The sequence below is a fragment of the Metalysinibacillus jejuensis genome, assembly GCF_003057615.1.
Taxonomy (GTDB): Bacteria; Bacillota; Bacilli; order Bacillales_A; family Planococcaceae; genus Metalysinibacillus; species Metalysinibacillus jejuensis.
In genome coordinates this window covers 1-43,068 of the sequence record NZ_QAFW01000020.1, presented here as the reverse complement: position 1 = coordinate 43,068, position 43,068 = coordinate 1, and the positions used below count along the sequence as shown (strand labels likewise).

Annotated in this window: 45 protein-coding genes; 39 read left to right on the top strand and 6 right to left on the bottom strand. The window is 40.3% G+C overall.

Features of this window, described 5'->3' with window-relative positions; all coding sequences use genetic code 11:
• The coding region (locus tag DDE80_RS08205) for a helix-turn-helix domain-containing protein (protein WP_153060878.1) at positions 1 to 114 on the bottom strand (114 nt) is incomplete at its 3' end.
• Between the two features lie 88 nt (positions 115 to 202).
• Here DDE80_RS08205 and DDE80_RS08200 point away from each other — a divergent pair.
• Together DDE80_RS08200 and DDE80_RS08195 are read left to right on the top strand one after the other, a co-directional pair.
• Positions 203 to 343, top strand: coding sequence for a ribbon-helix-helix domain-containing protein (locus DDE80_RS08200; protein ID WP_108306967.1), 141 nt, complete (start codon positions 203 to 205; stop codon positions 341 to 343).
• A 327-nt stretch (positions 344 to 670) separates the two neighbouring features.
• Complete coding sequence (locus DDE80_RS08195) at positions 671 to 1,771, top strand: S-layer homology domain-containing protein (RefSeq protein WP_108307183.1); 1,101 nt, start codon at positions 671 to 673, stop codon at positions 1,769 to 1,771.
• Between the two features lie 45 nt (positions 1,772 to 1,816).
• Here DDE80_RS08195 and DDE80_RS08190 read toward each other — a convergent pair whose 3' ends face one another.
• A complete protein-coding gene (locus tag DDE80_RS08190) occupies positions 1,817 to 2,704 on the bottom strand; it encodes a DUF1385 domain-containing protein (RefSeq protein ID WP_427901801.1) in 888 nt (295 codons plus the stop codon).
• A 192-nt stretch (positions 2,705 to 2,896) separates the two neighbouring features.
• On the opposite strand from DDE80_RS08190, the gene aroQ reads away from it, so the two are divergent.
• The 6 genes from aroQ (at position 2,897) to DDE80_RS08160 (ending at position 7,786) form a co-directional block, all read left to right on the top strand.
• Complete coding sequence (gene aroQ, locus DDE80_RS08185; protein ID WP_108307181.1) at positions 2,897 to 3,340, top strand: type II 3-dehydroquinate dehydratase; 444 nt, start codon at positions 2,897 to 2,899, stop codon at positions 3,338 to 3,340.
• Positions 3,337 to 4,395, top strand: a complete 1,059-nt coding sequence (locus DDE80_RS08180; RefSeq protein WP_108307180.1) for a M24 family metallopeptidase — start codon at positions 3,337 to 3,339, stop codon at positions 4,393 to 4,395. The genes aroQ and DDE80_RS08180 overlap by 4 nt, the downstream gene beginning before the upstream one ends.
• A 15-nt stretch (positions 4,396 to 4,410) precedes the next feature.
• A complete protein-coding gene (gene efp, locus DDE80_RS08175) occupies positions 4,411 to 4,968 on the top strand; it encodes an elongation factor P (protein WP_108307179.1) in 558 nt (185 codons plus the stop codon).
• Positions 4,969 to 5,410: 442 nt separating this feature from the next.
• Positions 5,411 to 5,914 carry an acetyl-CoA carboxylase biotin carboxyl carrier protein gene (accB, locus tag DDE80_RS08170; protein ID WP_108307178.1) on the top strand — a complete coding sequence of 168 codons (504 nt, stop codon included), beginning with the start codon at positions 5,411 to 5,413 and terminating at the stop codon, positions 5,912 to 5,914.
• A gap of 14 nt (positions 5,915 to 5,928) precedes the next feature.
• Complete coding sequence (gene accC / locus DDE80_RS08165) at positions 5,929 to 7,281, top strand: acetyl-CoA carboxylase biotin carboxylase subunit (RefSeq protein WP_108307177.1); 1,353 nt, start codon at positions 5,929 to 5,931, stop codon at positions 7,279 to 7,281.
• Between the two features lie 109 nt (positions 7,282 to 7,390).
• Positions 7,391 to 7,786 (top strand): Asp23/Gls24 family envelope stress response protein, encoded by a 396-nt coding sequence (locus tag DDE80_RS08160; RefSeq protein ID WP_108307176.1) that lies wholly within the window; start codon positions 7,391 to 7,393, stop codon positions 7,784 to 7,786.
• Positions 7,787 to 7,837: 51 nt separating this feature from the next.
• Here DDE80_RS08160 and DDE80_RS08155 read toward each other — a convergent pair whose 3' ends face one another.
• Together DDE80_RS08155 and DDE80_RS08150 are read right to left on the bottom strand one after the other, a co-directional pair.
• Positions 7,838 to 8,692, bottom strand: coding sequence for a YitT family protein (locus DDE80_RS08155; RefSeq protein ID WP_108307175.1), 855 nt, complete (start codon positions 8,690 to 8,692; stop codon positions 7,838 to 7,840).
• Between the two features lie 215 nt (positions 8,693 to 8,907).
• On the bottom strand, positions 8,908 to 10,074 hold the full coding sequence (locus DDE80_RS08150; protein WP_108307174.1) for an MFS transporter: 1,167 nt from the start codon (positions 10,072 to 10,074) through the stop codon (positions 8,908 to 8,910).
• A 207-nt stretch (positions 10,075 to 10,281) separates the two neighbouring features.
• Between DDE80_RS08150 and nusB the strand changes: the two genes are divergently transcribed.
• From nusB to DDE80_RS08085, 13 genes are all read left to right on the top strand, one after another.
• Complete coding sequence (nusB, locus tag DDE80_RS08145; RefSeq protein ID WP_108307173.1) at positions 10,282 to 10,665, top strand: transcription antitermination factor NusB; 384 nt, start codon at positions 10,282 to 10,284, stop codon at positions 10,663 to 10,665.
• Positions 10,666 to 10,691: 26 nt separating this feature from the next.
• Positions 10,692 to 11,540 (top strand): bifunctional methylenetetrahydrofolate dehydrogenase/methenyltetrahydrofolate cyclohydrolase FolD, encoded by an 849-nt coding sequence (gene folD, locus DDE80_RS08140; protein ID WP_108307172.1) that lies wholly within the window; start codon positions 10,692 to 10,694, stop codon positions 11,538 to 11,540.
• Between the two features lie 55 nt (positions 11,541 to 11,595).
• A complete protein-coding gene (gene xseA / locus DDE80_RS08135; protein WP_108307171.1) occupies positions 11,596 to 12,942 on the top strand; it encodes an exodeoxyribonuclease VII large subunit in 1,347 nt (448 codons plus the stop codon).
• A complete protein-coding gene (gene xseB, locus DDE80_RS08130; RefSeq protein WP_108307170.1) occupies positions 12,935 to 13,153 on the top strand; it encodes an exodeoxyribonuclease VII small subunit in 219 nt (72 codons plus the stop codon). Before xseA ends, xseB begins: the two co-directional genes overlap by 8 nt.
• Positions 13,154 to 13,155: 2 nt before the next feature.
• A complete protein-coding gene (locus DDE80_RS08125; protein ID WP_108307169.1) occupies positions 13,156 to 14,031 on the top strand; it encodes a polyprenyl synthetase family protein in 876 nt (291 codons plus the stop codon).
• A gap of 158 nt (positions 14,032 to 14,189) precedes the next feature.
• On the top strand, positions 14,190 to 16,067 hold the full coding sequence (gene dxs, locus DDE80_RS08120) for a 1-deoxy-D-xylulose-5-phosphate synthase (RefSeq protein ID WP_108307168.1): 1,878 nt from the start codon (positions 14,190 to 14,192) through the stop codon (positions 16,065 to 16,067).
• 7 nt (positions 16,068 to 16,074) lie between these two features.
• Positions 16,075 to 16,896 carry a TlyA family RNA methyltransferase gene (locus DDE80_RS08115; protein WP_108307167.1) on the top strand — a complete coding sequence of 274 codons (822 nt, stop codon included), beginning with the start codon at positions 16,075 to 16,077 and terminating at the stop codon, positions 16,894 to 16,896.
• Between the two features lie 100 nt (positions 16,897 to 16,996).
• Positions 16,997 to 17,446 (top strand): transcriptional regulator AhrC/ArgR, encoded by a 450-nt coding sequence (gene ahrC / locus DDE80_RS08110; RefSeq protein WP_036144962.1) that lies wholly within the window; start codon positions 16,997 to 16,999, stop codon positions 17,444 to 17,446.
• A gap of 15 nt (positions 17,447 to 17,461) precedes the next feature.
• The gene (gene recN, locus DDE80_RS08105; RefSeq protein WP_108307166.1) at positions 17,462 to 19,153 is read left to right on the top strand and encodes a DNA repair protein RecN; all 1,692 of its coding nucleotides are present in this window, start codon (positions 17,462 to 17,464) and stop codon (positions 19,151 to 19,153) included.
• A gap of 234 nt (positions 19,154 to 19,387) precedes the next feature.
• On the top strand, positions 19,388 to 20,107 hold the full coding sequence (locus DDE80_RS08100; RefSeq protein ID WP_108307165.1) for a sporulation initiation factor Spo0A C-terminal domain-containing protein: 720 nt from the start codon (positions 19,388 to 19,390) through the stop codon (positions 20,105 to 20,107).
• Positions 20,108 to 20,281: 174 nt separating this feature from the next.
• Positions 20,282 to 21,850 (top strand): flagellar assembly protein A, encoded by a 1,569-nt coding sequence (locus DDE80_RS08095; RefSeq protein WP_108307164.1) that lies wholly within the window; start codon positions 20,282 to 20,284, stop codon positions 21,848 to 21,850.
• Positions 21,843 to 22,556, top strand: coding sequence for a glycerophosphodiester phosphodiesterase (locus DDE80_RS08090; protein ID WP_108307163.1), 714 nt, complete (start codon positions 21,843 to 21,845; stop codon positions 22,554 to 22,556). The genes DDE80_RS08095 and DDE80_RS08090 overlap by 8 nt, the downstream gene beginning before the upstream one ends.
• Before the next feature lie 8 nt (positions 22,557 to 22,564).
• Positions 22,565 to 23,161, top strand: coding sequence for an NAD(P)-dependent oxidoreductase (locus DDE80_RS08085; RefSeq protein ID WP_108307162.1), 597 nt, complete (start codon positions 22,565 to 22,567; stop codon positions 23,159 to 23,161).
• 66 nt (positions 23,162 to 23,227) lie between these two features.
• Here the strand turns inward: DDE80_RS08085 and DDE80_RS08080 are convergent, their stop codons facing one another.
• Positions 23,228 to 23,464 carry a DUF2627 domain-containing protein gene (locus DDE80_RS08080; RefSeq protein ID WP_108307161.1) on the bottom strand — a complete coding sequence of 79 codons (237 nt, stop codon included), beginning with the start codon at positions 23,462 to 23,464 and terminating at the stop codon, positions 23,228 to 23,230.
• Between the two features lie 330 nt (positions 23,465 to 23,794).
• Between DDE80_RS08080 and DDE80_RS08075 the strand changes: the two genes are divergently transcribed.
• The 10 genes from DDE80_RS08075 (at position 23,795) to DDE80_RS08030 (ending at position 36,326) form a co-directional block, all read left to right on the top strand.
• A complete protein-coding gene (locus tag DDE80_RS08075; protein WP_108307160.1) occupies positions 23,795 to 24,889 on the top strand; it encodes a Glu/Leu/Phe/Val family dehydrogenase in 1,095 nt (364 codons plus the stop codon).
• Between the two features lie 73 nt (positions 24,890 to 24,962).
• Positions 24,963 to 26,390 (top strand): dihydrolipoyl dehydrogenase, encoded by a 1,428-nt coding sequence (gene lpdA, locus DDE80_RS08070; RefSeq protein WP_108307159.1) that lies wholly within the window; start codon positions 24,963 to 24,965, stop codon positions 26,388 to 26,390.
• A 13-nt stretch (positions 26,391 to 26,403) separates the two neighbouring features.
• The gene (locus DDE80_RS08065) at positions 26,404 to 27,408 is read left to right on the top strand and encodes a thiamine pyrophosphate-dependent dehydrogenase E1 component subunit alpha (RefSeq protein WP_108307158.1); all 1,005 of its coding nucleotides are present in this window, start codon (positions 26,404 to 26,406) and stop codon (positions 27,406 to 27,408) included.
• Positions 27,408 to 28,391, top strand: a complete 984-nt coding sequence (locus DDE80_RS08060) for an alpha-ketoacid dehydrogenase subunit beta (protein ID WP_108307157.1) — start codon at positions 27,408 to 27,410, stop codon at positions 28,389 to 28,391. The genes DDE80_RS08065 and DDE80_RS08060 overlap by 1 nt, the downstream gene beginning before the upstream one ends.
• Positions 28,392 to 28,403: 12 nt before the next feature.
• Positions 28,404 to 29,723, top strand: coding sequence for a dihydrolipoamide acetyltransferase family protein (locus DDE80_RS08055; RefSeq protein ID WP_108307156.1), 1,320 nt, complete (start codon positions 28,404 to 28,406; stop codon positions 29,721 to 29,723).
• Between the two features lie 120 nt (positions 29,724 to 29,843).
• On the top strand, positions 29,844 to 31,532 hold the full coding sequence (locus DDE80_RS08050) for a methylmalonyl-CoA mutase family protein (RefSeq protein ID WP_108307155.1): 1,689 nt from the start codon (positions 29,844 to 29,846) through the stop codon (positions 31,530 to 31,532).
• Positions 31,532 to 33,682, top strand: a complete 2,151-nt coding sequence (gene scpA / locus DDE80_RS08045) for a methylmalonyl-CoA mutase (RefSeq protein ID WP_108307154.1) — start codon at positions 31,532 to 31,534, stop codon at positions 33,680 to 33,682. The genes DDE80_RS08050 and scpA overlap by 1 nt, the downstream gene beginning before the upstream one ends.
• Positions 33,682 to 34,758, top strand: a complete 1,077-nt coding sequence (gene meaB, locus DDE80_RS08040; RefSeq protein WP_108307153.1) for a methylmalonyl Co-A mutase-associated GTPase MeaB — start codon at positions 33,682 to 33,684, stop codon at positions 34,756 to 34,758. The genes scpA and meaB overlap by 1 nt, the downstream gene beginning before the upstream one ends.
• Positions 34,759 to 34,834: 76 nt before the next feature.
• Positions 34,835 to 35,275, top strand: coding sequence for a BrxA/BrxB family bacilliredoxin (locus DDE80_RS08035; RefSeq protein WP_108307152.1), 441 nt, complete (start codon positions 34,835 to 34,837; stop codon positions 35,273 to 35,275).
• Positions 35,276 to 35,360: 85 nt separating this feature from the next.
• The gene (locus DDE80_RS08030) at positions 35,361 to 36,326 is read left to right on the top strand and encodes an aromatic acid exporter family protein (RefSeq protein WP_108307151.1); all 966 of its coding nucleotides are present in this window, start codon (positions 35,361 to 35,363) and stop codon (positions 36,324 to 36,326) included.
• Positions 36,327 to 36,351: 25 nt separating this feature from the next.
• Here the strand turns inward: DDE80_RS08030 and prli42 are convergent, their stop codons facing one another.
• Positions 36,352 to 36,447 (bottom strand): stressosome-associated protein Prli42, encoded by a 96-nt coding sequence (gene prli42 / locus DDE80_RS15590; protein ID WP_152553311.1) that lies wholly within the window; start codon positions 36,445 to 36,447, stop codon positions 36,352 to 36,354.
• A 124-nt stretch (positions 36,448 to 36,571) separates the two neighbouring features.
• Between prli42 and mce the strand changes: the two genes are divergently transcribed.
• From mce to DDE80_RS07990, 8 genes are all read left to right on the top strand, one after another.
• The gene (mce, locus tag DDE80_RS08025; RefSeq protein WP_108307150.1) at positions 36,572 to 36,985 is read left to right on the top strand and encodes a methylmalonyl-CoA epimerase; all 414 of its coding nucleotides are present in this window, start codon (positions 36,572 to 36,574) and stop codon (positions 36,983 to 36,985) included.
• A 2-nt stretch (positions 36,986 to 36,987) separates the two neighbouring features.
• A complete protein-coding gene (locus DDE80_RS08020; protein ID WP_108307149.1) occupies positions 36,988 to 38,535 on the top strand; it encodes an acyl-CoA carboxylase subunit beta in 1,548 nt (515 codons plus the stop codon).
• A 459-nt stretch (positions 38,536 to 38,994) separates the two neighbouring features.
• Complete coding sequence (locus DDE80_RS08015) at positions 38,995 to 41,100, top strand: type IA DNA topoisomerase (RefSeq protein WP_108307148.1); 2,106 nt, start codon at positions 38,995 to 38,997, stop codon at positions 41,098 to 41,100.
• Positions 41,101 to 41,111: 11 nt separating this feature from the next.
• The gene (locus DDE80_RS08010; protein ID WP_108307147.1) at positions 41,112 to 41,558 is read left to right on the top strand and encodes a GNAT family N-acetyltransferase; all 447 of its coding nucleotides are present in this window, start codon (positions 41,112 to 41,114) and stop codon (positions 41,556 to 41,558) included.
• Positions 41,559 to 41,648: 90 nt separating this feature from the next.
• Positions 41,649 to 41,777 carry a YvrJ family protein gene (locus DDE80_RS08005; RefSeq protein ID WP_108307146.1) on the top strand — a complete coding sequence of 43 codons (129 nt, stop codon included), beginning with the start codon at positions 41,649 to 41,651 and terminating at the stop codon, positions 41,775 to 41,777.
• A gap of 108 nt (positions 41,778 to 41,885) precedes the next feature.
• Complete coding sequence (locus tag DDE80_RS08000) at positions 41,886 to 42,503, top strand: SCO family protein (protein ID WP_108307145.1); 618 nt, start codon at positions 41,886 to 41,888, stop codon at positions 42,501 to 42,503.
• Between the two features lie 94 nt (positions 42,504 to 42,597).
• Entirely contained in the window at positions 42,598 to 42,795 is a 198-nt protein-coding gene (locus DDE80_RS07995) for a hypothetical protein (protein ID WP_108307144.1), read from the top strand.
• 107 nt (positions 42,796 to 42,902) lie between these two features.
• Positions 42,903 to 43,068, top strand: a 166-nt coding sequence (locus DDE80_RS07990; protein ID WP_201261513.1) for a transposase, incomplete at its 3' end; no start/stop codon positions are given.

The following is a 43,068-nucleotide window of genomic DNA, read 5'->3' as shown; positions in this document are numbered from 1 at the left end:
CGCAAGCATCTTATTGTAGACAAGACGAACACAACCAAATGTTTTGGCTAATAATACTGCCTGTTCTCTGTTTGGTAGTAAACGGAATTTGAAAGCTTTGTTTTGTTTAGTCATATCAATTCACCTCGCTTTGTACGGAATAATATCGTATATATTGATTGTATCGTAGAAATACCGTACAATCAAGTGAGAGGTGATAATTTTGAAAGATAATAAAGAACGTGTAGAAATTCGTATGCCTAAATCAATTATCGAGAAATTAGATAAATACCAAGAAGAAAACGGACTGTCTACAAGAACAGCAACTATTCTCGAATTATTGCGAAAAGGCTTAGAAAAATAACGTTGGCTAAAGCCAACCGAAATTCATCTCCCACCCACTCATTGGTGCTATTCGCACCTTCACATTCCTTGAGGATGGGAGACTTCTTTCGGAAAGCCGTTAAAATCGAAAGTTTTGCTAGTCCATTTAAAATGGAATTAGTGTCTTTGGCTAAGTAAGAAGTAAGGAAGTGTCGTAATTTTTCAGACACTTCTTTTTTTCGTAATATAGTATATGTTTTGTTACGGCATTGTAATGTAATTGTAAGGAAGATGCGTTAGTCGGTAGAATTTTGTATGTTACGCTAGTTCAGTGAGTAAATAATTTAGTAAAAGGAGAGAAACACTCATGAAGAAACTAGTAGCTACTATCGCTGCTTTATTTTTAATGAGTACTTTCGCAATTACGGGCCACGCCCAAATGTTTAAAGATATTCCGAACGATAGTGATTCATTTTATGAAGTGAATTACTTAATTAATAAAGAAGTAATTAGTGGTTATAGTGATGGTACATTCCGTCCGACAGCGCTAATTCAAAAGCAACACATTGCGAAAATGCTCGTTCAAGCATTACAGTTACCGACTACAAACGTAACAAATCCGGGGTATGAAGATATTCCGACAGATTTCTTGTACTACAAGGAAATTGCGGCTGCACAAAATGCAGGGCTCTTTGATAAGGCAACAAACTTTGAACCAAAGTCTACAATAACACGTGCTGAAATGGCAGAAGTACTAGCGCGTGCTTATCAATTACGTGCACCAGAAAACTATGAAAACATATTTACAGATATTAATGCAGATACCAAAAGTTACGAGGCGATTTTAGCAATTGCCGAAGCAGGTATTACAATCGGTACACCTGATAAGGCAAATCCAGGCTACCGTTCATTTATGCCTAATAAAGAGTTAACGCGTATGCACTTTACTGCATTTTTAGCGCGTGCTATGACGTTACAACCTTATACATTTGCCTTACCACATCAAGCGCAACATACGTACGAAGTATTTATCCCGGCTGGCACGACACGTAATTTAGTTTATGAGGCAGCAGGTGATGTAACGTGGTCGGTTTCTAATTTAACGGATGGTTATTTATATGACATGTATAAAGAAGAAGAAACTGAGGACCGTTATGTGATGCACCCGACTACCGGAGATCAAAAATCACTCGTTATTCAAAAACCGATACGCATCGGTACACAACCTACAATAGAAGAAACAACAAATATGACAGTGACAATTATTTCTACAATGGCTAAAACTACGGTTAAAGGTAAAAGTTACGATAATTTAGTATTAGTTGAGCAATATGATCATGACACGAAAAATATTTACCATTACTTCTTTGCAAAAGATAAAGGATTAATTAAACAAGAGTTAGTTGCGATTGGCGAAAAGGCACAATTAACGCCTGAAATGACATTAGTGAAACAACTCGTAGAATAAAAATAAACCCCGACCGCTAAACAGCAAGTCGGGGTTTATTTTTGTTTAATCATGATGCAATGTCGGTATAATTTCTGGATGTTGCTCTACTTCAAGAAGTTTATTAAATGAAGCAATAGCTACTTCAACTTGATCATCTTGAGGTTCTTTTGTTGTTAACAGCTGTAGCCATAAACCAGGGTAGCCAAGGAAACGCAGTACAGGAATAGTACGCACTGCATTTGTCGCTTGTAGAACTTCGAAGGAAATACCAAGTACTACAGGGATGAGTAAAATGCGGTTAACGATACGGAACCAAAATGGATCCGTTGGTACGAAAAAGTAAACGAACATGCCTACGATGACAGTAAATAAAATAAAGCTACTACCACAACGATAATGTAGGCGAGATTGTGCTTGCACATTTTCGACGGTTAGTGGCAACTTAGCTTCATAACAATTAATTACTTTATGTTCAGCTCCATGATATTGAAACACGCGTTTAATTAACGGTGTCAAAGAAATAATATAGAGGTAACTAAGCAATAAAAGTAGTTTAAAGCCACTTTCTAATAAAATTTGACCCGTCTTACCAGGCACCCATGTCGCGAGCGCCTGTGCTAAAAATACAGGAACAAGCGTAAATACAAACTTACCAAATAAAAAAGATAATACGCCAACGATTGCTACGCCTAAAATCATTTGGAGTTTAGAGCCACTTTGCTCTTCCTCGACAACTTCCTCGCCTGGTGTTACGTCATAACGATCACCTGAGAATTGCATGTGGCGTGAACCAACGCCTGTTGATTCAATTATCGCAACAATACCACGAATGAAAGGGATTTTTTTTAGCTTTTGTAGCGCTGGTCGCACAGGTTTTTCATAATGATAGTAATCGACAGAATCGTCATTGCGACGAATGGCTGTCACGGTATGTTTTTTACCGCCAAACATTACGCCTTCTAATAATGCTTGACCGCCATAAATCGGTGTTTGATTGCTCAAACGAAAACACCACACTTCTTTAAAAAATTTTACAAACAATATGCTAAGTGTACTAAATTTTTAGCTAAAGCACTACTAATAAGTGCTTGTCGAAAAATTGTGATAAACTATAGCTAGGACAACGAAAAGGAGAATGCTAAGGTGAAGATTATGATTTTGAATGGCCCTAATTTAAATCGATTAGGGAAGCGAGAGCCTGAAATTTATGGTCATGAAACATTGCAAGATGTAGAGCATAAGCTTCTACAGCTCGCTAACAAACATGAAGTAACAATCGATTTTAGACAGTCCAATCATGAAGGTGAACTCGTAGATTGGTTGCACGAGGCTGCGGATAACGCTTACGAAGGTGTAGTCATCAACCCGGCAGCTTATACACATACGAGTGTAGCTTTACATGATGCAATTGCAGGGATTGATGTCCCAGTAATCGAAGTGCATATTTCTAATGTTCATAAGCGCGAGGCTTTTCGCCACCATTCGTATTTAGCACCGGCATGTATCGGTCAAATCGTTGGGCTTGGCACGTATGGCTATCAGCTAGCGTTGCAGACATTTATACAAAAGGGAGAATCATCACGATGAAATTAACTAAACTACGACAAGCATTGCAACAGTCATCACTTGACGCCCTACTCGTAACGAGCGAATTTAATCGTCGTTATATTACAGGTTTTACAGGTACGGCAGGTGTAGCATTAGTAACGAAAGAAGACGCAGTGTTTATTACGGACTTCCGTTATACGTCACAAGCAAACGATCAAGTAGAAGGTTTTCGTGTCGTGCAACATAGCGGCTCGTTAATAAAAGAAGTCGCTACTCAAGTGGAAAAATTAGGCGTAAAGACGCTCGGGTTTGAACAAGATGCGATGACATTTGCAGAATATGAGCAGTATAAGGAAAATGTATCGTCACAATTCGTACCGACTTCAGGTATTATTGAAAAAATTCGCTTGATTAAGACGCCACAAGAGATTACTATTATTAAGGCTGCATGTGCGATTGCGGATGATGCATTCACACATATCCTTAACTTTATCGAGCCTGGTAAAACAGAGCTTGAAGTAGCGAATGAACTAGAGTTCTTTATGCGTAAACAGGGCGCTACGTCATCTTCATTCGATACGATTGTAGCATCGGGCTTACGTTCGGCTTTGCCGCACGGCGTAGCAACGAATAAAGTCATTGAAAAAGGCGATTTTGTAACATTAGATTACGGTGCACTGTATAATGGTTATATTTCAGATATGACACGTACCATTGCGGTAGGTGAGCCATCTGAAAAGCTAGTGGACATGTATAATGCCGTCCTAGCATCACAATTACTAGCACTTGAAAAAGTAGGGCCAAATATGACCGGTAAAGAAGCCGATGCTATCGCGCGCGATTACCTAACAGCACAAGGTTACGGCGAAGCGTTTGGTCACTCGTTAGGGCACGGTATTGGTTTAGAAGTGCACGAGGCACCTAGTCTTTCGGTGCGTGGCGAAACCGTATTAGAGCCAAACATGACCGTTACGCTTGAGCCGGGTGTTTATCTACCAGGTATCGGTGGTGTACGTATTGAAGATGATATTTTAATTACTGCAACAGGTAATGAAAAACTTACGCATTCAACAAAAGAACTTATTATTTTATAATTTGGAGGAATAAAAATGATTTCAGTAAACGATTTTCGTACAGGTTTAACGGTATTAATTGATGGTCAACTTTACCGTGTAATGGACTTCCAACACGTAAAGCCAGGTAAAGGCGCTGCTTTCGTACGTTCTAAATTACGTAACCTACGTAACGGTTCAGTAAACGAAAAAACGTTCCGCGCTGGTGAAAAAGTAGAAAAAGCACAAATTGACAACCGTAAAATGCAATACCTATATGCACAAGGTACAGACCATGTATTTATGGACTTAGAGTCTTATGAGCAAATCGAATTACCAGAAAAACAAATCGAATATGAACTACAATTCTTAAAAGAAAACATGGAAGTTCATATCCAATCATACCAAGCTGAAGTATTAGGAGTGGAATTACCGACGACTGTTGAGCTAGAAGTAGCTGAAACAGAACCAGGTATTAAAGGCGACACTGCTTCAGGTGGTTCTAAGCCGGCTAAATTAGAAACAGGTTTAGTGGTACAAGTTCCATTTTTCGTTAACGCAGGAGATAAGTTAATTATTAACACATCAGACGCATCATATAGCTCACGCGCATAAAAACCAAAAGGCTCTGCATAAAATTGCAGAGCCTTTTGTATGTTTATTATAGAAAGATAACAGTTTTTCACCTTGATAGAGCATAGTTTGCCTTCAATTCGAAATATTTTACAAATAAGTTGTCTGAATACATTGATAAAATTGTTAATACAGCGTAAAATGAATGTTAATGTCTGAATCTTATAGCAAAGGTACAAGGGAATAGAAAAGTGAGTAATCACACGTAACTGGGGTGTTTTGAGTAAAGGTTAAAACGAAAAAGGTTAACGCTTTTACGAACGTGTTATATAGCAGAAAAGCAAGGTGTGCTAGTTATTTGTAGCAGATGTGGTCTTTTTTGATTAGATATACTTATTTTTCATTTAACTATTTCAAATTGTATGAAAAAACTATAGAATAGACATTGTAAGTAATAGATTTTATTCAATAAGGAGAGTTAGCAATGTTCAAAATCCAAGAAATCCGTGAAATTATCAAGTTAGTTGACGCATCAACAATCGACGAGTTCGTTTATGAAGTAAAAGATGCAAAAGTTAAATTAAAGAAAAATGCTGGTGTAGTAGTAACTGATGTAACACCGGTTAAAAAAGAAATAGCAGCTCCTGTTGTACAACAAGCACCTGCGGCTCCAGCAGCGCCAGCGGCAACACCAGCTCCAGCAAAAGAAGAAGCACCAGCGGCGGCGCCAGTTAATGATGATCCATCATTACATAAAATCACTTCGCCAATGGTAGGTACTTTCTATGCAGCGCCAAACCCTGAATCAGACCCTTATGTAGCAGTAGGCGACAAAGTAGACGACGAAAAAATCGTTTGTATCGTTGAAGCAATGAAATTATTCAACGAAATTGAAGCTGAAGTTACAGGTGAAATCGTAGAGATTCTTGTAAAAGATGGCGACTTAGTGGAATATGGTCAACCATTATTCCTTGTAAAAGCTGAGTAAGGAGTGCATATATAATGAAAAAGGTTTTAATTGCCAACCGCGGTGAAATCGCTGTTCGTATCGTTCGTGCTTGTAAAGAGCTAGGCATTAAATCTGTTGCTGTATACTCAGAAGCAGACGCTGAAGCTTTGCACGTAAAGTTAGCAGACGAAGCATACTGCATCGGTCCTAAATTATCTAAAGATTCATATTTAAATATGAATGCATTACTAAGCGTCGCTGAAAAAACTGGCGCTGACGGCATTCACCCAGGTTACGGTTTCGTAGCTGAAAACGCAGATTTCGCTGAAGCATGTGAAGACGCAAACATTAAATTTATCGGACCATCATCAGATTCGATTAAAGTAATGGGTATTAAAGACGTTGCACGTGACACAATGGAAAAAGCGGGTGTACCATTAGTACCTGGTACTGGTATCGTTCCTGATATCGAAACAGGCGTTAAATGGGCGCATGAAATCGGCTTCCCAGTTATCATCAAAGCAACAGCTGGTGGTGGCGGTAAAGGTATCCGCGTAGCGCGTACTGAAGAAGATTTACGTAAAGGTATCGATATTACACAAAAAGAAGCGGCTGCAGCATTTGGTAACCCAGGCGTTTACTTAGAGAAATTTATCGAATACTTCCGTCACTGTGAAATCCAAGTGCTAGCTGATAGCTTTGGTAACACAATTCACTTAGGTGAGCGTGACTGTACGGTACAACGCCGTATGCAAAAATTAGTTGAGGAGGCACCATCTCCTGCATTATCTGAAGAGCGTCGTCGCGAAATGGGTGAGGCAGCAGTTACAGCAGCTAAAGCTTGTAACTATGAGGGTGCTGGTACGATTGAGTTCATCTATGATTACCAAGCAGATAAGTTCTACTTCATGGAAATGAACACACGTATCCAAGTTGAACACCCAGTAACAGAAATGATTACGGGCGTTGACCTAGTACAACAACAATTAAAAATTGCTTCAGGTGAGAAATTACCGTATACGCAAGAAGATATTAAAATTAATGGTTGGGCAATTGAATGTCGTATTAATGCTGAGAATGCTTATAAAAACTTCATGCCTTCAGCGGGTAAAGTAACAGATTACCTAGCGCCTGGTGGCTATGGTGTACGTGTAGACTCTGCGGTATACCCAGGTTATTCAATCCCTCCTTACTATGATTCAATGGTAGCGAAATTAATTGTACATGCTGACACACGTGAAGAAGCTATTGCACGTATGAACCGTGCACTTAGCGAGTTCCAAGTAGACGGCGTGCATACAACAATTCCATTCCATGAAGCGTTAATGAATAATGAAGTTTTCCAATCAGCGAAATTCAATACGAAATTCCTAGAAGAAAACGACATTTTACACGTGAAAAAATAAGTTTTTTACCTGTCGCAGCTTGCGGCAGGTTTTTTTGTCTTATGTTAAGAAAGTATAGTATAATGAAAAGCAGAAGTAACGTGTTTGTTATAAGGAAAGGATGATTGAAATGGCTGAAAAAGCAGGGCAATCTTTCGTACAACCGACACCGTCGGGCAAAGAAGAACTAGGTAAAATTGAAATGGCAGCAGAAGTGCTAGAAGTCGTAGCGGGTATTGCAGCTACGGAAGTGGAAGGCATTGCAGCAACTCGTGGTAATTTTGCATCTGGCGTAGTAGAGCGCTTTGGTAAAAAGGTACACAATAAGGGAATTAAATCAGGCGTTGCCGAAAACGGCGATATTATTATAGATGTCTATTGCTCTGTAAAATATGGGTATGCAATCCCTAAAGTAGCGAAAGAAATGCAGTCGCAAATTCGCCAAGCCATTCATAATATGGCTGCTATTGAAACAGCAGAAGTAAATGTGCATATTACAGATATCGAATTTGAAGTAGCAGAATAAGCAAGGTTTTAAAAAGTGCCATGGGTGTGAAGAGCCCAGGCACTTTTATTTTTAAATTTTTGCTTTAGAAAAGCCGCGGCCTAAAATTTCAGAAGCATTTAAGAAAATGACAAAAGAGTTGGGCTCTTCGTTAGTAATAATTTGTTTGAAATAAATAGCTTCAGCTTGCTCCATTACACAGAGCAACAAGGCGCGTTCTTTTTTAGAAAAAGCCCCGAATGACTGAACTTGTGTCACACCACGCTCGACATGTTCATAAATAAGTGATGTTACGCGTGTTTCATTATCTGTAATAATAAGCACAAGTTTATTATCACCAGTTTGTAATTGCACAAAATCAATAACTTTGCTTGTGACAAAAATCGAAATAAGGGCATAGAGCGCTAGTTCAAAGCTGAAAACGAAGGCGCTCGCTACTACAACGAAGCCATCAACGATGAGTTGTGAGAAACCACTTGAAATATTAGCATACTTTTTTAAAATTTGAGCGAGTGCTGCTGTGCCTCCCGTAGAACCACCACCACGGTAGACGAGGCCGAGGCCGACGCCCAACACAATACCACCATAAATAGAAGATAGGAAAGGATCGTGTGAACCTTTTTGCACTAACGCTTCCGTTAAAAATATGGTGAAAGGTACCATCATTGTACCGAGTAAAGTTTTATAGCTAAAATCTTTACCAAGTGCTAAAAAACCAACGACAAATAACGGTAAATTAATAATTGTTTGAACAAGTGCTGGTTTTGTTCCGTATAGTTCATAAAGGATTGTACTAATACCGGACACGCCACCTGCCGCTAATTGGGCTGGGAGTAAAAAGACGTTATAAGCAATGCCGACTAACATTGCTCCCATAATAATAAAGACATAGTTGAGTACGTTGCTTGGCTGTTTTAAATTGGGCATGATGTAAATTTCCTCTCTCTGTATTCAATTGTATTAGTATAACAAGCTTTAAGGAGCGATAGGCGGAAATAGTGAAAATAGCTAGCCTAGTAGTACACTACTATAATGAATTAGTAAGGCAACAGCAAATGCTGGTATTTGTTGTTAGAAGGAGACGTTGATGCGCCAAATAAAAACGATGCTAGACCGTTTGCATTGGTCTAACATCGTCTATTTTAATATTGCGGTTTCTTCCAAAACATTGCGATACCAAGTCCTATAAGCAATGTTAATGTGGCGAAATAGTAAGGGTAATCATAGTTAATATCAAATAAATAACCACCTAATACCGGTCCGAAAATATTACCTAAGCTTGTAAACATGGAGTTCATCCCGCCAACAAAACCTTGTTCATTGCCTGCTACGTTTGATAAATAAGAGGTGACGGCAGGGCGAATTAAATCAAAGCCAATAAAAATAATAAAAGTAACGAATAAAATCATAAAGTAAGATGATACTACTGTCATGGCGAAGGCTAAAATAGCAGACAATAGTAAGGCGATGCGAATAACGTTAATTTCACCGAGTCGCTTAACGAGTGGATCGAGTAAAACGACTTGAGCGATAGCACCTACGATAGCGCCCCCCGTAATAACAATCGCGATATCTTTTGGTGTAAAACCAAACTTATGATCTACAAATAAACTAAATAAAGATTCAAAAGCAGATAAGCCAAATGTAGATACAAAAATTACGACAAAAGCAATAAAATAAAGCGGATGGAACACGCGTTGTAAGCCTTTGCGTTCTTTATCATCTTTACGCGCAGGAATTTCTTCCGTTGAGCGTTCAGGCTCTTGTAGCAACCAAAGAGAGAGCAATGCTGCAACAGCGCCTAATACCCCAGCTGTATAAAAAGGTACACGTGTACCAATCTCAGCTAAAAATCCACCGAAACCAGGCCCTATAATAAATCCTGTATTAATAGAAGCTGACATATAACCGAGCGCTTTTGGACGTGTAGCCATCGTAGTAATATCAGCTATGAAAGCTGTGACAGCAGGCATAATAAAAGCTGCACTAAAGCCACCCATTGCGCGAGAGATAAATAATACTTCGACAGATTTACCTAAACCGAATAAAAATTCGGAAACACCAAAGATAAATAAACCTATAACAATCATCGGTTTACGACCGATTTTATCTACCCATTGACCAGAAAATGGGGAAACAATTAACTGTACAATAGCGAATGTAGCGACCATATAGCCGACCACCGTACCGCTAATTTGCAATTCATTCATAATTGTTGGTAATACCGGGATGACAAGTCCGATACCTAAAAAGGCAATAAAGAGATTTGTCAGTAAAATGGCCAGTGTAATTTTTTTGTTTTTTGACATAGTTGTTAGCCCCTTAGCGTAAAAAAATACCCAAAACGATTGTTTAGGGCAAAATCATCTTTTGATTATAGCACGGGTGTAGCGATAACTAAAATTTTTTCCTACAAAACGTGAAAAAACAACGAAAATATGTAAGCGACGGTGTGTATTACGCTAAAATATGCTATGATAAATTTTAATGCTATAAGTAGAAGGAGTACGCCTATTATGAAACGACGTGAAGCGCGTGAGAAAGCGCTACAAGCACTGTTTCAACTCGAAAATACCGAAGTAACAGTAGATGAAGCTGTTACGCATATTATTGAGTCTGATAAACGCAATGAATTTTTTGAGCGTTTAGTATATGAAACAACAGAGCACCAACAAGAAATTGATGAAAAAATCGCAGCGCACTTAGAGAACTGGTCTTTTGAGCGCTTACCGAAAGTAGAAAAGACCGTACTACGTCTAGCGGTGTTTGAACTTCTTTATATGGAAGAGACACCAAAAAATGTAGTCGTAAATGAAGCAATTGAGTTATGTAAAACATTCTCGGATGATAAAGCAGCAAAATTCGTGAATGGTGTATTATCGAATATGGTTCAATCGTAAACGTTACGGAAGGGGATTTCATACAAATGTCAAAGATCATTAATGGTAAAGAGATTGGTCAACAAATTCGTGAGGATGTTGCGAAGCGTGTAGAAGCGGTTAAAGCTAAAGGTGTTACACCAGGCTTAGCGGTTATTTTAGTAGGGGACAACCCTGCGTCTAAAACGTATGTTGCTAACAAGCAAAAATCATGTGCAGCAATAGGTGTACACTCTGAGTTAATTAAACTTCCTTCAACAACGACAGAGCAACAACTTGTTGAAGAAATTGCTAAATTAAATGATGCACCACATATCCACGGTATACTCGTACAGTTACCGCTACCAAAACATATTGATGAGGATACAATTATCGCAGCAATAGCGCCAGCGAAAGATGTTGACGGCTTTTCGCCAGTAAGTGTAGGTAAAATGATGCTTGGTCAAGACACATTTTTACCATGTACACCATATGGCGTAATGAAATTGCTTGAATATAGCGGTGTAGAAATTGCAGGTAAGCATGCAGTTGTAGTTGGACGTAGCCATATTGTAGGTAAACCTATGGGACAATTACTCCTACAAAAAGATGCTACAGTTACGTATACACACTCTAAAACGCCTGATTTACCAGCGATGACAAAACAGGCAGATATTATTATTGCTGCAGTAGGCCGTCCAAACTTTATTACAAAAGAGCATGTTAAAGAAGGTGCTGTAGTAATTGACGTTGGTATTAACCGTAACGAAGAAAATAAACTATGCGGTGACGTAGACTTCGCATCAGTAGAGCCAATCGTAAGTAAAATTACGCCAGTTCCAGGTGGCGTAGGCCCGATGACGATTACGATGCTACTAGAAAATACAGTGAAATCGGCAGAAAATACGTTAAAGTAATAAGGGAAAAGCTGTCTGAACTCGTTTCAGTCAGCTTTTTTTTAGGAGGGTTGATATGCCATCATATTTAACGGTACAAGCATTAACACAGTATATTAAGCGTAAATTTGATGTGGATCCACACTTGAGAAAAGTGTATGTTCAGGGAGAGTTATCAAATGTTAAACACCATCCATCAGGTCACATTTATTTTGTGCTGAAAGACGGCAAAAGCCAAATTTCGGCAGTAATGTTCAAAAAACAAGCGAGCCAATTAGTATTTCGTCCTGAATCAGGGATGAAAGTATTTATTTGCGGTGATGTGACGGTTTATGAAAATTATGGTAGTTACCAATTGTATGCAAACGAAATGCTACCTGATGGCGCAGGTGCTTTATTTATTGCGTTTCAGCAATTGCAACAGCGCCTACAACAGGAAGGGCTATTTAATATTTCATTTAAACAAGCGATACCAAAATACCCAAAAGCTATCGGTGTTGTAACTGCGCCTACAGGAGCCGCAGTACGAGACATTTGTACAACATTGCAACGACGTTATCCGCAAGCAGCGGTTTTTATTTATCCCGCGGTAGTACAAGGCAAACAAGCTGCGCCAAACATTGTTGAAAAAATTAAGCAAGCTAATGATGAAAAGCGCGTCGATGTATTGATTGTCGGGCGAGGTGGCGGTTCTATTGAAGATTTATGGGCCTTTAACGAAGAAAATGTAGCGCGTGCTATTTTTGAAAGTAAAATACCTATTATTAGCGCTGTCGGTCACGAAACAGACACGACGATTGCAGACTTTGTGGCAGATTTACGAGCTCCGACACCAACTGCAGCAGCCGAACTTGCAACGCCAGATTATAAAGATTTACAAGCGATGTTACGACAAATAGAGGCCCGCTTAAGTGTGATGATGCGACAGCGACTCACTGAAAAAGGGAGACAGCTTCAAGCGCTACAGCAGTCGTATATTTTACAAGATTTTACGCGAGTAATACGCCCCTTTGTGGAACGTTTAAGTTATGCTGAGCAACGTTTGCCACAAGTGATGCAACTAACAATTTGGCAACATAAACAAACGTTACAACAGTTGCTTAATCGCTTACAACCGTATGAGCCGCGTCAAAAGTTGCAAGCAGAACAGCTTCATCTGTTACGTTTACAGGAGCGGCTAACGCGTGCGGTAGATGTAACGCTTCAACAGGCAAAAGAGCGTTTGACGTATAACGCCCGTACATTGGGCGTACTTAACCCGCTACAGACGATAGGACGCGGCTTTCAGTTAACTTATAAAGAAGAGACGCCTATAACTTCGGTCGCTCAACTAGCACTAAAAGATGAAATTCGTGTACAATTTAAAGATGGTCATATTAAAGCGACTATTACGGAAATCGTAAGGGGGAAAGACGATGAGTGAATCAGTAACTTTTTCGAATGCACTCGCCTCATTGGAGGAAGTTGTTCGACAGTTAGAGAGTGGAGAGGCCTCATTAGAAGAAGCCGTAGCCTTATATAGTAAAGGTATGCAATTAGCGCAAGTTTGCCAAGAAAAATTGCAAGTAGCAGAAAATCAAGTAGCAAAAATTATTGATGATAACGGACAGGTACAAGCATTTAAGGAGGAGTAAGAATGGCACTGCGTGAATTTATGGCACAGCAATTACCTATTTTTGAACAAAAAATGTATGAGCAAGTAGAAAAACTAACGATTCCTAAAAACTTAAAAGCGTCGATGCTCTATTCGCTAAAAGCAGGGGGCAAGCGCATTCGCCCACTATTTGTATTGGCGGTATTGGACTTATTTAAAAAACCACTGGCGCCTGGTTATGACGTAGGGGCAGCGCTTGAAATGACACATACGTATTCATTAATACATGACGATTTACCGAGTATGGATGATGATGATTTGCGCCGTGGTAAACCGACGAATCATATCGTTTTTGGTGAGGCATTGGCAGTTTTGGCAGGTGACGCACTTAATACACTAAGCTTTGGCGTACTAGTGAATACGGAAGTAACAGCGGAAAAAAAGGTGGAGCTTATTCAGCTTTTCCATCAAGCTTCAGGTGCTGAAGGTATGGTTGGTGGACAAGTATTAGATATCGAAGGTGAAGAGAAACAACTGACATTAGCTGAGTTAGAAGAAGTGCATGTTAATAAGACCGGCGCGCTTTTACGTTTTGGCATTGAAGCAGGTGCAGTACTTGCTGATGCAACAGCTGAAGAGCGTGCGGCACTGAATGAGTATGCTTACCATATCGGCTTAGCATTCCAAATTAAAGATGATATTTTAGATGTGGAAGGTACGTCAGAAGAGCTTGGCAAAACAGCAGGTAAAGACGAAGCGAGCGATAAAAGTACATATCCCGCTTTATTAACGCTTGAAGGAGCGCATGAAAAGTTACAGGAACACTATAATTTAGCAGTAGCCGCTTTAGAAACTGTTAGCAAAGAAGCGACATTATTAAAAGAAATCGCGCATTATATTGTACACCGAAATAAATAATTGTTATAAAACACGTGCTTTAGTGTGAGACTATGCTAAAATATGTGAGTATATCAATGCGTAAAAAAACGAATGTGTTTTGTTTTGTGCATGACACTTACACTGTTATAATGTTGAAAACAACGGTGAATACATTTATGAAAAGGTGTGTGAGGAAGGTGGATTTAACTACGATTACTAGTCCATCCTTTTTGAAAGATTTATCGAATAAGGAACTAGAAGCATTAGCTCAGGATATTCGTACGTTTTTAATTGAGAAATGTGCACAAACAGGAGGGCATATTGGACCTAACTTAGGTGTAGTAGAGCTAACGTTAATGTTGCACAAAATGTTTGATAGCCCGAAAGATAAATTTTTATGGGATGTTGGCCACCAAGCTTACGTGCATAAAATTTTAACAGGTCGTGCGAGTCAATTTGACACACTTCGTCAGTTCAAAGGGCTTTGTGGTTTTCCAAAGCTTGTAGAGAGTGAACATGACGAATGGGAAACAGGTCACAGCTCAACGTCTCTGTCTGCTGCTATGGGTATGGCAGCCGCACGTGATATGAAAAATGAAAATAACTATGTCGTGCCAATTATTGGTGACGGAGCGCTAACGGGTGGTATGGCGCTTGAAGCGCTAAATCATATTGGCCACGCACAAACGAATATGACAGTTATTTTAAATGATAATGAGATGTCCATAGCGCCGAATGTCGGTGCGCTACACAGTATTTTAGGGCGCTTGCGTACAGCGAAAGAGTATGCAAGAGCAAAGGAAGATATGGAATCGTTAATTAATAAAATTCCTGTAGTAGGCGGTAAGCTAGCTGCTACAGCAGAGCGTGTGAAAGATAGCTTGAAATATTTAGTCGTGTCAGGCGTATTTTTTGAGGAGATGGGCTTTAAATATTTAGGTCCTATCGATGGGCACGATTTTGAAGCGCTCGAAACTAACCTTCGCTATGCCAAAGAAGCGAAAGGTCCTGTATTAGTACACGTTATTACGAAAAAGGGTAAAGGCTATAAGCCAGCTGAAGAAGATACCGTTGGCACATGGCATGGCACCGGTCCTTATAAAATGGAAACAGGCGCATTTGTTAAATCCGCAGTTAAAGGTCCAGCTTGGAGTAGCTTAATTGCTGACACCGTAACCAAGCTTGCCGAAACGGATAAGCGTATTGCGACAATTACACCTGCAATGCCTGTTGGCTCTAAGCTAGAAGGTTTTGCGAAAGCGTATCCAAACCGCTTCTTTGATGTAGGTATTGCTGAACAGCATGCTGCAACAATGGCAGCAGGTATGGCAACACAACAGATGAAGCCTTTTTTAGCAATTTACTCAACTTTCTTACAGCGTGCGTATGATCAAGTACTACATGATATTGCACGTCCTAACTTAAATGTTTTTATTGGCATTGACCGCGCAGGTTTAGTAGGCGCGGACGGTGAAACACACCAAGGTGTGTTCGACATTGCCTTCTTACGTCATTTACCAAATATGGTCATTATGATGCCTAAAGACGAAAATGAAGGCCAGCACATGGTAAAAACAGCACTTGATTATAATGATGGTCCAATTGCCTTGCGTTACCCACGTGGTAATGGTTTAGGCGTACCGATGGACAAAACACTTCAAGCATTACCTATTGGTAGTTGGGAAGTGTTGCGTGAAGGTGAGGATGCAAGTATTTTGACATTCGGCACAACGATCCCAATGGCTATGGAAGCAGCCGAAGCATTAGCTACCCAAGGCATTGAGGTAGAAGTAGTGAACGCACGCTTTATTAAACCGATGGACGAAGCTATGCTACACCGCATTATGCAAAGTGGTAAACCTGTCCTTACAATAGAGGAAGCCGTACTTGCGGGAGGCTTTGGTAGCGGCGTATTAGAGTTCGCAAGTGACCATAACTACCATAATGACATTGAACGTATCGGTATACCTGACGCGTTTATTGAACACGGTAGTGTAAATGAATTATTAGCTGAAATTCATGTAACAACAGAAGAAACGATTGCACGGATTCAAAAGCTCGTGCAACAGAAGTAGGTAAGAGATGGCTACAAAACAACCGAAAGAGCGCGTCGACGTATTACTCGTCGAACGCGGTCTTTGTGAGACAAGAGAAAAAGCAAAACGCAATATTATGGCGGGGCTCGTTTTCTCCAATGAAATTCGCATTGACAAAGCAGGCGAAAAAATCGCAATAGATGCACCGCTACAAGTAAAGGGTTCCACCTTGAAGTATGTAAGTCGCGGGGGATTGAAGCTTGAAAAAGCGCTTGAAATATTTGATATGTCGGTGGATGGTAAATTAATGCTAGATATCGGTTCCTCCACTGGTGGCTTTACGGACTGTGCCCTGCAAAACGGCGCACGTCATTGTTACGCACTTGATGTTGGCTCTAACCAACTCGCATGGAAAATTCGTTCGGATGAGCGTGTCACAGTAATGGAAAAAACCAATTTCCGTTATACAACAGCTGCTGATTTAACAGAAGGTTTACCAGAGTTTGCGACGATTGATGTATCCTTTATTTCATTATCGTTAATTTTACCTGTGTTAAAGCAAGTGCTCATACCGGGCGGTGATGTAATGGCGCTCGTTAAGCCGCAGTTTGAAGCGGGTAAGGAGTTCGTCGGCAAAAAAGGCATTGTACGAGATCCTAAAGTACATCAAATGGTACTTGAGAATACCGCCGCTATGGCAACGAATGTCGGCTTTGTCGTAAAAGACGCTTCCTATTCTCCGATTACAGGAGGGGAAGGGAACATTGAATTTTTATTCCATTTAGTGAATCCTAAAGAAAATGAAATGATTGTACCATATACAGCATTTGATACACTCGTTCAAGAGGCACATCAACAATTGAAATAGTACGTGTTCACAAGCGTGAACACGTTTTTTCTTGTTTTTTTAAAAGTTTAATGTTAGTGTAATTATACAATTATTTAATTATTTATAAGAGGTGAAAGCAATGAATAAGGGACAACGCCATATTCGTATACGCGATATTATCGCAAATCATGATATCGAAACACAAGATGACTTAGTTGAACAATTAAAAGCAGCCGGTTATAACATTACACAAGCTACAGTATCACGTGATATTAAGGAGCTTCATTTAGTTAAAGTGCCTTTGCAAGACGGACGTTATAAATATAGCTTACCAGCGGACCAACGTTTTAACCCTATCCAAAAATTACATCGTGCATTAGCAGATGCTTTTGTAAGTATTGACGGTGCTACACATTTTTTAGTGATGAAAACATTGCCAGGTAATGCGAATGCTATCGCGTCTTTACTCGATCATTTAGACTGGGAAGAAATCATGGGTACGATTTCAGGGGATGACACAATTCTAATTATTTGTCACAATGAAGAAGAGCGCGAAGAAATTAAGAAGCGCTTATTAGAAATGTTATAATCGAGGTGGTAGCTGTTGTTAAGGGAATTAAGTATTCGCAACTTCGCGATTATTGAAGACTTAACGGTTAGCTTTTCAGATGGATTAACCGTATTAACGGGTGAGACAGGTGCAGGGAAGTCAATTATTATTGATGCTGTGCACTTATTAGCAGGCGGGCGTGGGTCGCAAGAATTTATTCGCCACGGTGCACGTAAAGCTGAACTTGGTGGACTATTTCAGATTAACGCATCCACACATCCTGTATTTGCCCGTTTAGAAGAAGCGGGGATTGAATGTGAAGAAGGTACGATTATTTTACGTCGTGATTTAAATGATAGTGGCAAAAGTGTTTGTCGTGTGAATGGCAAGTTAGTACCGTTATCTGTGCTACGTGACATCGGTTCGCACCTTATTGATATTCATGGCCAACATGAAAACCAAGAATTAATGGATGAAAAACGTCATATTTATTTATTAGATCATTTCGCAAAAGAGACGATGCATACCGCACTAGCATTATATCGCGAGCGCTTTATGACGTATAAACAACTTCGCAAGGAACTAGAAGCCGTGTCGATTGATGAACAGCGCATTGCACAGCGTATTGATCTTTATCAATTTCAATTAAATGAGCTAGAAATGGCAGGCCTTCAAGTGGGCGAAGAAGAAAGTTTAAATGATGAGCGCAAACGCTTAATGAATTTTAATAAAATTTATGAAGCTTCGCATATTGCGTATGAAACAATCGCTGGCGAACAAAAAGGGCTTGATTGGATTAGACAGGCGATGCAAGCATTAGAAGATGCCGCACATTTAGATGAGCAATTTAAAGAGGCATCTGAAGCGGTGAATTCTGCTTTTTATATGCTAGAAGACGCAGCTTATCAAACGCAAAGTGCTGTAGATGCATTAGAGTTTGACCCGAAACGTTTAAATGAAGTAGAAGAGCGCTTAGCTGTTATTCAAACATTAAAGCGTAAATACGGGGCTACTATTGAGGAAATTTTAGCTTATGAAACGCGCATAGCGAGTGAACTAGAAGAGCTGTTACATCATGACGAAACACTGCACAAAAAAGAGCAACAAGTAGCAATTATTCAAAAAGAATTGAAAACATTAGCGCAAGATTTAACAAGTATGCGTAAAGTAGCTGCAACAGCACTAAGTGATGCGATAATGCGAGAGCTTCGTATGTTGCATATGGAGAAGGCAAAATTTGTCGTGCAGTTTAAAGAGCAAGCGCAGTTTGATGAAAATGGCTTAGATGATGTAGCTTTTTATATTTCAACGAACGTTGGAGAGCCTCCTAAATCACTACCTAAAATTGCTTCAGGTGGCGAGCTTTCTCGTATGATGTTAGCGTTAAAAACGATTTTTTCATCGACAACGGGTGTAACATCAATTATTTTTGATGAAGTAGATACAGGAGTAAGCGGACGTGTGGCCCAAGCCATTGCCGAAAAAATTGCTGAAATTTCGACGAATTCACAAGTGCTTTGTATTTCGCATTTGCCACAAGTAGCAGCGATGGCAGATCATCACTATTTTATTAAAAAAGAAGTAGAACATAACCGTACGTATACGTCATTGACTGAAATTACAGCGCACGCACGTATTGAAGAGCTTTCTCGTATGATGAGCGGTGCTGAAATTACAGAAGCTACGTTACGTCATGCGGAAGAGCTTGTAACGATGGCGAATAGCCATAAAAGTACTACAATTTAATTAAAAATCCCTGTGAGAAACGAGCGTTATTTCACAGGGATTCTTTTATTGAGGGGAAAATGGGGTTTTCATGTTGAGAAACCTGTCACCTATGCGTATTTTTTGTAAAATGTATGAAAAAGTGCATAAACGATGATGAAAGGTTTAAAATGATAGTAATAGGGTTAAAGGAATAGGTAAAGAAATGGGCTGCCTACAAAACTAGGTATATAGAGATAGAGAGGGGGATGTGACATGGAAAAAATTCGTGTGGTCATTGCAGATGACAATAAAGATATTGTTGAAGGCATGCTAACGTACTTTCACTCACACCCACAGATTGAAATAGTAGCCACAGCTTCTAATGGACATACATGTATAAAGATGATAGAACAATATAAGCCTGATGTTGTTTTACTAGATAATGTTATGCCTCAATTAGATGGTTTAGCGGTGTTAGAATTAATTGCTACGTATAAAGCACAACAACATCAAGATGTGAAATTTATTATGTGCACAGCTTTTGCTAGAGAAGAAATTATGCAACAGGCCGTACGCTATGGTGCTACATACTTTATTTCGAAACCTTTTGCGTTTGATCAAGTCGAACGTAAAATTTTACAATGTGCAGATAACCCACCCTCTGTGTCCATGACACAACAAGTGAGTCGATTACTATCCGCTTGTGGTATCGCATCTCATTTGAAGGGATACCTTTATTTACAAGAAGCCATTGTGCTCGTATATCAAAATCGCCATACGCTAAATGCGATAATGGATGAAGTGTATTTGCCAATTGCTAATAAGCATGGCGTTACGAAGCAAAGTGTAGAACGTGCAATTCGCTCTGCTATTCAAAAAATTTGGGCGCAAGAACCATTACCACAAGAAATGCAAACGCTATTTTCAGCTACCGCACCTAAACCGAGTAACTCAACATTTATCGCTACAATTGTTGATAAATGTGAATTGTAATAGTGGGAACATCGTTTTTCCTTTAAAAGGAGAGACGATGTTTTTTGATTTCATAGGTATAAAAACCTAAAAATATTATTGTGAGTGGGATGAAGTACCTTAAAAAAGCGAACGTGCTAAACAAACATCGAAAGATTGATTATACTTATAAATAAGAGGACTGGAGGGAGAAAGATGACAATTATACATAATGACTATTTTGCCCTAGAAAACAGAGGGGATAAAGTACTTATTCAAGTAACACAGCCGGGTTTTTCATTGAAACAATTTGACTTTACATTACGCTCTTACCCACGTATTAAATTAACGAATTTTGCCACGCTTAAAACCGCATTAGAACAAGCAACAAGTGAATGGCAGGAGATTGGGTTGTGGCTACCTAATATTGAAGTGGATATCGCGAAAGATAAAATGTCGGCTACTGTAACAATCTACGAGACACTAGATGCGATTATGCAAGATAGCGAGGCTATTCAAATGCAAATTGCTACCGCATTAGCAACACATAAAGTAGTATACGGTATTACACCGATTCCCTCAGAGATGATTGTACCGGGAAAAGCTGTATTAGCAGCAAGAGGTGTGGAACCTATTGACGGAGAAGACGCTAAAATTACGTACCTACCGAAGCCTGAGCGTAAGCCTGTCATTAAAGAAGATGGCAAGGCCGATTACTACGATATGAATTTTATTACCGAAATTCGTGAAGGCTCTTGGTTAGGTGAAAAGGTGTTAGCCACAGATGGTATAGCAGGAACAAACGTATTAGGAGAGACAATTCCAGCGAAAAAAGGGCGCGATTTTCCGATTCGCTATGATAAAAAATCATCTTATGAAGAAGAACAAGATGGAAAAATTGTTATACGTTCAAAGATTTCGGGTATCTTAACAGATGATAAAGGGATGATTAAAGTTAGTCATCATTTACCAATAGCGGGTGACGTCGGGGTAGAAACAGGAAACTTGCAGTTTGATGGTTCGATTACGATTCGCGGTACCGTAACAGCTGGCTTTAAAGTGATTGCTAAGGGCGATATTTCTATTGAAGGTACGAATGGTGTTAGTGGCGCTACCTTAATTAAATCGCTAGACGGAGATATTTATATTCGCGGTGGTATTTTTGGTTTAGGGAAAACAATGATCGAAGCCGGTGGTAGCATTTATGTAAAGCACGTCAACGAAGCACATTTAATTGCAGGGCAAGAAATTAATATAGGCGCCTATGCACTCGGCTCTACATTACAAGCTCATACCATTACAGTAGATGAGCGCAAAGGTAAAATTATGGGTGGTGAAGCGATTGCTAAAAGCAGTATTACAACTGCTATTTCAGGCAATCACTTAGAGCGCCGTACGAATTTAATTATTGATAGTGTTAATAAGCAAGAAGTATATGCAGCCATTCAAGAGCGAGCAAAGGCGTTTAAAGAAAATCAACAGCGCATTACAGAACTAGAGCGCGTGTTAGCTCAGCTCGATCAGTTACCAAAGCTAGAGCCGAAACAGCAACAGATGCGTGATCAGCTCAAAGCACAACATACAACTTTATTAGATACCTTAATGAAAGAAGACTTTGAAATTAAAGAAATGATGGAAAAAGTTCGTCAAACAGGTAAAGAAGAAATTACAGTTACAAAAAAAGCCCACCCAGGTACGTACATTCAAATTGGTAAGAAATCATCACTTTTTACAAAAGAAAAGAAGGGGCGATTTAAATTGGAATTTGGTGAGTTAAATGTATAATTCGCTTGAAGTGTATGCACATCGCGGTGCATCATCGACAGCGGTAGAAAATACGATGGCAGCTTTTGAAGAAGCGCGCTTACTAGGTGCTACAGGAGTAGAGCTCGACATTCATTTTACTAAGGATGATGTAGCCGTTGTATTTCACGATGAGTCATTGCAACGGCTCACAGGGTCAAAAGCACGTATTACAGCATTAACGATTAAAGAAGTGATGAAGCTAAAGCAAGGTGGCCGTTTTACACGCCGTTTACTAGGTGCTCGCATTACGCTTTTAAAAGAAGTCTTGCAGTGGGCGGAACAATACGCGATTCCTTTAAATATCGAACTAAAAGAGAGTGTAGGTAATAAACAAGACGTCCTAACAGAACTTTTACAGGAAATAACACTACCTAAAGGAAGTCATATTTCATCGTTTAATGAAGCCTTATTATTGCTCGTTCGACAAGTGCGTCCTGATATTCCGCTAGCGTTAATTGCAACAAAGAAGACGGATTGGCACAATTTAGCTGATAAAAATATGGACTTTATTCACGCGCATAAGCGACATTACACACCTGAAAAAGTAAAATGTGTAGCGCAAGCAGGTAGTTTAATGCGCTTGTACGGCATTGAAGGAACAGAATCATTTTTAAACAAGCCAGAAGCGCCAGTAATTGGCTATATTACCGATTACCCTGAACAAGTCATAGATAAAATTAAGTAGGTGATGATATGGAAATTGCATTATTTGGTGCCACAGGTCGCACAGGTCAACATTTTTTACAACTCGTGCAAGATGACCATCATGAGGTGACGTTACTTAGCCGCCACCCTTTTTCTAGTGCAGCTAATGTAGTACTAGGAGATGCTACAGATCGACAAGCGGTAGCTGAAGTCATTGCAAGAGCAGATGTTATCGTGAGTGCGCTCGGTACTGATAACGCACAAGTCTTGCAGCAATTTACAAAAAATTTACTAGCGTTGTCGCCCAAGGTACCGATTATTACAGTAGGGACGGCAGCCATTTTACAAAGTCGTATTGACAGCACAAAACTGCGGTATGAAGCGGGAGATACAAAAAGACGTTCAACGACTGCGGCGGAAGATCACCATACTATGTATAAGTTGCTAAAAGAAAGTTCCCTTGAATGGACGATTGTGTGTCCTACTTACTTGCCAGAAGGTCCCGTTAGTGCAAATTATCGTGTTTTAAAAGATTATTTACCGCATAATGCTGTACAAGTTACAACAGGAGAAGTAGCACATTGCCTTTACGAAATTGTAAAGCACGGAGGCTATAACCAACAACGTATCGGTATTGCACAATAATTTCAATCTACAATAAAAACACTAGTAGAGACATAACTGTCGTTACTAGTGTTTTGTAATGTTACCTTATTTTTTGGAAAAGCGTGGTGCAACCTTTCCTTTTTTTCGATCACGGTGTAATAAAAATCCTGCGAAGAAGCCAAAACCTATCACAAAGAATACGACGCCGAGTACAAATTGTAACCATAAGAATGGGATAGGGCTAATTAAAATGCCAAATAAGGTATCACGCATTAATTTAATGCCGCCTGCTGCCATAAGTCCTGGAATAAGCATGACAAGAAATGCTGCGAAACGTGCCATTTATATTTCTCCTCTACATATAACTTTTTCCTTTTCTTTAGTATACCTTTCTCTAGCGTGCTTTACCAATAAGTAAATTATAAAGGCTTCCTTCAAACAGAAAGGAGTAACGATACATTACAATAATAAATTTAACAATAAAACCTACATGAAACAGCGATAAAAGTAATATTAACTGAAAATTCCCCATTTTCGAAAAGTAATTTAATTGGTTAAAAAACGATAAAATAGTTGCGTTTAAACGTAATTATCAGTAATGTAAGGGTAACACGCAAGAAAGAAAGCGCTTTAAAAAGACGTGTCAGGTTTAAGTAAAAGGGGATGGGTATAGTGAAGATTTTTAACTATATGGAGACGTATGATTATGAGCAATTAATTTTTTGTCAAGACGAGGCGTCAGGTTTAAAAGCTATTATCGCAATTCATGATACAACGCTTGGTCCTGCATTAGGCGGAGCGCGTATGTGGTCATACGCTAGTGAAGATGAAGCGATTGAAGATGCCCTGCGTTTAGCGCGAGGCATGACATATAAAAATGCAGCGGCAGGGTTAAATCTTGGTGGAGGCAAGACAGTCATTATAGGTGATCCATTTGCTGACAAAAACGAAGAGATGTTTCGTGCGTTAGGCCGTTTTATTCAAAGTTTAGATGGACGTTACATTACAGCTGAGGATGTTGGGACGACAGTAGCAGACATGGATATGATTCATGAAGAAACTAATTATGTAACGGGTATTTCACCGGCCTTCGGTTCTTCAGGAAACCCATCGCCTGTAACGGCTTATGGTGTATATTTAGGTATTAAAGCTGCAGCTCAAGAGGCCTTTGGTTCTGCAGATTTAAAAGGTCGTAGCATTGCTGTTCAAGGTTTAGGTAATGTGGCGTCACATTTATGTGATTATTTAGCAGAAGAAGGAGCTACACTTGTCGTGACAGATATCAATGAAGCGGCCGTGGCACGTATCGTTGAAAAACACGGTGCAACCGCAGTAGCGCCAGATAAAATTTATGAACAAAATGTTGATATTTTTGCACCTTGCGCATTAGGTGGTATTATTAATGATGAAACTTTACAAGTTTTACAGGCTAAAGTTATAGCCGGCTCTGCAAATAACCAGCTAAAAGAAGCATCACATGGAGACAAACTACACGAATTAGGCATCGTTTATGCACCAGACTATGTGATTAATGCAGGCGGCGTTATTAATGTAGCAGATGAGTTATATGGCTATAACCGCGAACGTGCTATGAAGCGCGTAGAAACAATTTATACGAGTTTAGAAAAAATCTTTGCGATTGCGAAAGAAAAAGGCATTCCGACATATGTCGCAGCCAATCATTTAGCAGAAGAGCGCATCGCACGTGTTGCAAAATCGCGTAGTCAATTTGTAAAGCATGAGAAAAATATCTTACAACAACGTTAATGATAAAACTGCCTAAAACGAATACTAATTGCGTTTTAAGGCAGTTTTTTTACAAACGGAAGGAGCATGAAGTATGGCGAATGAATATGATTTAGTCATTATAGGCGGAGGTGCTGGCGGATATGTTGCAGCGATTCGCGCAGCGCAACATGGCTTAAAAACGGCGATTGTCGAACATGTAGCGATGGGGGGCACTTGTTTACATCGTGGTTGTATACCGAGTAAGGCGATGTTGCGTAGTGCTGAGGTATATCGTACGTTGCGCCGTGATGCAGAGGACTTCGGCGTGCAAACTGCAGGTGTAACTTTACATTTTGAACGCGTGCAGGAACGTAAAGCAGCTATTGTTGAACAATTATTTAACGGTGTGCGCACGCTAATGCACAAAGGTAAAATAGATGTTTATGAGGGCTTTGGCCGTATTTTAGGGCCTTCTATCTTTTCGCCTATGCCTGGCACAGTTTCGGTTGAAATGGCCGACGGTTCTGAAAATCAAATGTTAATTCCTAAAAATGTGATTATCGCAACAGGAACCACACCGCGGACATTGCCTGGCATCCCTGTAGACGGAGAAATTGTCGTAACTTCCGATCATGCTTTAAATATTCGAGAATTGCCAAAGTCCATCGTTATTGTTGGTGGGGGGGTGATTGGTGTGGAGTGGGCTTCGATGTTTATTGATTTTGGCGTTGAAGTAACCGTAATCGAACAAGGCGATCGTTTATTGCCGCTAGAGGATAGCGAAATTTCAAAGACCTTAGCTAAAGAATTAACAGCACGAGGCGTTAAGATTGTCACAAGTGCAACAGTAAAAGCTGATAGCTTCCAACGTAATGACGAAGGAATTACTGTGATGGCAGATGTTGCAGGAGAAGTACAAACCTTTGAGGGTGAACGTCTATTCATTAGTATCGGACGTACGGGGAATGTTGGTGACATAGGTCTCCAAAATACAGAAATTGAAACGGTTAATGATTTTATTCAAGTTAATGAACATTACCAAACGAAAGAGTCACATATTTATGCGATTGGTGATGTCATTGGGGGAGTACAGCTTGCTCATGTAGCCTCTAACGAAGGGATTGCTGCGGTAGAACATATCGTAACCGGGGAAAACCGCTTTATTAATGGCCTTGATATTCCACGTTGCATCTACTCTTACCCAGAAGCTGCAAGCATCGGCTATAGTGAAGAGCAAGCACGTGAAGCTGGCTTTAACATTAAAGTAGGCAAATTTCCATTCCAAGGCAATGGTAAAGCGCTCGTTTACGGCGATACAGTAGGTTTTGTTAAAGTGATTGCTGATGAAGCAACAAATGATTTATTAGGGGTACACATGGTAGGACCACATGTTACAGATATGATTTCAGAAGCGTCACTTGCTAAAATTTTAGATGCCACACCGTGGGAGATTAGCTTAGCTATTCATCCGCATCCAACGTTGAGTGAAGTGTTTGCAGAAGCATCGCTTGCAGTCGATAATTTAGCGATTCATAAGTAAGGGGGACTTAGGGATGGAAGAAATTCGTTATCAAGATTTAGGGTTAAATGAGCAAGACGTGCTTGCTATGTATGAAACGATGTTAATGGCGCGCCGCTTAGATGAGCGCATGTGGCTATTAAATCGTGCTGGGAAAATTCCTTTTGTCATTTCATGTCAAGGGCAAGAAGCCGCACAAGTAGGTGCTGCTTTTGCTTTAAATAAAGATCAAGATTATGTTGCACCCTATTACCGAGATTTAGGTGTCGTATTGCATTTTGGGATGACTGCACGTGAATTGATGCTTTCTGCATTTGCAAAAGCCGAAGATCCCAATTCAGGTGGACGACAAATGCCAGGGCATTTTGGACAAAAGAAAAATCGTATTTTGTCCGGCTCTTCGCCTGTAACGACGCAAGTACCTCACGCTGTTGGCATTGCGCTAGCTGGCCGTATGCGCGGAGAAGACTTTGTGTCTTTCGTTACGCTAGGTGAAGGCTCTTCTAACCAAGGTGATTTTCATGAAGGTGCAAACTTTGCAGGGGTGCACAAATTACCCGTAATTATTATGGTAGAAAATAATCACTATGCCATTTCTGTCCCTGTAGAACTCCAACTGGCGTGTGAGAAAGTATCTGACCGTGCAATCGGCTACGGCATGCCAGGGGTAACGGTAGACGGTACGAATCCGCTAGCGGTATACCGTGTCGTCAAAGAAGCTGCAGAACGTGCGCACCGCGGTGAAGGGCCTAGTTTAATCGAAACGTTAACTTATCGTCTCACTGCGCATTCTTCTGACGATGATCAACGTCAGTATCGTACAGCGGAAGATATCGAAGAAGGGTTTATTAAAGATCCTATTCATTTATTCGAAAATTATTTACGCGAACAAGGCGTAGCAACGGATGATGTATTAACAGAGATTAATGAGCGTGTGATGGCGGAAGTAAACGATGCAACCGAGTATGCTGAAGCGGCTCCTTATGCAAAAGCCGAAGATTTATACCGTCATGTGTATGCAGAGGAGGGTGAAAGCTAATGGCTGTAATGTCTTATATTGATGCAATTACGTTAGCTATGCGCGAGGAGATGCAGCGCGATGAACGTGTATTTATTTTAGGTGAAGATGTTGGACGTAAAGGTGGCGTATTTAAAGCGACTACAGGGTTATATGATCAGTTCGGGCATGATCGTGTGCTTGATACACCACTTGCAGAAAGTGCGATTGCAGGCGTAGGTATCGGCGCTGCAATGTATGGTATGCGCCCCATTGCAGAAATGCAGTTCGCTGATTTTATTATGCCAGCCGTAAACCAAATTGTATCAGAGGCAGCAAAGATGCGTTATCGTTCCAATAATGATTGGTCTTGCCCTATCGTCATTCGTGCACCTTTTGGTGGCGGCGTGCATGGTGCGCTTTATCACTCACAGTCTGTTGAAGCGTTATTTGCAGGTACACCAGGTTTGAAGATTGTTATTCCTTCTACACCGTACGATGCGAAAGGGTTACTAAAAGCAGCTGTACGCGACCCTGACCCTGTATTGTTTTTTGAGCATAAACGAGCCTATCGTTTAATTAAAGGAGAGGTGCCAGAGGAGGATTATGTATTACCTTTAGGCAAAGCCGACGTGAAACGTGAGGGTTCAGATCTTACGGTCATTACGTATGGTCTAGCAGTTCATTTTGCACTGCAAGCAGCTGATCGCCTCGCAAAAGATGGTATTGATGCTCATATTGTAGATTTACGTACGGTTTACCCTCTTGATAAAGAAGCGATTATCGAAGCCGCGAGCAAAACAGGAAAAGTGCTACTCGTTACGGAGGATAATAAAGAGGGAAGTATTATGAGTGAAGTAGCAGCCATTATTGCAGAGCATTGTTTGTTCGAGCTCGATGCACCGATTCAACGCTTAGCAGGACCAGACGTGCCAGCTATGCCATATGCACCAACGATGGAAAAAGAATTCATGATTAATCCAGAAAAGGTAGAACGTGCGATGCGCGAGCTAGCAGCATTTTAAGGAGGACATACTATGACGCAAAATATCGTGATGCCACAGTTAGGCGAAAGTGTTACAGAAGGTACGATTGACCGCTGGTTAGTAAAGCCTGGTGATACGGTGAAAAAATATGATTCTTTGGCAGAAGTGACAACGGATAAAGTAACGGCCGAAATACCTTCCTCTTTTGACGGGGTGATTGGTGAAATTTTAACCCAAGAAGGCGAAACGGTGCCTGTAGGGGCTGTAGTTTGTACTATTGCTGTAGAAGGTGCAGCATTGCCAGAAGCGCCGAAAGAAAAAACATCAAACTTATCATCAGCTATTATGAATGCTGGTGTGCAAAAAAAAGTCCCAGCTCAAGAGACGCCAATGAAAGTAGAGAAAATAGGTGGGCAAGACATGAAGGCGCGTTATTCACCTGCTGTTATGCGTTTAGCCAATGCGCATGCTATAGATTTAACGACAGTAAGTGGCTCGGGAGCGCAAGGGCGTATTACAAGAAAAGACATACAAGCAATTATTGATAATGGAGGCGCTGCAACGCAACTCGCGACTCCGGATAAAGAGCGTATACCGACAGCACCTGCATCGACACAGCCTGTAGCGGAAACGGCGCCAACTGTTGTAGCACAATCTACAACTGAAGATGGGGACATTGTGATTCCTGTTTCGAAAGTGCGGGCAGCAATTGCTAAAAATATGCAACGCAGTGTAACCGAAATTCCACATGCATGGATGATGATGGAAGTAGACGTCACAGGTTTAGTCGCCTACCGCGATAGTTTAAAAGATGACTTTAAGGCACGTGAAGGCTTTTCACTGACGTACTTTGCGTTCTTCGTAAAAGCAGTAGCGCAAGCATTAAAAGAGTTTCCTGAAATCAACTCGACGTGGTCAGGGGACAACATTATTCAAAAGAAAGCAATCAACCTCTCTATCGCAGTAGCGACAGATGATGCGCTATTTGTTCCTGTCATTAAAAATGCAGATGATAAGTCGATTAAAGGGATTGCAAAAGAGATTTTTACGTTGGCAGAAAAAACAAAGCAAGGCAAGCTAACGATGGCAGATATGTCAGGCGGTACATTTACAGTAAATAATACCGGTTCTTTTGGTTCGGTCCAATCGATGGGTATTATTAATCATCCACAAGCGGCTATTTTGCAAATTGAAAATATTGTTAAAAAACCTGTCATTTTACCAGGTGGGATGATAGCTGCACGCGATATCGTAAATTTATGTTTATCTTTAGATCACCGTATTTTAGATGGTCTCGTATGTGGTAAATTCTTAAGTCGTGTTAAAGAAATTCTCGAAAATACGAATAAGTCGACGATGTCAGTCTACTGAAAAAGCGCTAGGAAGCCTGTTATATAACGGCTTCCTATTTTTTTGGGCTTTTCGCTTTTCACTTTGTACGGTAGAATAGTTGTAGAATACTACTAAGGGGGGAAGCTATTTAGCGTCCACATGTCAAAAAACATGAAAGAAATTCAATTCGACACTGTCTCTTACGACAGTTGGAAAGAACACGCGATTAAAGCTCTCAAAGGGAAGCCATTCGAAAGTTTGTTTACAAAAACCATAGAGGGTATTACGTTAGAGCCGCTTTATACGCAAGAAAAGCTTTTTGAAAAATTAGGTGAGCAATTAGATAAACAAGTATCAACGATTCGTTCCCTACGTGAAGATACGACGTTTAACGTTGCACAACAAGTGTATGCAGCAAGCAGTGAGGAGTTTTTACACGACTTAAAAGATAGTTTAGCTAGGGGTAATGAGGTTGTAACGATTGATAGCCGCGTTGCTTTTGATTGGGATGACGCAACGTTACAACAAGTAGCGAAATATTTTACTGAATATTCATTCAAGCTAATTGTGCAAGGTCAAAACGATGCATTACTGCGCGTGCTTGACTTTGTTGAAAATAAAGAAGTGAAAGGGTTAATCGTTAGTGAAACACCGGTTGAAGTAGACTTTATTAATGTACGTACGGTTTGTGCTAACACGATTCCTTTCCATAATGAAGGCGCAAACGCTGTACAAGAATTAGCGCTAGCACTTGCTTTAGCAGCGCAATATGCAGATGAAGCCCAAGACTTTAAAACATTTGCTAGTAAATTTTTCGTAACATTCGCAGTTGATACACAATTCTTCACAGAGATTGCGAAATTGCGTGCATTTAAAGTGTTATGGAAAGCCTTTACATCAGCATACGGTGTAGAAGAAGCAATTGCAGTACCGACAGTAGCGGAAACTTCAGTGCGTAGCTACTCAAAATTAGATGTCTATGTTAACTTACTGCGTGCAGGTAATGAAGCATTGTCAGCAGCGATTGGTGGCGCTGATTACTTTACTGTTCACCCGCATGACGTGTTAACTGCACCTACAAATCAATCTGTACGTATTGCACGTAACGCGTCACTTATTTTAAAAGAAGAAACACATGTGCTACGCGTTACAGATCCAGCAGGTGGCTCGTACTTTATTGAGTCATTAACCGCTGATTTTGTCAAAGAAGCATGGGCGTTGTTCTTAACGATTCAAGAAAAAGGCGGTTTTAGAGCATTTGAAGCATCAGGCGAACTTACAGCAATGCTAGAAGAAACATACCAAGCACGTATTAAAGCGATTGAAACACGTAAATCTTCATTGATTGGTACTAATATTTATGCCAATCCAGCAGATGACTTAGCACAAGAAACAAACCCTGTTTTTGCGAATGTAAAACGTGTTGCTTTGCCGTTTGAAACATTGCGTGCTGAATATGTAGCGGCACAACCAAAAGTAGCGATTTTAACATATGGTGCATTAAAAGACTTTAAACCACGTGCTGATTTTGTATCAGGTTTTGTCAATACGGTAGGGATTACAGCATCTCAGAGCGGTGCATTGCAATCGGTTGAAGAAGCAAAAGCATGGTTAACATCAACGGATGCAACGTACGTCGTTATTGCAGCAACGAATGAAGATACAGAAATGCTTGTGCCCGCATTAGTAGGAGCAAAACCTGCTCACATGCAGTTGGATGTAGCAGGTAAATTTGCACAGTTACCAGAGTGGCAACAACAAGGCTTAGATGGTGCGATTTTTGCAGGTCAAAATATCGTCGAAAAATTACGTGAAGTTTTACAAGGCATGAAGGAGGTTCAACAGTAATGAAACCTAATTTTGATGCAATTAACATTGAAGAAGTTTTAACGGCAACACAACCAGCCGCATCAGAAGAAACATTTTTAACAAACGAAGGTATTGATGTTAAAGATGTTTATACAAAAGAAGATGTTGTAGGTGTTAAACATTTACAAGACGTATCAGGTGTAGCGCCAAATACACGCGGACCATACCCGACGATGTATGTAGCGCGTCCTTGGACAGTTCGCCAATACGCAGGTTTCTCTACAGCTGAAGAGTCGAACGCCTTTTATAAGCGTAACCTTGCGATGGGGCAAAAAGGTTTATCAGTAGCCTTTGACCTTGCAACACACCGTGGCTATGACTCAGATCACCCTCGTGTAACAGGTGACGTAGGTAAAGCCGGCGTTGCGATTGACTCAATTGAAGATATGAAAATTTTATTTGATTCTATCCCACTTGATCAAATGTCAGTATCGATGACAATGAACGGTGCGGTACTACCTATCCTAGCTTTCTACATTGTAGCGGCAGAGGAACAAGGTGTAGGGCCAGAAAAACTTGCGGGTACGATTCAAAATGATATTTTAAAAGAATACATGGTGCGTAACACATATATTTACCCACCAGCGATGTCGATGCAAATTATTGCTGATATTTTTGAGTATACAAGTAAATTTATGCCGAAATTTAACTCGATTTCGATTTCGGGTTACCATATCCAAGAAGCGGGTGCAACAAATGATATCGAGCTAGCTTACACGTTAGCAGACGGCTTAGAGTACGTGCGTACGGGCTTAAAAGCAGGTATTGATATTGACTCATTTGCACCGCGTCTATCGTTCTTCTGGGCAATCGGTATGAACTACTATATGGAAGTTGCAAAAATGCGTGCAGCACGTCGTATTTGGGCACAAATGATGTCAACATTTAACCCTAAAAATACAAAAACGCTAGCATTACGTACACACTCACAAACATCGGGTTGGTCATTAACTGAGCAAGACCCGTTCAATAACGTAGCGCGTACATTATTCGAAGCAAACGCTTCTTCAATGGGACATACGCAATCACTGCATACGAACGCACTTGATGAGGCAATCGCTTTACCGACGGATTTCTCAGCACGTATTGCACGTAATACGCAGTTATTCCTACAAGAAGAAACAGGCATGACAAAAGTAATCGACCCATGGGGCGGTTCATACTACGTAGAAAAATTAACAGATGAGATTGCCAAGTCGGCATGGGCATTAATTGAAGAAATTGAAGAGCTAGGTGGCATGGCTAAAGCAATTGACACAGGCCTTCCGAAAATGAAAGTCGAGGAAGCTGCTGCAAAACGCCAAGCTAAAATTGACTCTAAAACTGAAACAATCGTTGGTGTTAACAAATACCGCTTAGATGTGGAAGAACCAATTGATATTTTAGATATTGATAATACGCTTGTACGCCAAAAGCAAATTGAACGCCTTGATAAAATGAAGGCTGAACGCGATGAACAAGAAGTACAAAAACATTTAGCACGTTTAACAGAAGCGGCGAAAACGGGCAGTGAAAACTTATTGGCTGTTGCGGTAGATGCTGCGCGCGCGCGTGCTTCACTAGGAGAGATCTCAGACGCTGTGGAAGAAGTATCAGGTCGTCATAAAGCTGTAATTCGTTCGATTTCTGGAATTTATTCATCTAACTTCTCTGATGAGGAGCAACTGCAAGAAATTAAGCAGATGACTGCTGAGTTTGAAGAAAATGAAGGTCGTCGCCCACGTATTTTAGTAGCAAAAATGGGGCAAGATGGACATGACCGCGGCGCTAAAGTAATTTCAACGGCTTATGCGGACATGGGCTTTGATGTTGATATTTCACCATTATTTATGACGCCAGCTGAGACAGCACAAATGGCGGTAGAAAATGACGTTCACGTTGTTGGTGTATCTTCATTAGCAGCAGGACATAAAACACTCGTGCCTGAGTTATACAGCGAACTAGATAAACTAGGTCGCAGTGATATTGTTATCGTTTGTGGTGGGGTTATTCCTGCGCAAGATTATGATTTCTTATACGCTAACGGAGCCTCAGCGATTTTTGGTCCTGGTACAGTGATTCCTGTATCAGCACAAAAAACACTGGAAGAAGTGTATCGTCGCCTAGGTTACGAGGAAGTGTCGAAATAATGAAGCAAGATGAAAGTGCATTATATGTAATGGATGGCGTAGGGATTAACCACGACGGTATGCAGGCGAGTGCACCAAAGAAGTTTCGTAAAAAAAAGCAAGCAGATTTAGATATTACAGGCATTGCCGAGCGTGTACGCGCCGGCTCTCGCCTTGATTTAGCAAAAGCAATTACGCTCATTGAAAGCTCTAATGCTACGCATAAAGTGCAAGCTCAGGCATTGCTACAAGAGTTATTGCCACATACTGGTAATAGTATTCGTATTGGTATTACCGGTGTGCCAGGGGCAGGTAAAAGTTCGTTTATTGAAGCCTTTGGTACGATGCTTGCTGAAGCGGGTAAACGCGTTGCAGTATTAGCGATTGACCCAAGTTCATCACTTTCGGGTGGTAGTATTTTAGGTGATAAAACGCGAATGGAAGAGCTCGTTAAACAGCCTAACGCCTTTGTGCGTCCTTCACCATCAGCAGGAACATTAGGTGGCGTGCATAAAAAGACGCGAGAAACGATGTTGCTATGTGAAGCGGCTGGCTATGAGATTATTTTAATTGAGACAGTCGGTGTTGGACAAAGTGAGACATACGTGCGCGGCATGGTAGACTTTTTCTTGTTACTCGTGTTAACGGGAGCAGGAGATGAACTACAAGGTATGAAGAAGGGGATTATGGAGCTAGCAGACGGTATTATTGTGCATAAGGCAGATGGCGACAACGTTCGCTTAGCTAAACGTACAGTAGCAGAATACAAGCAAATTTTGCACTTCTTACAGCCTTCTACACCCGGATGGATTACAACAGCTGTACCTGTAAGCTCCTATGAAAAGCGTGGGCTTGATACGGTATGGACGATGATTAATGACTTTAAACGTACAGTAGAAGAAAATAATGTTTGGTCTACGCGTCGTCAAGTGCAAACAAAAGATTGGTTCCACTCAATGATTACGGATCATTTAATTGATACGTTTTACGGTGATGCCGATAAAAAACAACAAGTTCAAGGACTTGAGCAACAAATTTTGCAAGGTAAATTAACGGTAACGCAAGGTGTCGAAGCATTATTTCAATCACGTAAATAAAATCGAAAGCATTCAGTAATGCATAATGCTCAAGTTACTGCTATGATTAAGTGGTACTTGAAAGGAGCTAATTTACATGAACATGGATTACGATTTATTTATGCAGGAAATTACAAAAACAGCACGTGCTGAAATGGAAGCAGCGGGCTATGAGCAACTGACAACACCAGAGGACGTTGAGGCAGCATTTGCTCGCAAAGGTACAACGCTCGTAATGGTTAACTCAGTGTGCGGCTGTGCAGGCAGTATCGCACGCCCAGCAGCAGCGCAGGCTGTTCATTATGATAAACGCCCTGACCATTTAGTAACCGTATTTGCAGGTCAAGATAAAGAAGCGACAGCAGCAGCGCGCTACCATTTTGGTGAAGATCATTTACCATCGTCACCGTCATTCGTTTTATTAAAAGACGGGGAAGTTGTAGCAGAAGTAGGTCGCTATGAAATTGAAGGTCATGCGGTAGTGTCTGTTATTACGAATTTACAAGGTAATTTCGAAGAGTACTGCGAAGAGATTTAATAAGGAAGGGGCAATTTGCCCTTTTCTTACTTAAAATTTTTGCAATATTGCACATATTGGCTTATTTTTTCGAGGAGGCGCACGATTGAAACGCTTTTCCATCGGTTACCGTACATTGAAAACTGCAGTCGGCACAGCCATTGCAATTGCTTTAGCAAATTATTTAGCATTAGATTATTACGTATCCGCAGGCATTTTAACGATATTATGCATTCAACAAACCCGAAAAAAATCATTACACGCCGTGTATACACGTGTGGTAGCAAGTTTTGTTGGCATGCTTTATGGCTATTTATTTTTTGAAGGAATAGGCTATCATCCTGCCGTACTCGGTGCGATGCTTTTAGTTTTCATTCCGACCATTGTTTCGTTAAAAGTATCGGCAGGTTTCGTATCAAGTGCTGTTATCATATTGCATCTTTTTGATGCTAAACATTTTACGTTAGCCTTGTTGCAAAATGAATTGTCGCTCATGGCAGTAGGATTTGGCACAGGTTTAGTCGTAAATATGTATATGGGTGATATTACGCGTACGCTCGAGAAATACCGTATTCGTATTGAACAATTATATACAGAAATTTTTACAGAAGTAGCGAGTTATTTAAGGCAAGGTGAGTCGCTTTGGGACGGGCACCAATTGCTAGAGGCAGAGCAATTATTAAACGAAGCGAAGTCTTTAGCTTTTAAAGATGTTGAAAATCACTTAACACGTCATGCTAATAGTTATTATCACTATTTTGATATGAGGGAAGAGCAACTTGAAATTATTGACCGAATATTACCTAAAGTGACAACGCTCCCTGTTGTAGTACAAGAAGCGACATTGGTTGCTAACTTTTTAGATGAGCTAGCAAAAAATGTGCACTCAGGTAATACGGCTAGTTTGTTTCGTGAGCATTTAGAAGCGGTACGCAAAGATTTTTCATTAATGCCAATGCCCAACAATCACGAACAATTTCTAGCGCAAGCCTCGCTCTATCAATTTATCGAAGAGATGGATAAATATTTAGTGATTAAGCAGAGTTTTAAAGGATTAGACATAAAAAAATAGCGCCTACCGAGGTAGACGCTACGTCTTATAACATCATTGCAAGGCCCATACCAATAGTAGATACTAGCATAATAATGACCATAGAATAGACAACGATTTTTTGGAATTTTTTATTGCTCATGCTCGCTCGCTCCTTCTTTTCATAATTACAGTTTAAACAAAAGGTGAAAATTTCTCAAGTGGTAGAATTTTTCGAAAAAAATGGGTAGTATAGAGATGTACCATAACAGAAGGAGATGTGACGGATGGAGAAAGTTGACCACATCGGGATTGCAGTACGAAACTTAGATGAACGTATTTCGTACTATACTGATACATTAGGATTAAAACTTTTAAAAGTAGAGGAAGTAGAATCACAAAAAGTACGTGTTGCTTTTATTGACGCGGGAAATGTGAAGATTGAATTGTTAGAGCCAATGGCTGAAACAAGTGCCATTCACGGCTTTATCGAAAAACGTGGTGAGGGGATCCATCACATCGCATTTGGTGTTACAGGTATTCGTGAACGTATGCAAGAGCTGCGTGACAAAGGCGTACGCTTATTGTCAGAACAACCTGGCCCAGGCGCAGGTGGCGCAGAAGTAGCATTTTTACATCCTAAGAGCTCTTACGGTGTACTTTATGAATTATGTGACAAAAGTGGAAAAGGGGATAAGTAATCATGGATATGTTTGATAAAATTCACGAATTGTATGACCGCAAAACAGAAATCGAGCTTGGAGGCGGTTATGACCGTATTCAACGCCAACATGATAAAGGTAAGTTAACAGCGCGCGAACGTATTAATTTATTAGTAGACGAAGGTACATTTTTTGAAATCAACCCATTCATTACACACCGCACGGTTGATTTTGGTATGGAAAAAATGGAGGGACCTGGTGATGGTGTTGTAACAGGTTACGGTAAAATTAAAGGACGTCCTGTTTACTTATTCTCACAAGACTTTACTGTTTTTGGCGGAGCATTAGGTGAAATGCATGCGAAAAAAATCGCAACAGTTATGGATTTAGCTGCGAAAAACGGCACGCCATTTATCGGTATTAATGACTCAGGTGGTGCGCGTATTCAAGAAGGCGTATTATCACTGGATGGTTATGGTCATATTTTCTACCGTAACTCGATTTATTCAGGTGTAATTCCACAAATCTCAGTAATTATGGGACCATGTGCGGGTGGTGCGGTTTACTCACCAGCAATTACAGACTTTATTTTAATGGTTGATAAAACATCACAAATGTTTATTACAGGACCGAAAGTAATCGAAACGGTAACAGGTGAAAAAATCTCAGCTGAAGACCTTGGTGGTTCGAAAGTTAATAATGCAGTAAGTGGTAACGCTCATTTCCGCGCGCCTAGCGAGGAAGCGGCGATTCAACAAATTCACCAATTACTTAGCTATTTACCGCAAAACAATAAAGAGAAAACACCGATGCAAAAAGCGCCTAAAGGCGACGATTACCGTGCAGAAATCATTGATTCACTGCCGATTGATCCAACACGTCCGTATGATGTGCGTAAAGTACTTGAGCATGTTGTTGACCCTGAGTCATTTATGGAAGTACACGCTGAATTTGCGAAAAACGTTGTTGTAGGTTTTGCTCGTATCGCAGGTGAGTCAGTTGGTTTAGTATGTAACCAACCAAAAGTACTTGCAGGTGGTCTTGATATTGACTCGTCTGACAAAGCAGCACGTTTCATTCGTACATGTGATGCTTACAATATTCCGATTATTACATTTGAAGACGTATCTGGCTTCTTCCCAGGTGTTAAACAAGAGCATGGTGGTATTATCCGTCACGGTGCTAAAATCCTTTACGCTTACTCAGAAGCAACTGTACCAAAAATCACTGTAATTTTACGTAAAGCTTACGGTGGTGCTTATGTAGCGCTTAACTCAAAAGCGATTGGCGCTGACCTTGTATTCTCTTGGCCAAATGCGGAAATCGCAGTAATGGGTGCAGCAGGTGCAGCTAACATTATTTTCGCACGCGAGATTGCTAACTCTGACGACCCAGAAGCAACACGTGCAGCTCGTATCGAAGAATATAAAGAGAAGTTCGCTAACCCATACGTAGCAGCTTCACGCGGTATGGTTGATGACGTTATCGACCCACGCGAAACACGTATTAAATTAATTCAATCACTAGAAATGTTACGCAATAAACATGAAGACCGTCCAGAAAAGAAACACGGTAACATTCCACTATAAGTAAAAGAACAGAGCGTGCTGACATTAGTCAGTGCGCTTTTTTATTATACATGATGAAAAAATCACAAAATAACTATGCAGAGTAGTTGAGCACTTTACGAAAATAGCGCAGACGATACGTGATAACATGCGCTTTACAGTTACTAAAAGTAAGAATGCTTCCTAAAAGCCTGCTTAAGCAAGTTGTTCGTTATAAGCAGTTTGGCGTGTAACCTTTAACATTTTTTATTGCCTTAACCATTTCTGTTAAGAAATTTTGTGAAAAGAATACCGCTTAAACTTATTTCTCACACGTAAATATACTATGATAAAGTATGGCGATTTCGCTACCTCTTTTTGTTTAGCTCTGGCAAAATAGAAGCGGATTAACACAACCTAGCAAATCTATTAGTTAATGCTTACTTCATTCGTTTGTTAAGTGAGTATCGTATAAAGTCTATAATAAGGGAGGCTGACGTAATGGGATATGTAGTAATTGTAGCGGAGAAGCCGTCGCAGGCGAGAGCTTATGCGGATGCGTTTACCGTCAAGAAAAAGGAAAAAAATTATATTGAATTAGCAAAGAGTAAAATGTTTCCGCAAGGCGCATTTATTACGTGGGCAGTTGGCCATTTAGTAGAACTCGTTGAGCCAAAGGCTTACGATAAAAAGTGGGATCGCTGGTCGTTAAAAAATTTGCCGATTTTACCTGAACGCTTTGAGCATAAGGTGAGTTATAAAACGCGTGAACAGTTTCAAACAATTAAGCGTTTAGTAGAGCGCGCGGATGTAGATGTGCTCATTAATGCTTGTGATGCTGAGCGTGAGGGTTCTAACATCTTTCACTCTATTATTCAACTCACACAGGCAAAACATAAGCCTGTGAAGCGGTTATGGCTGTCGTCATTAGAAGTAGATGAGGTGCGCAAAGCGTTTCATCACTTACAAGATGATATGCGTGATAAGCGCATGTACCACGAGGCGAAGACGCGCCAAATTAGTGATTGGCTTGTAGGAATGAATGGGAGCCGCCTGTATACATTACTATTACAGGAGCGCGGCTTTGGTAGTTATTTACCGATTGGTCGGGTGCAATCGCCAACGGTGTATTTAATTTATGCACGTGAGCAAGCAATTCGAAATTTTGTTGTTGAAACATTTTACGAATTAGAAGCTTTGTTTACAGCTAAGCACGGGGAATATAAAGGTAAAGCAAAAATTAAGACGACAAAGCGTGAGGAAGTACTAGCACTCATTAAGCAGCACGGTTTAACAAATCCTGATGAAGGCATAGTAACAAAAGTGACCAACGTTATAAAAAAAGTGGCACCACCTAAGTTACATGCCTTGTCTACGTTGCAAACAGCAGCTAATCGTCGCTTTAACTATAGCCCGTCCAAAACGCTTCAGTTAGCACAGAGCCTTTATGATAAAAAGTATATTTCGTACCCACGTACAGACTCTCAAGTGATTACACCTAGTGAGTATGATTATCTCGTAGCTCATTTTGCGGATTATAGCGCAGTACTCGGGATTACGGCCTCACCTGAAAATCGCCGTAGTCATAAGCGATTTGTGCAAGCTAATGCGGGAGAGCATTACGCTATCATTCCGACTAAAAAAATGCCTAAACTTGCAGGTATGAATAAGGATGAGCGCAATATTTATGAGGAAATCATACGCTCTGTAGTAGCGATGTTTTTACCTTATTACGAATACGAAGAAACGACGTTAATGACAGCTATTAAAAATGTGCCATTTAAAACGGTTGGTAAAACGGAAAAAGTAGTAGGCTGGCATGAGGTGTACCCGACTAAGACCAAGGACGTGTTACTGCCACAAGTCACAGAAGGTGAACAGGTAGCGGCAGTACCTGCGATTACAGAGGGACAAACGACCCCGCCCAAGCCTTATACAGAAGGCGATTTAATTACGATGATGAAAACAGCAGGGAAGCAAATCGAGGACGAAGAAGAGGCGGAGTTACTTAAACAAGTAGAAGGTATCGGTACAGAGGCGACGCGTGCTGGCATTATCGAAACGATTAAACGGCATGAATATGTGCGTGTGCAAAAAAATATCGTCACATTAACACCGAAGGGCCAGTTGTTATGCCAAGCGATAGAAGGGACATTGCTTGCTAGTCCATCCATGACAGCAAAGTGGGAAAAATACTTGCACAAAATTGGTGAGGGTGAAGGTTCGCCGCAAGTGTTTTTACAAACGATTGGCAAGTTTATTGAGCAAATGCTAATAGATGTACCACCCCATATTGCAAAGCTTGAGTTTGATGCGACGCAGTTTCCTAAAAAGAAAAGTGCCTATGAACCAATTGCGCGTTGCCCTAAATGTCAGCAAGGGCAAATTCAGTTTAAGCAAAAATTTTATGGTTGTACGCGCTATAAGGAAGGCTGTGACCAAACGTTCCCGCTGTATATTGCGAGCAAAAAACTAACAGAAACGATGGTTAAAGCACTGTGTGAAAAAGGCAAGACCGCAAAACTTAAAGGCTTTACAGCTAAAAACAAAAAGAAGTTTGATGCCGTACTCGTCTTACAGGATGGTAAAATAACATTTGAATTTTAAGGGGGAGTTGTATGCAAATTATAGAGACAAAAAACGCGACGCTTATTTATGAAGTAATGCAACAAGCGTTTGCAGAGTATGCTTTAGATGAAGTACCCTCGAGTGCCTTAAAGGAAAGCGTCACATCTATTCAAGTTGCACAAGCGCAAGGAGAATGCGCGCTTGCAGCCTTACTAGGTGATCAGGCTGTAGGTATCGTGCGTTTTACAGAAGGAAAGACCATTACTTTTTTTCGGTTATCTGTATTACCCGATTACCGTAGACAAGGTATAGCGAAAGCACTTATTCAAGCGTTAATCGCGAAAGGTAAACCATTACAGTGCAATGTTCGTCAAAAGGAAACCCGTAATATAGCGCTTTACACGTCACTTGGCTTTGTTAGTACAACAACCCACGTCGTTAATCATGGGCATGGTGAGATTAGCGTTGTAACGATGACTAGACCAAGGAGTAGCTAGCCTAATTTGTTAGGGATATTGAAAAGTATAAACGTTATGTCTCTTTTTCTCTGCTCCCTTCGTATTGATAAGTAGAAGGGAGGGAATCGTATGGAAGAGTGGGTGAATATGCTTTCTGATATTGGTTTTCCGATTGCTGTGTCGTTTTATTTACTACACCGTGTAGAAACGAAGTTAGAAGCCATTCATCAAGCATTAGTGAACGCTTTGAAAGTGTGAAGTTGCGCTTCACACAAACGTAGGAAAAGTGTCACGCAAACGTGCTTGCTTGCGCTTACATTGTTCGCTAAGATAGAAGATAGGTATACGATGTAGGAGGCAAGATGAATGAAGAAAAAGGTAGGGCTCGTAATCGCGCTAATGCTTACGCTCGTTCTGAGTGCTTGTAGTAATTATAAGTTTAAAGAAGATATGAATGTAGAATTAGCTGATTTTAATCATATGAGTCATCGCGGCGAAAAAGTATCACTCGATGATTTAAAGGGCAAGCCGTGGCTCGGTATGTATATTTTTACAAATTGTAATACGGTATGCTTTCCTATGACTGAAAATATGAAGGAAGTACAAGAGCGCTTAATTCAAAAAGGAATAGAAGACTATAATATTGTAGCATTCTCAGTCGATCCTGCTAATGATACAGAAGAGGCTTTAACGAATTACTTAGCAAGATATGAAGTACCTGATGATAGTAAGTGGCATTTATTAACAGGTTACGATCAAAAGTATATCGAGCAATATGCGTTTAAATCAACGAAACAATTAGTACGCGATGACCCTAACTCTGATCAAGTAACACATTCTGTAACATTTTTTTTAGTAGATGAAACAGGAAAGATGGTCAAAAATTACAGCGGCTATTCTGAAGAGGTAGACGGTGTACCGATTGACTTAATTGTAGAAGATATGGGTATGCTCATCGATGAACGTATCAAAAATAAAAATTAATCATACGTGAGGGATTATCCGGAGTGTTTCGGATAATCCCTTTTCAACTTTTTTCAGTAGTTAACCGTCTGTTACATGAAATGGAGTTGATAACATGAAGAAAATACTTATAGCGCTGCTCGCTGTATTCGTAGTAGGGTGCGCACCTACAGCCCCGACTTATAGTAATCTTGTCGATCCAGAAAGCCAAGATTATGTGGCACATCTTATGACAGAGGCAGGGATTTCTGCTACTAGCATTAAGCAGTTTTTAACGTCTTTCCGAAAGAAGTCTCCCATCCTCAAGGAATGAGAAGGTGCGAATAGCACCAATGAGTAGGTGGGAGATGAATTTCGGTTGGCTTTAGCCAAAGCTTATAATATAATCAGTCTTATATGTAACAAAGGATTGATATCACAATGAAATTAGATAGTAATAATCATTCAGTATTCTTAATACATTATCATCTTGTACTGGTTGTGAAATATCGGATACAAGTTTTTGACAATGAATTATCTGATTTTGCAAAAGAAATGTTCATTAAGATTGGAAGTAAATACAACATTTCTTTAGTGGAATGGAATC

Bases quoted from the DNA above. Each gene is read 5' to 3' on its own strand.
- DDE80_RS08195 (WP_108307183.1), top strand. From the start codon at position 671: ATGAAGAAACTAGTAGCTACTATCGCTGCTTTATTTTTAATGAGTACT.
- DDE80_RS08190 (WP_427901801.1), bottom strand. From the start codon at position 2,704: ATGTTTGGCGGTAAAAAACATACCGTGACAGCCATTCGTCGCAATGAC.
- DDE80_RS08180 (WP_108307180.1), top strand. From the start codon at position 3,337: ATGAAATTAACTAAACTACGACAAGCATTGCAACAGTCATCACTTGAC.
- efp (WP_108307179.1), top strand. From the start codon at position 4,411: ATGATTTCAGTAAACGATTTTCGTACAGGTTTAACGGTATTAATTGAT.
- accB (WP_108307178.1), top strand. From the start codon at position 5,411: ATGTTCAAAATCCAAGAAATCCGTGAAATTATCAAGTTAGTTGACGCA.
- accC (WP_108307177.1), top strand. From the start codon at position 5,929: ATGAAAAAGGTTTTAATTGCCAACCGCGGTGAAATCGCTGTTCGTATC.
- DDE80_RS08160 (WP_108307176.1), top strand. From the start codon at position 7,391: ATGGCTGAAAAAGCAGGGCAATCTTTCGTACAACCGACACCGTCGGGC.
- DDE80_RS08155 (WP_108307175.1), bottom strand. From the start codon at position 8,692: ATGCCCAATTTAAAACAGCCAAGCAACGTACTCAACTATGTCTTTATT.
- DDE80_RS08150 (WP_108307174.1), bottom strand. From the start codon at position 10,074: ATGTCAAAAAACAAAAAAATTACACTGGCCATTTTACTGACAAATCTC.
- nusB (WP_108307173.1), top strand. From the start codon at position 10,282: ATGAAACGACGTGAAGCGCGTGAGAAAGCGCTACAAGCACTGTTTCAA.
- folD (WP_108307172.1), top strand. From the start codon at position 10,692: ATGTCAAAGATCATTAATGGTAAAGAGATTGGTCAACAAATTCGTGAG.
- xseA (WP_108307171.1), top strand. From the start codon at position 11,596: ATGCCATCATATTTAACGGTACAAGCATTAACACAGTATATTAAGCGT.
- xseB (WP_108307170.1), top strand. From the start codon at position 12,935: ATGAGTGAATCAGTAACTTTTTCGAATGCACTCGCCTCATTGGAGGAA.
- DDE80_RS08125 (WP_108307169.1), top strand. From the start codon at position 13,156: ATGGCACTGCGTGAATTTATGGCACAGCAATTACCTATTTTTGAACAA.
- DDE80_RS08115 (WP_108307167.1), top strand. From the start codon at position 16,075: ATGGCTACAAAACAACCGAAAGAGCGCGTCGACGTATTACTCGTCGAA.
- ahrC (WP_036144962.1), top strand. From the start codon at position 16,997: ATGAATAAGGGACAACGCCATATTCGTATACGCGATATTATCGCAAAT.
- DDE80_RS08100 (WP_108307165.1), top strand. From the start codon at position 19,388: ATGGAAAAAATTCGTGTGGTCATTGCAGATGACAATAAAGATATTGTT.
- DDE80_RS08095 (WP_108307164.1), top strand. From the start codon at position 20,282: ATGACAATTATACATAATGACTATTTTGCCCTAGAAAACAGAGGGGAT.
- DDE80_RS08090 (WP_108307163.1), top strand. From the start codon at position 21,843: ATGTATAATTCGCTTGAAGTGTATGCACATCGCGGTGCATCATCGACA.
- DDE80_RS08085 (WP_108307162.1), top strand. From the start codon at position 22,565: ATGGAAATTGCATTATTTGGTGCCACAGGTCGCACAGGTCAACATTTT.
- DDE80_RS08080 (WP_108307161.1), bottom strand. From the start codon at position 23,464: ATGGCACGTTTCGCAGCATTTCTTGTCATGCTTATTCCAGGACTTATG.
- lpdA (WP_108307159.1), top strand. From the start codon at position 24,963: ATGGCGAATGAATATGATTTAGTCATTATAGGCGGAGGTGCTGGCGGA.
- DDE80_RS08065 (WP_108307158.1), top strand. From the start codon at position 26,404: ATGGAAGAAATTCGTTATCAAGATTTAGGGTTAAATGAGCAAGACGTG.
- DDE80_RS08060 (WP_108307157.1), top strand. From the start codon at position 27,408: ATGGCTGTAATGTCTTATATTGATGCAATTACGTTAGCTATGCGCGAG.
- DDE80_RS08055 (WP_108307156.1), top strand. From the start codon at position 28,404: ATGACGCAAAATATCGTGATGCCACAGTTAGGCGAAAGTGTTACAGAA.
- DDE80_RS08050 (WP_108307155.1), top strand. From the start codon at position 29,844: ATGTCAAAAAACATGAAAGAAATTCAATTCGACACTGTCTCTTACGAC.
- scpA (WP_108307154.1), top strand. From the start codon at position 31,532: ATGAAACCTAATTTTGATGCAATTAACATTGAAGAAGTTTTAACGGCA.
- meaB (WP_108307153.1), top strand. From the start codon at position 33,682: ATGAAGCAAGATGAAAGTGCATTATATGTAATGGATGGCGTAGGGATT.
- DDE80_RS08035 (WP_108307152.1), top strand. From the start codon at position 34,835: ATGAACATGGATTACGATTTATTTATGCAGGAAATTACAAAAACAGCA.
- prli42 (WP_152553311.1), bottom strand. From the start codon at position 36,447: ATGAGCAATAAAAAATTCCAAAAAATCGTTGTCTATTCTATGGTCATT.
- mce (WP_108307150.1), top strand. From the start codon at position 36,572: ATGGAGAAAGTTGACCACATCGGGATTGCAGTACGAAACTTAGATGAA.
- DDE80_RS08020 (WP_108307149.1), top strand. From the start codon at position 36,988: ATGGATATGTTTGATAAAATTCACGAATTGTATGACCGCAAAACAGAA.
- DDE80_RS08015 (WP_108307148.1), top strand. From the start codon at position 38,995: ATGGGATATGTAGTAATTGTAGCGGAGAAGCCGTCGCAGGCGAGAGCT.
- DDE80_RS08010 (WP_108307147.1), top strand. From the start codon at position 41,112: ATGCAAATTATAGAGACAAAAAACGCGACGCTTATTTATGAAGTAATG.
- DDE80_RS08005 (WP_108307146.1), top strand. From the start codon at position 41,649: ATGGAAGAGTGGGTGAATATGCTTTCTGATATTGGTTTTCCGATTGCT.
- DDE80_RS08000 (WP_108307145.1), top strand. From the start codon at position 41,886: ATGAAGAAAAAGGTAGGGCTCGTAATCGCGCTAATGCTTACGCTCGTT.
- DDE80_RS07995 (WP_108307144.1), top strand. From the start codon at position 42,598: ATGAAGAAAATACTTATAGCGCTGCTCGCTGTATTCGTAGTAGGGTGC.